Raw genomic sequence first — 54936 nt, forward strand, 5'->3', positions numbered from 1 at the left:
GGGTACGACCGGTATAACGTGTCGGACAATGACGGCGTGGCGTCGCTGACGGGGAACGCGGTCTGGCTCAAGGAGAACCCGAAGGCCCTGCTCAAGATCTCCGGGCACTGCGATGAACGCGGTACCCATGATTACAATCTCGTGCTCGGTGAAAAACGTGCCAAGGCGGCGAAGAGCTTCCTGGTCGACATGGGCGTCAACGCCAAGCAGGTCGCGATCATCTCCTACGGGAAGGATCGTCCCTTCTGCGCCGATCATGATGAAGTCTGCCATCAACAGAACCGGCGCGGCCACATGTTGCTGCGCAAATAATCGAGAGGCCCCGGCGTCTGCCCCTGAGGCGCCGGGGCCAGGTGTGAGCCGCCCTGTCCCTTTCCCTCTTCCCTATTCCGTCTCTCGCCCCACTTCCGTCATCACCACCCGAGTTCCTCGATGAGCCTCGAGGGCATCGTTCCCTTCTGGCAGGGCTGTCGGTAGATTTTTGGTCCGGCCGAGACGATACCTTCCGGTTTGACGCGTCTGCCTTCTGCGGGAGCATGGTGACAATACGCGGGAGCTTATGGTATTGAGCCTCAGCGGGGACAGACGTTCTGCCCCTCATTCGCCGAAGGAGTATGCTCGTGAACCAGCGCTTTGGAATTACCGTGAAGTTTTTAATTTCAGCCGACTCGCCGGAAGAGGCTGAGGAGATTATCGAATCTGCCTGCGAGAAAATGGCGTCATCCATCCATGAAGGGGATGTCAGCTACGAAGGCATTGAGGATATCGAAGAGGAAGATGAGTAATGACGCTGTCCGTCTTGGCCGCCAGTAATGCCGTGGGTCGATGCCGGCCACGCCGGGGTGCTGCATCGGGTCTGTGGGACGAGCGACCGGGGCGGTTTTCGTTTCAGTCGGAGATGCGGACGTTATGACGGACTCAGTCGAGCCTGCCGGAGCCGATTCCCGTCCTGCGGGATTTCTGAACCGGATTCATCAGTCCAATAAGCAGTATCTCCCGCAGTGGCTCGGTGTGCCGGCGCACATTCATCACGTCGCGTACCGGATGGCCAATCCGCCGGTGGAACGACCCAACAGTCGCCGGGAGTTTCAGCATCTGCTCCAGGCATTGGAAATTAGCGAAGGCGCGATTGAGGAGCGCTTTGGCTATGGGTTCAAGGTTGCGGCCAACGGAGACCGCTTGGTGGTGGTGTGGGAAGCCCACACGGAGTACTACAGCTACCAGGTCTGGCATGTGCTCAAGGACGCGAGCGCCCCGTTGGATTTCGGCCCGATCACGTTCCCGGGGTATGTTATGCCCCTCTGTCCCCTCGGCGTTCGGGTGAACGCCCTGGACCTGCTCTTTCTGCCTCAAGATCTGCCGCTCGAGCGGGAACTGCCTGCGAGACTCCCCGGCGCCATGGTGTACGGGAGTCGGATTCTGGGGGACGATATTGTGGCGGTCACCAGTTTCACGCCCGATGAGTTCGATCGGGAGCGATATCTGGTTTGTTCAACCTCGGAGCAGGTGCTCCGGCAACAGGTGGCGAAAGTGGTGGATACGATCGTCGCGATCGAAAACTACTATCACCTGGTCATGTTGCCGATGAAGGCCTTCTCCCGGGCGGTCGATCAAATTCATGACTATGAGCAACGGCATCTCTATCAGCGGGCCGTACTGATCGAGCAGTTGGGCGGGACCACTCCGCCGACGATGCAGAAGTGGCTGACGGTCCTCACGCAGGACCTGCTGCAAGTGAGCCGGTTGGCGGAATCGATGCGATATCGGCTGTCGGCCTCGGTGCCCTACGACCGTATCGTGCAAAGCAACCTGGCGGCGTTACAGGAGCGGCCCTATCCTCCGCTTCGGCAAATCTCGGAATATGTGAGTTGGAAGATCACCGGCGTCACAGACGGCTATCAACAGTTGCTCCGCCGCATCGATGCCATGGAGAAGGATTTCGAGGCCACCGTCGCCGTCCTTCGTACCCACATTGAACTGCGGTTGCAGGAGCAGAATATTCAACTGCAGGATCAGAACATGAAGTTGCTGGCCAGCGTGGATTCCACAACACGCGCGCAGGCGATTCTCCAACGTACGGTTGAGAGCCTCTCCGTGATCGTCATCACCTACTATCTGACAGGCTTGGGCGGCTATGTGCTGAAGGCTTGTTACGAGATGGGGTGGATCAAGAATGCCAATGTGGCGACGGCGATTTTCGTGCCGATCGCGTTCGCGATTTCCTTCACCCTCATGACGGTGGGGAGGACAATCATCGTCAAGCGGATGGCGAATCCCGCCACGGACCCTGGGGGACACTGACGTCCCTCTTGGGCTGCTCCACTCAAGGAGCGGGTGCTCCCCGAACCCAGAGCCAGGTGGTAATGAAGCCGCGACCGCATTCGCCTGGCCTAGGCGGCGGTCAATTCCTTCCTGTCGGGCGTGGTTCCGACAGTCGACTCTTCCAGGACGAGCCCGATCAAGCGCTGTAGACGGCTCTGCTCGTCCTGACGCACTCGAATGAACTCCACACCAGCCTTCTGCTCGGTTGCCCAACGAACTTTCGCGAGCCCCACGGTCAGCGGTCTGGCCTGATCCGGTGCCATGACGTGCAACTCAAGATAGTCGCCTGGTCGAACGGGAAGAGTCGTTTCGATGGCGCAGCCGGGCGCCGAAAGATTGATGAGCGTGCCCTGGCCGAACATTGAGTCTCCGGAGAGCCGAACTGGGTAGGCGACGGTCACGCGGGCGGATGAACGAAGATCCATGTCCATGGTAAGGCCTCCTTGCCTTCACCCTCGATTTCTGAGGGCCTACAGACCTTTTCGGTAGGGGTTTTTCTGAACTTTAGCGGGGCGGCTAAGAACGCCTGCTTGTCACGGAATCAAGGGGAATCCTTAGGAGTTCCTGTGGGAGGAACCGGAGGTGCCAGGGGGGCGTTCGGGAGCGGGCGATGGCTTGTCAGCCAGAGTGCCAAAGGAATACCGATAGGAAACGGGAGGAGGATGAGCAGGAGAAGGGCAAGGGGGCTCCCCTTGGGCGCTCGGGGAATTTGTAGCTGCTTCAGGGGGAACATGGCGAGTCTCCTCACCCCTTCCACATTGAGTCTTCCGCGTGAGAGGCCCCATGCCCCTGCGCTGGTTCCGGAGCGAGGTTCTGCCGCAGGAGATCCGTAACCCAGTGGAGGACCAGGGTGGAAAACGCCGCCACCGCGATGAGCATGTCCAAGCTTAGTTCCATGATGTCTCTCCTGTGACGTGATGAAGGAGCTGCTCTATGCGTTCAATGCAGCAACCCCTATGCCAGTCTGATCTCGATTGTCTCCGGTCAATGGTCACGTTGATTCAATGGGATGCCCCATCGTGATCATTGCAGTGAACGGAATGGGTGGTCCGGAAGGGGAAAAACAGATACGGCACCGTATCCTTCCCGATACGTAGGACGAACCGCGCGTATGTATCCAGAACACCTGCAGGCGCTGTTACTCGCGAGCAGGTGATTCTGGGGGATGCTGGTTGATTTCGGAAGCTGAACAGCGTATCCATCTCAGGTGGTGCCACGGAATGACGGAACACCACGCCTTTCTGAAAGGAACTTGTGGAGCGTCGCGATAGCCCTCGTTATGAAATTCAGGTGCCGCTCACCTTTTCCGGCCAGTCCATTGCCGGAAGCGGGTTGATGACCAGCCTCTCCAAGGAAGGCTGTCACGTCGTCAGTGAAGACTCACTTCCTGCCAGGGCCTGTCTCTCCCTCCACGTTGAGTTTCCGGCGCCCTACGAACCCTTGACGGTGGAGGTCGCGGAGGTACGGTGGACAGATGCCACCGGGTTTGGGCTCGTCTTTGTGCATGTACACGACGAAGAGCATGCCAGACTGCAAAAGTTTATCGATTGGTTAAAGCGGACGCAGAATAACTAGTCCCTTGTCTGCCCAATGAAGGGCTACCTTGGTCAGTGGTTTTCGTTAATGGGCTCGAGGCGGGACTTCAACATGCACGTCCACGAAATTGTCTGATGTCCCTGCAGGAAACGGGGGAAACGGGTGGGCGTTCACTACGGCCAGCAGTGCAGCCTGGTCGAGCTTCAGGTCCCCGGAACTCCGTTCGACTTCAATGAGCTGCGCCTCTCCGTTTGCATAGAGCCGAAAGCCGATGCCCGGTCCTCGCCGTAACGCGGTGACCTGGCGACCTCCGGGGTCGTCCTGTAGCCGTTGCCGGATCAATCCCTGCAGCATTTTCCAATAGCCATCCTGCCGTGCCAGATTCCGAGTTCCGACCAGTTCCTCTTCGTTCACCTGGCCTTCCAGGAGGGCGAGGTCTGCGGGTGCGTGCTGAAGGTGTCGCAGGCCCTCAGTCATCTGCAGCGAAAGGTCTGCCGGACCTCGGTGGTGATCCGCGTAGCCTGGAATGGCGATCGTGATGATGACGGTGCGACTGAGCAGTGGCTCCACCTGTTCCCCGCGCGGGCGACCGATGAGAATGTGAACGGTCGTCGCTTTTGGGGGTGTCCCTATGGTGCTCGACAGTCGGCCCAGGTCGACGGTGGTGGAATACCCATGTCGGTGGTGGTCCATGTCCATCGGCACGATGTACGGGGCTGTGTCGGGGATTTCGAACCGGGCGAGCAGCGGGATGCCTTGCCAGGCCGGTGAATCGGGGACGTGAATGAAGACCGTGAGTCGACGATTGACCGGTATGGAGCCGAACAAGCTGTCGGCGGGCAACTCGATCTGGAGATCTTGCGGTGCGAGTTGGATGGGCGATCCGTTCGCGTATGGCGCCCCGCCAGTGAGTGCCAGCACTCCCGGGATCAGCAGGCGCAGGGACCATTGACGGAAACGGGCGCATGCCGGGGTGAACAGTCGATGAAACACATGAGATCGCATGATCGTGCTCGCGTGGGTGGGCGACGCTGTTCGTGTCTCTCTCATGAGTATCACGAGGTGGACGGGGCACCTACTCAAAGTCGGAAACCTGCCGACACACTCGCGCAGAGGTTGCGTAGATCGCAGGGATCAGGCAGGATGTCGCCTCGCGGGTGTGCACCTCACTGATGAACCTAGGGCCTACTATGGATCTTCCCCGGCTTCGTACTCCGTGCGTGATGGTCATTTTCGGGATCGACGGCGATCTTGCGAAGCGGAAACTGCTTCCAGCCGTCTACAATCTCATGGCCGGGCAGTTCCTGCCGGAAGAATTCGCCATTGTGGGACTCGATCGGCCGGAAAGTACGACCGAGGCTTTTCGAGAAAAATTGGATCGGGTCATGGGCGAGTATTTGCCCGTGTCCGCCGACCGAGCGGTCTGGCAGGCGGTGTTGCAACGCGTGCATTACCTGGCTGGGGATTTTCAGGAAGGAAGTACCTATCGCCGGCTCAATGATCTCCTGTCGGAAGTGGACAGGACCACCGAGACCAAGGGGAATTACATTTTCTATCTGGCGACCATTCCGGGATTGTTCGGCAGAATCGTGACGCATCTCGGCGAGTACGGGTTGACGGTCGAACGGGAGGGAATCTGGCGTCGAGTCATCATCGAAAAGCCGTTCGGACATGACCTGGATTCCGCGCGGGCTCTCAATCATGAACTGCAACGTGTGCTGCAGGAACGTCAGATCTACCGGATCGATCACTATCTCGGCAAGGAAACGGTGCAGAACATCCTGGTGTTCCGGTTTGCCAACGGCATCTTTGAGCCGGTGTGGAATCGGCGATATATCGATCATGTGCAAATCACGGTGGCGGAGAGCCTCGGGGTCGAACACCGCGGCCGATACTACGAACAGGCCGGCGCCTTGCGGGACATGGTGCCGAATCACCTCCTGCAGCTGCTCTGTTTTTTGGCGATGGAGCCGCCCAACTCCTTTGCCGCGGATGCCGTGCGCGACGAGAAAGCCAAGGTCCTACGTGGCGTGATTCCACTGAGTTCCCTCGACGTCTTGCGGTTTGTCGCGTTTGGTCAGTATGGCCAGGGGGCGATCGACGGGAAGCCTATTGACGGGTATCGCGCGGAACCGCATGTAGCTCCGGAGTCGATGACAGAGACCTTCGTGGCGATGAAACTCTTTGTCGACAACTGGCGCTGGGCCGGAGTGCCGTTTTATTTGCGGACGGGAAAACGCATGACCCGGCGTTTGACCGAAATTGTGGTCCAATTCAAGTGCGCGCCGTTTATGTTGTTTCGAAAGACTCAAGTCGATCGGTTGGCCCCGAATGTGCTCGTCATCCGGATCCAACCGGACGAGGGTATTTCTCTGCATTTCGGCGCCAAGGTTCCGGGACCGACGGTGCGGATCGGGACCGTGGATATGGATTTTCAGTATGCCGACTATTTCGGGAATGCTCCGCATACCGGGTACGAAACGCTGCTCCACGATGCCATGGCCGGCGACGCGACGCTGTTTCAGCGCGCCGACAACATCGAATTGGGCTGGTCGGTCGTGCAGATGATTCTGGATGTCTGGAAGTCTCTTCCCGGGCCGGCGGCCTTTCCGAACTATCAAAGCGGAAGCTGGGGCCCTCCGGAAGCCGACGCGCTCTTGCGGCGCGAGGGCCGAGAGTGGTGGAACGGCGGGCAGGCCTAGAGGCGTGCTGGAATCGAACGCGAGGTTGGTGATGACGCAGGGCGGGATGGAGATTGCCACGCTGGCGGGAGGCTGCTTTTGGTGTCTGGAAGCGGTCTATGACCAGGTCAAAGGCGTGCACTCGGTTGAATCCGGATATATCGGCGGTCAAGTGGATGAGCCGACCTATGAGCAAGTGTGCGGCGGTCGAACCGGTCATGCGGAGGCGGTGCGGATCACCTTCGATCCTTCGGTGGTGAGCTATCGCGATCTGCTGAACGTATTTGTTGTCATTCATGATCCGACGACAGTGAATCGACAGGGGAACGATATCGGGACCCAATACCGTTCCGCAATTTTCTATCACTCCCCCGAGCAACAACGTTGCGCGCAGGAAGTGATTGCGGCTGTGACGGAAGCGGGCCTCTACCAGAATCCGGTGGTGACCGAGGTGGTCCCGGCGACGCAGTGGTTCGAAGCGGAACGCTACCATCAAGAGTACTTTGCGCGGAATCCGTTTGAAGGGTACTGCGCGTATGTGGTGGGGCCAAAGGTCGCGAAGTTCCGCCAGAAGTTTTCGTCTCTACTCCGGGGGTGATCGAGAAACGGCAGGCCGACCCTAGACGCGCTTGAGCAGCCTGAACATGCCGTCGCGCAGGTCCTGAAGCACACTTGGTTGCTGGGTGACCTGATATCGTTTGATGAGAAGCTCTGCTTGAGGCGGACAGAACGGCCACTCGATGGCACTCTTGCCCTGGACCTGAGCCAGCAGGTCCTCATCCGACTCCTCTGCCGAGGCATGAAGGACGATCATGGGATCTTTGGGGTCGAGGAGGCAGGTCGAGTCATAGCCGGCTTGCCGGTGCTGCTCCGGTCGGTAGAGGGCGACCTTGTGCGCCCCCGTTGAGAAGACGGTGTCCCCTTCACGAATCGGCCCCTCCGGTGCCAGGGAGAACAGCACCATCGGAGTGAGAATGATCACCGCTGCGGCCGCAGCAATGGACCAGAGTGGCGGCTCAGTTCCCTGTCGAGGGAGCGTAGTGGGTCGATTCACAGTGCTGACGGGCCTCCATCCGATGGGACTTGCGTCCCCGTCCCAACTACTTCACACTCACGTTCCCGCGCAAGTCGGTCATCTTACCCGATGCGACGGAGAAAGGCGCGCACCGACACGGAATATGGTCTATTGTCCCATGTGTTCAGGCAGTGCCAAACGCGTGGCCCGGCACGGCTGGAAGGATTTCTTTCTGCATTTGATGGGCTACTATCCATTCCGATGCACGCTCTGTCACCATCGCTTTCGCTTGCGTCGCCGTACCTGAGTGCCGATTTCCATCTGTGACTTCGGATTCACACGTTCATTATTGTGCCAGTGTGAGTCACCCCATGGCTGTTTGGCTGATCGCTTCGTCGTCCAAACTAGACTTGCATCGCCTCGGGAAGATTCAGTAGGATTCTTTTCCGAAGCGGTACCATGGTCTCAAGCGAATGAGTGGGTTACATGTCGTATTGTGGAAAATGCTCCGGGTATACCAAGCGATCTCGACGGCAGGGGCTGCTGGATTTCTTCTTCTTCCTGATCGGCTATTATCCGCATCGCTGTCTGCGATGTGGACGCCGATCCCATCTTCGTCAGCGGGTCTGATTCTTCGCTCAGTTCACATCCTCTTCGGTGGCTCGCGCGTCGGGACCCCTCCTCGTTGAGGACGGTTTCGATCGAGCCAGGCTGTGAGGCTGTCGGAATGTGCCGGACCATCCCATGGTCAACATGCGGGTGCGTGCCTACAGGCTCTCATCATCGGAATCGCGTGCGGCAGGATCGTCAGGTCCATCCTCGGTTTTGAGAGACGAAAAATCAAAGAGCGTGCGATCCAGCAGTAACGAAGGGGCGATGTTGCCGAGTGCGGCGAACATGCTGTCGTTCGATCCTGGAAACCGCTGATTCCAGTCTTGCAGCATCTGCTTGACCTGTTTGCGTTTCAGGTCTTCCTGCGAGCCGCACAGATCACAAGGGATGATCGGAAATTGAAGCAGCTCGGCATAACGGGCCAGGTCGGCCTCCTTCACATACGCCAACGGGCGAATCACCACATGGCGGCCGCTCTTGGAGCGTAGCTTGGGGGGCATCGCTTTCATCTTGCCGGTAAACAGCAGATTCAAGAGGAGGGTTTCGAGAATATCATCGCGGTGGTGTCCCAGGGCAATCTTGGTGGCACGTAGTTCGGTGGCCAGCCGATAGAGGTGCCCGCGACGTAGGCGCGAGCACAGGGCGCAGGTGGTGTCGCCTTCTGGAATCAATCGCTTGACGATGGAGTATGTGTCGCGTGTTTCGATGTGAAACGGTACCCCGCGCTTGGTCAGATAGTCAGGGAGCACGTGGGCGGGGAAGCCCGGCTGTTTCTGATCAAGATTGACGGCCACGATCTCAAATTCGATCGGTGCCCGGCTGCGAAGTGAGAGCAGAATCTCCAAGAGCCCGTAACTGTCTTTCCCGCCTGAAAGACAGACCATGACCTTGTCGCCGTCCTCGATCATCCGATAGTCGGCGACCGCCTGTCCGACGAGGCGGCACAATCTGGTCTCCAGGCGTTCGAGTTCTTCGGGAGGTTTGGCTCGCCGTGGGGAGGGCGACGTCAGCGGAGTGATGAGGGGTTGCATGGTTCGGCATTGTAGCGCAAGCGTGGCTGGGAATGGGATAGGGGGCAGCACCGAGGGTTTCACCCTAATCAGCAGCCATCCTTCCGTCCGAGCGGCCAGCGCAATTTCCGCGAGCTGCTATAGTTGAAACAGGACAAATTGGCGTCGGACGAGGCTTTTTGGTGGCGGGACGATGGGGCGAAGCGAGAAACAGCGACCACAGCGGGGCCTTCCGGCAACTCCTGCACCGGCATGGACGGAGTGGAACGACGAGCAACTTCTCGACCTTCGCATGTGCGATTTGGATCTACGGCTCGACGGCACGTTTTATCAAGAGCCGATCGCACAGTTGTATCGCGAATTGGCCGCACGCCGGTTGCTGTTCCGGCCATATGTGTGGATTTCAGACGAGTGGTTCACCCCGGACGGCGTGCCGGGAATTGCCGTCCCCTTCTATCTCGCCCATCCGCGGCTCGCGAAGTTGGAAGCTAGTCAGATGCTGGAAGTGGAGGGAGGCACACACGACTGGTGTATGCGCATCTTGCGTCACGAGGCCGGCCATGCGATTGAAAATGCTTTCCTGCTCCGTCGTCGTCGGCGGCGGCAGAAATTGTTCGGACGCTCCTCTCAGCCCTATCCTGAATACTATACGCCGCGGCCCTACAGCCGGAGTTTCGTGCGTCACCTGGATGTCTGGTACGCGCAAAGTCATCCCGATGAAGATTTTGCCGAAACGTTCGCCGTGTGGCTCGATCCGCAGTCGTGCTGGCGCGAGCGGTATCGCGGATGGCCGGTGATGAAGAAGCTGGAGTTCATGGAGCGGCTCATGGGCGAGTTGGCCGAGGTGGCGCCAAGGGTGACCGGGCGGCAATTGCTGGATCCGCTGCCTCGCATCTACAAGACCTTGCGCGACCACTATGAGGAAAAACGGAAGCACTATGGGATCGGGCGCGCGTCATCCTATGACAGCGACCTGAAAAAGCTGTTTTCGGACCAGCCCGTCCATGTCAAGAATCTCAGCGCCGCCGAGTTTCTGTCTCGCACACGCAAGGAGATCCGCCGCCGCGTCGCAGAATGGACCGGTGAATATCAGTACACCATCGATCAGGTTCTGGAGAGCATGATCGAACGATGCCACGCGTCGAAGTTGCATCTGACGCAGCCACGCGAGCAAGCCAAGCTCGATTTCGCGATCCTGCTGACGGTGCAGACCATGAACTATCTGCACAGCGGGAGGCACAAGGTAGCGTTATGAAGCGATTGCGCGTGCTGGTGCTCATGCACAAGGATCTGGTTCCTCCGGAGCCGCTCAACGGTCAGAATCCGGAGGGCGCGGAATGGCGGACGGAATATGATGTCGTCTCAACATTGAAAAAGCTGGGCCACGACGTGCAGGCGCTCGGCGTGAAAAGTGATCTGGAAGTCATCCGCACAGCGGTGGAGGGATGGAAGCCGCACATTGCCTTCAACCTCTTAGAGGAATTCGACGGCCTGGCCGTCTACGACCAGAATGTCGTGTCCTATCTGGAGTTGATGCGGATCCCCTACACCGGCTGCAATCCGCGCGGGCTCATGTTGGCCAGGGACAAGGCCTTGGCCAAACAGGTGATGTCCTACCATCGCATCCCCTATCCGGAGTTCATGGTGGTGCCGTTACATCGGATGGTGCGGCGACCCAAGTATCTGTCCTTTCCGCTGATCGTGAAATCCATCACAGAGGAAGCGTCCTTGGGGATTTCGCAGGCGTCGATCGTGGACGACGATGAGAAGCTGCGCGAACGGGTGGCCTTCATCCATGACCATATCGGGACCGGAGCCCTCGTCGAGCGATACATCGAGGGGCGCGAACTCTACGTCGGTGTGATGGGCAATGCCCATCTGCAAGTCCTTCCGGTCTGGGAATTGGTGATGGACAAGATGCCGGACGAGGCGCGACGCATCGCGACGCAACGTGTGAAGTGGAGTCGCAAATACCAGGACAAGTACGGCATCTGCTCCTGCGAGGCGAGGAATCTTCCGGACGGGGTCGCCGATCAGATTCAGCATCTCGCCAAGCGTGTCTATCGTGCATTGGGCTTGAGCGGCTATGCGCGCATCGACATGCGGATGGACAAAGACGGCAATGTCTACGTCCTCGAAGCCAACCCCAATCCGCAAATCGCGAGCGGTGAAGATTTTGCCGACTCAGCCGAGAAAGCCGACCTGGCCTACAAAGATCTGCTGCAGGAATTGTTGCAGGTGGGGTTGCGATGGCGCCCCGCCCAAGCCGCGTAGCGGATGTTGAAACGGGCTTGCGGCTGCGTTCTCGCTTCGTTCAGTCCCTCAACGTACTGCGCAAGTACGCTTCGGTCCTTCACTCGCTGCGGCCTTGCCGTCAGGCCCGTTTGACCATCCGCGAGAGCAGCCGCTGAAACGTCTCCCCAGCTGCGTTCTCGTTTCGCTCCAGTCCTCGACGTACGTCACGCAGTACGCCTCGGGCTCTCGCTCAAACCTCTGAACATGATCAACGCACTATCGGGAGGGTGAGTCTACGGTCCCCAGCGGATGCCGAAGAGCAGCGCCACGCTGGTGTTGTCGTTCGGTACGGGCGGTGAGAGGGTGATGTGGTGCAAGTTCACCATGAGGGTCGTTGAGAACGCGATTTTGGGCCCGATCTGATATTCCAGGGACATGCCCAGCGGAATGAAATGGCTGGTGTCATTGCGATCGATCTTGGAAGGGCCGCTGCCCCGGTTCAGGTCGGCGTGCAGGATGCCCAAGCCGGCAAAGGGGACGATATTGAATCCGCCGTCGAGTCGGAGATGATATTTCGCCACGCCGGCGACCCCGACCTGTGTCAGGTCACCCACTGGGGTGAAGAGCGCCAACCCGCCAAATGAAAAGTTCGGGTCCACGTAGTAATCGAGTCCGAAGCCAAGCGCAAAGGTCGTGTTGTTGGTCGTGCCGGTCCACAGACCCACGTCGGTCGTGAACCCCCAATGAGTTCCTTGCGATTCCGCAGATCTGGCCGGCGAGGACCAGACACAACCAATGAACAGGAAGATGCAGAACAGAATCTGGATTCGTCGTAAAGGTGTCATGGCGTCGGTCTCAATGTGAACGCGCAGGTTGTAGCATAGGCCATTTCTGCGGACAAGCATACGTCGCGTGGTGGCGGCGCGATGTCTAGGGTTGTCAAGGTGCGCGGAGCTCCAGTATGCTGGGGCCTCTTGCGGGGGTGGGTATGAAAAAAGAATCGATGACGCCGGCCGAAGCGGCAGACGCCTTGTATAAGCTGATTCCGCGTCGAATCACGGTTGAGACCTTGGGTGATTACGGGATTGAGGGCACGGAGGAGCAAGAGGATGCATTCACGCGGGAGATCCTGTCCTTCACACTTTATTGGGCGTCGGCAGCGATCAACGCGCATATTCCGCGGAAGTATCGCGAGCTGTTGTTCCAGCGGGTGCTCGACCTGATTCGTGCGGATTGGGAGACCACGTATCGTCTGGGTGCGGTACCCTGGGACGAGTACCTTCTGGAAATGGAAGCACGCCGCGCTCGATATGCCCCGGTGGGCGATTATGAAGGCGGGGCCATGGCAGCCTCCGAGGAAATTTCAGATGTGTTGGAGACCGAAGGGCTGATTCAAACGGAGGATCGGCCGAAGTTGCTGGTCTTGCTTCCCGACCTGGTGCCGCTGGACAAGTACCAGGAATTGCTCAGCCAGTGTGTGTAGGCTGTTGAAAAAGCCCGCGCGCGGAGTTCGGAGGCTCAACGTACCCGGAGGGTACGCCTCACCTCTTCGCTGGCTGCGGCCTTGCTCGACGGCTTTTGTGAACAGCCCACGATTCATCCTAGGATGGGCTGCGGACGTCTGCGCGCGAGGGTGTCATGACCGGCTACAGATAGCGGTGTGACAGCACCTTGCCGCTGGTATCGAGTTCATACAAAAGCGGGGCGCCTGTCGGAATATTCAGCTCCAGGACCTGCTCTCGCGTCAGCTGTTCGAGTTGCATCACCAGCGCGCGCAGGCTGTTGCCGTGGGCGGCGATGAGGATGGTTTCTCCCTTGAGCACGAAGGGCTTGATGCGGCTGTCGTAGTAGGGGAGCACACGCTCGGCCGTATCTTTCAGGCTTTCCCCGCCGGGCGGCCGCACGTCATAACTCCGTCGCCAGATCTTCACCTGCTCATCGCCGAACTTCTTGGCCGTTTCGGCTTTGTTCAGCCCCTGCAACTCGCCGTACATCCGCTCGTTCAGGGCCTTGTCCTTTTCAATGGGGATAGCCGTCTGTCCGATGGCTTCGAGTACGAGCCGAAGCGTTTCGTTGGCACGAGCCAGCACGGAGGAGAATGCGCGGTCGAACTTGAACTCCGCCAGTTTCTTCCCGGCCGCTTTGGCCTCTTCGATGCCCTTGGGGGAGAGTGGGACATCGACCCACCCGGTGAAGCGGTTTTCCAGATTCCACTGTGATTCGCCGTGACGGATTAGAACTAGTCTGCTCATGGTATCTCGTCTCCTTGTCCGAAGGGGGCTGAATCGACAGGGTACGCGATTGCCCCTTGATCCTGTCAAGGTCTCCGGCTCGTTCGAGCTTGTGGCGGATGCGCCTTGTCGGTTGCATTCAGTGGTGGCAGTCAGTACCATGCCGCCGATTTCTCCTCATGCGTGGAGCATCGCGATGTCGACGGTTTCCCCCACAGACTGGTCTCAGTTGCAACAATGGTGGCAGGCGATGGGGCGTCGTCTGCAGGTCGAAGATCGCGTGGAGGCCTTTTTCCGTCGGGCGTTCGGGGTGAGCCAGGCGTTGGCTGGGGTGGTGCAGGTCGGCGGAGAGGTCGAGTACATTCTTTTCGTGTTGGTGCGGTACTGGATTCCAGTCGTACTGCCGCCGCCAGGCCGGGAACGGGCGTCCAAAGGAGATCCGGACTATTGGCTTGAGTCCGAGCAAATTCTGAAGGCAGCCGCCATCCGGTTGCGGGAACTCAAGCCGCTGATTGAACTGCTGACGGCGACGAATCCCCTGGGTGGTGGGGTGACGGAGCCCACGGTGTCCAGGCCGCCGATCGTGGAGGTTGAGTTGGCCAATATGCTGCAAGGAATTGCGGAGTCCGCCGGCAGTTATGGTGGGCCTGACTACACGTCGGTGATCAAGACCTTCGACCCGGTTCCGTTGCGGCAAACGCAGCCCTTCAAGCACAACAAGAAAAACAGTGCCGAACTGTGGGTGGTGTTCCTCCTGCGCGAACATTTCCGGAGTCTCGGGCTCGGTAAGGACCGGTACTGGCCCTTGGTGGCGGGATTATGCTCAGCGGCCGGCATTGCCAACCCCAGCGGGCAACCCTACGGGCCGGATGAGCTGAAGTCCTGGTGGCAAAAAAATTGGCCGCGCACCTATACGCAACTTGAGCAAACGCAGGCCACGCCTGATCTCAGCGGGGCGGCGTACCAACAGGATTTCGATTGGTTCGCCTCGTGGATCGAGTGGCAGCGTCGACGGCTGGTCGAGGAGGGCTAGCTGGAGGCGCACCGATTCAGGGTGCGAATTACACTTGGGTCAGGCTGGTCGGATGTGGTTTGGCGGGTGCCCCCTTCGGTCCGTCAGGCGGACCGTCCTTCAGCATGGTCACGACCAAGCCGATTTTCAGCACCAGCAGCCCGACTCCGACCCAGACGACGTAGGGCTGTACGCCACCCAATTCTCCCAACATCTGTTGTTTGCTCTCGTCGGCTCCGGCCCGCTGCCCTTTGATCTTGGCGAGTTGTTCCTTCGCGTGCCAGAAGTAGATGTAGTTGGCGCTGGCTCCCGCAATGATCCGCCAGACGATGTCGGCCGAGAGATCTTGCGTGATGTAGAACGCCATGGCGGGTCCGATGGCATAGATGAGCGCGTAGCCGTACATTTTCCGGTACAGGAACCAGAGAAACGGCTCGAAGACGAAGGCCGGCCAGTGCCAGGTCAGCGCGAATTGTGGACCGGAGGGGCCCGAAAACTTCTTGAACGTTTCGAGGTAGCGATCGGCGTTCGGGCCGATGAAGGCTTTCCACAGTTCCGTGTCCGTCAGGGGGCCGCTAGGCTGCTCCGGTTCAAGGACGGTCTCTCGGGGTTCGACGGTGAACGCTCCCCCGCATTGGTGACAAAAGCGGGCGTCGTCCCGGTTTTCTTGTCGGCACTGTGCGCAGGATTTCATACCGCCACCTTATCCCATCCGCCGTCTCTTCCCGTCAAGGGACACCTCCCGTGGAACGCCTCTGTCCAAACCGACGACCGCCGCGCCAGGAGCCGCGACAGGCGGTGGTTCGGTTGCTTTCACCTGGTTCGTATGATAGCTTCGCCGACTCACGATGGGAGAGGTGTGCCATGCCGACGGGCGAGTTGCGTCTCAATGCCGATCAGTACCTGATGAATACCTATACGCGCCAGCCGATTTCGATCGTGCGCGGGCGCGGGACGAAGGTCTATGACCTGGAGGGCCGGGAGTATATCGATTTCGTGGCCGGCATTGCGGTCAATGTGCTCGGGCATGGACATCCGGATCTCGTGTTGGCCATCCAAAAGCAGGCGCAGCACCTGATTCATACCTCGAACCTCTATTATACCGAGCCGCAAGTACGCCTGGCGCAGATGCTGGTGGAGCATTCGTTCGCGCAAAAGGTCTTTTTCTGCAACAGCGGCGCGGAAGCGAACGAAGCGGCCATCAAGCTGGCCCGCAAGTACTCCTACGACAAATACGGCGCTGATCGGTATGAGATCGTCACGATGACGAGTTCCTTTCACGGCCGCACGCTCGCCACGCTGACAGCCACAGGCCAGGACAAGGTCCACAAGGGATTTGCTCCGTTGATGCCGGGCTTTTCCTATGTGCCCTTCAATGATCTGCCGGCGGTCGAACGGGCCATCACACCCAAGACGGCTGCGGTCATGTTGGAACCGATTCAGGCTGAGGGCGGAGTCCATGTCGCCGATCGCGGCTATATGCAAGGCCTGCGGGAATTGTGTCGTGAACGGGACGTGCTGCTGATTTTCGACGAGGTGCAAACCGGCATCGGACGGACCGGGACCCTCTTCGGGTATGAACAGTTCGGGATGCAGCCCGACATCATGACGCTGGCCAAGGGGCTCGGCGGCGGCGTGCCGATCGGCGCCTGCCTGGCCACCGACAGTGTCGCTCGCGCCTTTGGCCCGGGAACGCATGCCTCGACATTCGGTGGCAACCCGCTGGCCTGTGCCGCGGCGCTGGCGGTGCTCCGCGTATTGTTGGAAGGGAAGATTCTCGATCAGGGGCGTCGGATGGGCGAGTGCCTGGCCAAGGGGCTGGCCACCTTGAAAGAGCGGCATCGCTGCGTCAAAGAGGTGCGGGGGCTCGGCTTGCTGCAAGGTATGGAGTTGGAGATTGACGGAAAAGCCGTCGTCGCCGACTGTCTGACGCGCGGGCTGCTGATCAACTGCGTCGGCGATCGGGTCTTGCGCTTCGTGCCCTCGCTCATCATCACAGAGCGCGAAATTGATCGTCTGCTGGCCGCGCTGTCACAGATTTTTAGTCAACGAACCACCTCAACCCATTAAGCGAGTAGGGGCGCGTATGTCGCGGCGTCCTCGTCGGTCGACTACCCGGGCTGGTCTCGGGAAAGATTTTCTGGATTTGCTTTCGATCCCTGCGGAAGAGCTGAAGGGATTATTGCGGCTCGCTGCGCAGCTGAAAGCGAAGCAACGTCGCGGCGTCCCTCATCCCCTCTTGCCTGGGCGTATGTTGGGCCTGCTGTTCCAGAAGCCGTCGACCCGGACCCGTGTCTCGTTCGAGGCCGGAATGAATCAACTCGGCGGCCAAGCCATGGTGCTGCCGATGGGCGACATTCAGTTGTCCCGCGGGGAAACAGTGGCGGATACGGCGCATGTGTTGTCGCGCTACCTGGATGCCATCGTCCTGCGGACCTTCGACCACGCCATCGCCGAGGAGTGGGCACGGGAGGCCAGCATTCCGATCATCAACGGCCTCACCGATCTGAATCATCCCTGCCAGGCCTTGTCCGACTTGCTGACCATTCAGGAAAGAAAACGGCGCTTGAAGGGTATCAAGATCGCGTATGTCGGTGACGGCAACAATGTGACGAATTCGCTCATTGAGGCTGCGGCCAAGACCGGCATGACGATTGCCGTGGGCTGTCCGCCTGGGTATCAGCCGGATCGACGCATCGTGGATTTGGCTCGAGTCGAGGCGCAGCAGACCGGTGCCACAATCGAAATCGGCGCCGACCCCTGCGTCGCGGTGAAAGACGCCGATGTGGTCTACACCGATGTCTGGATCAGTATGGGGCAGGAGCGAGAGCAAGCCAAGCGGCTGAAGATCCTGGCACCGTACCAGCTCAATGCGCGATTGCTGAAGTACGCGAAGCCGGATGCCTTGGTGATGCATTGCCTGCCAGCGCATCGTGGTGAAGAAATCAGTGCTGAGGTGTTGGATGGGCCGCAGTCTGTCGTGTTCGATCAGGCGGAGAACCGATTGCACATGCAGAAAGCGATTCTGGTCAGGCTCCTCGGAAAGAAATCGCAGACACGTCGTCAGTAAAAAGGAGTGGTATGAGCCGGTCATCGTACAAACAAGTCGTCTTGGCCTATTCGGGCGGGCTGGACACCTCGGTCATTTTGAAGTGGCTGGAAGAGGTGTACGGCTGCGAGGTGGTGGCATTTTGCGCGGATCTCGGACAGGGCGAAGATCTCAAGGCCATCAAGAAAAAAGCGCAGTCCCTGGGCGTCAGGAAAGTCTACGTCGAAGACCTCCGCGATGTGTTTGTGAAGGACCACGTGTTCCCCATGTTGCGTGGCAACGCGCTGTATGAAGGCAGTTACTTGCTGGGGACTTCGATCGCCAGGCCCTTGATCGCACGTCGCCAAATCGAGATCGCCGCCAAGGAAGGGGCCGAGGCGGTGTGTCACGGCGCGACCGGGAAAGGCAACGACCAGGTACGGTTCGAATTGACCTACATGGCGCTGCACCCGCAGATCAAGATTATTGCGCCCTGGCGGGAGTGGTCCATGCGTTCGCGCCGGGAGTTGATCGAATATGCGGAGAAGCATGGCATTCCGGTGACGGCAACGAAAGCGAAGCCCTACAGCATGGACATGAACTTGTTTCACACGAGTTACGAGGGCGGCATTCTTGAAGATCCATGGCAAGCGCCGCCGGAAGAGATTTTCGTCATGTCGGTGTCGCCTGAGCGGGCCCCGGCCAAGGCGCGGGAAGTGGAGATCGACTATGTCGCCGGTGACCCGGTCGCAGTGGATGGAAAAAAGATGAAGCCGGCTGCCTTGCTGGCCCATCTCAATACTCTGGGTGGCGAGCACGGAGTTGGCCGGGTCGATCTGGTGGAAAACCGCTACGTGGGCATGAAGTCTCGCGGCGTGTATGAGACGCCGGGTGGTACGATTCTGCATGCGGCGCATCGCGGCCTGGAGTCTCTAACGATGGACCGGGAAGTGCTGCACTTGCGGGACAGCTTGATCCCACGCTATGCGGAACTCATTTACTACGGATATTGGTACGCGCCTGAACGTGAAATGCTGCAGGTGGCGCTGGATGAAGCCCAAAAGGATGTCACCGGGACTGTGCGGGTGAAGCTCTACAAGGGGAACTGCACGGTGGTCGGACGGAAGTCTCCGCGTTCCTTGTATCGCCTGGACATGGCGACCTTCGAAGAAGACGACGTGTATCGGCAAAAAGACGCGGAAGGGTTCATTCGTCTGAACGCGTTGCGATTGGCCATTCGCGCGCAGCGTCAGAAGAGGGCGAGCCGGTAATGGCGAAATCTAAGTCTGCCGGCTCTCGGGTGCGCAAGTCCGCTCGCCCACCGTCACGCTCGGCGCGAGCGTTGCCCAAAGGCAAGGCCTGGGGTGGCCGGTTCGCCGAACAAACCGACCGGCTTGTGGAGCAGTTCACCACGTCATTGGCTTATGATCGACGCCTCTACCCCTACGACATTCAGGGGAGCATCGCACACTGCCGGACGCTTGAACGGGCAGGGGTGTTGACGGCACGGGAGTCCGCACAGCTTGTGCGCGGGCTGCAACTTGTCAAAGTGGAATTGGATGGCGGACGATTCCCCTTCTCTCCCCAAGACGAAGACATTCATATGGCGATCGAGCGTCGGCTGACCGAGCTGATCGGGCCGCTTGGGGGAAAGCTCCATACGGGGCGAAGCCGCAACGATCAGGTCGCCTTGGACTTGCGCCTCTTCTTACGCGATGTCTTGTCGCGCGTCATGGGACAGGTTCACGAGTTCCGGCGAGTGCTGGTGGGGCAGGCGCGGGCGCATGTCGATGTGGTAATGCCGGGGTATACGCATTTGCAGCGAGCGCAGCCCGTCTTGATGGCGCATCACTTCCTGGCTTATGCCGAAATGCTCGACCGGGATGGGGGGCGACTGCGTGATTGTCGGACCAGGTTGAATGTCATGCCGCTGGGATCCGGCGCACTTGCCGGCTCGAACTATCCCGTTGACCGTCGATACACGGCCTCGCTATTGGAATTTCCCTCGGTGACGCAAAATAGTCTCGACGCCGTCTCGGATCGCGATGCGGTCGTTGAGGTGCTCGGTGCATTCTCTGTGATCATGATGCACCTGTCGCGGTTGAGTGAGGAGTTGATTCTCTGGGCGTCGCAGGAGTTTCGGTATGTGGATTTGCCGGATACGTTCTGCACTGGGAGCAGCATGATGCCGCAAAAGAAGAATCCCGATGTGCCGGAGCTGGTGCGCGGCAAGACGGGGCGAGTGTACGGCCATCTCATGGGGACGCTGACACTGCTCAAGGGGTTGCCCCTCAGCTACAATCGCGATCTGCAAGAAGACAAGGAAGCATTGTTCGATGCCGTGGACACGACGGAACAATCGTTGATGCTCTGCACGGAACTGATGCGACGGCTCGTTGTGAACACGAAGGTACTGGCCGAGGCTGCTGAGGGCGGTGGCATGCTAGCGACGGAGCTGGCCGACTATCTGGTGACCAAAGGGGTTCCCTTCCGGGAAGCCCATTCCATTACCGGACAGATTGTGCGATTCTCACTGGAGCAGCAGCGTCCACTGCAACAACTCACCGTGCAGGACTTGCAAGGATTTTCGCCTCGCTTCGGCAAGGATGTGTTGCACTGCCTGACGGTTCGGGGTGCGATCGACCGGAAGGATCAGATCGGCGGGACGGCGCGGCGTCGGGTGGAAGCGAGGATCAAGGAGCTTGAAAAGGCGCTGAAGGGATGAAGCCGGTCGGCGGGAGGCGCGTTCGTATGCATGCCCGTCCTGCTACGGTAGTGTTTGGTCTGCTTGGATTGGCCGGGTGCGGGGTCTTGGGTGCCCCGATTCCTCCGGAGGATGTCGGTGTCGCGCCGATTATCGAACGCCAGATGAGGCGGGAGGGGCTGTTGGCCAGCGGCGCCAATGTGTGGGGCTCGGCCTCACGGCCCACTGCGCCCACGGGGGTGACGATTGAGGAGGCGCCGATTCCTCCAGATCCCGACCCCTTGCCGACCCCTCCACTACGGACCATGGGCACGAGATAGGGTCGGTTGTTAGAATATATGACCATCCACGGGGTCCGCTCATGCGGATCCGTTCCCGATTCCGGGTATGGACAGTCGAGCTGAAATTGTTGATCGAGGATTACGACGATGCATGATTTTCACTATCGAGAAGGCGAATTGTACTGTGAAGATGTGCCGCTTTCGCGCATTGCCAAAGAAGTAGGAACGCCCTGTTATATCTATAGCCATCACACCCTGGTGAGGCATTTCCGGGTCTATGACGGAGCCTTCAAGAATATCCCGCACATTGTCGCGTTTGCCATGAAGGCCAATTCGAACTTGGCCGTGCTGCGGCTTATGGCAAAAGAGGGCAGCGGCGTGGACATCGTTTCCGGAGGGGAGCTTTATCGCGCCTTGAAGGCAGGCGTGCCGCCTACGAAGATCGTGTTTGCCGGTGTCGGGAAAAAAGCCGAGGAAATCGCTGAGGCCTTGAAGGCCGACATCCTGATGTTCAACGTGGAGTCTCCGGCGGAACTGCAGGCCATCAACGAGGTGGCGGCATCCTTGGGCGTAAAGGCTCGGGTGGCCTTGCGCATCAATCCCGACATCGATCCGAAGACGCATCCGTATATTTCCACCGGGCTGAAGAAGAGCAAATTCGGCATTGCGGCGGATCGAGCGATCGAGGAGTTCAAGGCTGCCACGGCGTTCAGCCACATCAAGGTGGTGGGGCTGCATGCACACATCGGATCGCAACTGACCCAGGTGACGCCTTTTGTCGAGTCACTGAAGAAGGTGCTGGCGATGGTACAGGCCCTGGCGGAACAGGGAATTCCGTTGCGATACATCAACATCGGTGGTGGACTGGGGATTACGTATTCCGACGAAACACCCCCTGAACCGAAAGACCTGGCCGAGGCGATTTCGCCTCTCGTACGTGATTTAAAGTGTGTGCTGATTATGGAGCCCGGTCGTGTGATTGTGGGTAATGCCGGTGTGTTGCTCACCAAGGTGGTGTATGCGAAGGATGGCGAAGCTAAACGGTTTCTGATCGTGGATGCGGCGATGAATGACTTGATTCGTCCGAGTTTGTACGATGCGTACCATGACATCCGCCCCGTGTATGAAGCTGCCACGCGAGGCGAGAAGAAGACCGTGGACGTCGTTGGTCCGGTGTGCGAATCGGGCGACTTCTTGGCCAAGGATCGTGTCATGCCCGCCTTGAATGCTGGTGATCTCATGGCCGTCATGAGCGCGGGGGCGTATGGGTTTGTCATGTCCTCGAACTACAACTCAAGGCCGCGCGTCCCGGAAGTGCTGGTACATGAGGGGCAGATCCACGTCATTCGTTCGCGTGAAAGTTACGAGGATTTGGTACGGGGCGAGGAGATCCCTGAGTTTCTCGCGTAGGGTGGTCTTTACTGTCTTTCAGATGGAGAGCTGAATGTTTACAGGGTCTTTAGTGGCCATTGTGACGCCGTTCAGGAACGGCAAGCTGGATGAGCGAGCCCTCGGTGACCTTATTGAATGGCAGATCAACAATGGTACCCACGGAATTGTCCCTTGTGGGACCACCGGTGAATCGGCCACGCTCACCCATGCCGAACACGATCGTGTGGTGGCCTTCACGGTTGAGGTGGTTAGGCGCCGAGTCCCTGTCGTCGCGGGCACGGGCTCCAACAGTACCGCCGAAGCGATTGCCCTCACCAAGCATGCCAAGGCAGCAGGTGTGGATGGCGCGTTGCTGATTACGCCCTATTACAACAAGCCTACTCAGGAAGGTCTGTACCTTCACTACAAGGCGGTTGCTGAAGCAGTCGACCTTCCGCTCGTCGTATACAACATTCCAGGGCGAACCGGCGTCAATATGTTGCCGAGCACCATTGCGCGTCTGGCGGTCTGTCCGACGGTGGTAGCGGTGAAGGAAGGGAGCGGTACCGTTCAGCAGGCTTCGGAAATTATCCAGCTGTGCGGAGACCGACTCACCGTGTTAGCCGGGGATGATGCGTTGACCTTGCCCATGATGGCGGTTGGTGGCAAAGGGGTCATCACCGTGACTGCGAATCTGCTTCCCGGGAAAATGGCCCAGTTGGTCAATGCCTTTCTTGCCGGTCGGGTCGATGAGGCGCGGGAGCTGCACTATGAATTGTATCCCTTATTCACCGCGCTATTTTATGAGACCAATCCGATTCCGGTGAAGGAAGCGCTCCATGTGATGGGTAAGATCGATCGGGAGATGCGGCTGCCGCTCTGTCCGATGGGGAAAGATACCCGCGAAAAACTGCTACAAGTAATGAAGGCTGCCGGCTTGGTCTAACGGACCACGGGTATCGAAGGATATTGTCATGATTAAGGTGGTTGTTACAGGGGCGGCCGGACGCATGGGTTCGCGTCTCGTGTCCCTAGTCAAGGATTCGGCATTTCTCACCCTGGCGGGTGCGGTGGAGAGCAAGGGACATCATGCCCTTGGTGAAGACTCCGGGGAGGTGGCCGGCTGTGGGCGTACAGGTGTGCCGATTGTAGAAGATCTGTCCAGTCTGATGGAACGGGGTGAGGTGGTGGTGGATTTTACCACTCCGCCAGCCACGCTTGGGCACTTGAGGATTGTGGCGCAGCATCGACGGGGCATTGTCGTTGGAACCACGGGGTTTTCTCCTGCTGAATTGGAGGAGCTCCGTAGCGTAAGCAAGCAGATTCCCTGCGTGTTCTCACCCAACATGAGTGTCGGGGTGAATGTGATCTACAAGGTGATTGCCGAAATGGCCAAGACGCTGGGCGAAGACTATGACATTGAGGTCATCGAAGCGCACCATCGTCTGAAGAAAGATGCGCCCAGTGGTACTGCTTTGAAGATGGCAGAGGTCTTGGCCAGGGCCGTGAATCGAGATCTTGGCCAGGTCGGAGTCTATGCGCGCAAGGGATTGATCGGGGAGCGTAAGAAAGGCGAAATTGGGATTCAGACGATTCGCGCCGGAGACATTGTCGGCGATCACACGGTGATGTTTGGGACCATGGGTGAACGTATCGAGGTCACCCATCGTGCGAGTAGTCGGGACACGTTTGCACGCGGGGCACTTCGCGCCGCCCGCTGGCTCGTGAAGCAGCCGCCCGGACTTTACGATATGCTGGACGTATTGAGCCTCAAGTAAGGAGATCCAGAAAAATAGGCGCAATGGATTGAGCCTGCGGATGAACCTACTTTATGGAATGGCGATTTAGCCTGGTCGTCTGCCGGGAAAACCTGGAACGGCGAACCTGGCAGGTGGCTCCAGATCGGGCCGTGATCGGATGTGCGGAGGCTTTTCGTGCAATGTGTGAAGCCGAGGTCCTGGGTGGACGGTAAGCCTGAGAGGTGTGCTGGGCACACCTCCTAACTCATCGCAAGTGAGCGCCCTGGGGTTGGATTTTCAGTGCGACGGACTAATGTCGTGACGTGATTGGTCTCGGTTCTGAATCCGCTGCTTTTCGACGGCCACAGTTCAGGCACGCCAGTACTGTGATGGCCAAACCAGCATTCAAGTCAACCGCCCGCTCCGGCAACATTGTTCCGCGGCATTTGTCACATTTATGCATGGATGGCTTATAACATTGCTCTGTAGGATAAACCATCCATCTGAAGTACTGGATCGGTAGGGAAAAAAGTCCCGCATAGCCGCGAAAGCATCTGGGCCATTTGGTCCTAAGATTGGCCCGTAAGGGATTGCTCTATACCAGTAAGTTGGCGAGGTAGTCAGAGTTGCTGCAGATATTTAGTGGTCTGCGCATGGAAGCCCACAATGTATAGATTGGTTCTCATCGCGGCACTCCTGGCACTGCTTTACTATCTTCTACGGCGAGCAGTGAGGAAGTTCAGTCAAGACGCTGGACTGACCCAGTCTGGGGAGCGGGAAGAATCTGGGAAACAGATGGTGCAAGACCCAGTCTGCCGAGTGTTTGTTCCGCGGGAACATGCAGTGAGTGAGACCATTGGTGGGCAAACATATTTCTTCTGCAGCCGCGGGTGTGCGACCGCATTCCAAAAGCAACTCTCCGCCTAGCAGCCTGAATAGCTCGAATCTGAGACCATATTCTCTTTGTCAAAGAAGAGAATCATCTGGCATTCGGTGGCCTTGAAGTTAAGCAGTGGTGGCCCTGCCTTCCCTCCAGCGATTCGATTGTAAATCCACTTCTCTCCCCCAAAAAAGCGAGACGTCTTTGCATCAGGAGGCCCCAATTCCTTCTCAATCCAGACTTGATCTTTTCCCTGGTATCGGGTCAAAGAGGCGTCAAGGTAGGGGTTGTGACTGCAGGCGGTGAGGAGGAGGCAGATAGCCGAAATTTTCAGTAATGCTCGCATGTGCATGGCCCTCTCAGATTCGCGATACTGTAGCCAGGCTATCATCTAGTTGCGAAAAAGTGTAGCGGTCCCTGTTCTCAACTGCTCAACGAGTCTATCATAGGTACGTTGACCCGTTGCCTTGTTTTCACATTACTTCTACAATGCCGGCGCGAACTCTCTGGAGAGTGCTCGACGAAAGGATCTTTTTATGAAGCTTTATCTCGATACGGCGAATGTGAAGGAAATTCAGGAAGGTGCCAAACTTGGTCTGGTCGATGGGGTGACTACCAATCCCTCGCTCGTGGCCAAAGAAGGGCGTAGTTTCAAGGACATGCTGCTTGAAATCTGCAAAATGGTCGATGGCCCTATCAGCGCGGAGGTGGTCGCGATCGAAACCGAGGCGATGATTAAAGAAGGCCGGGATCTAGCCAAGGTACACAAGAACATCGTGGTGAAAGTTCCACTTATCCCCGAGGGACTCCGCGCCACCAAGCAGTTGGCGGCCGAAGGGATTCGCGTGAACGTGACCTTATGTTTTTCCCCGACTCAAGCGCTGTTGGCGGCCAAGGCAGGGGCCTGGTGCGTCTCCCCGTTCATTGGGCGCTTGGACGACGTCAGTTCAGATGGCATGGCGCTGATCAGGCAGATCGTCACGATCTATAAGAATTATGACTTCAAAACACAAGTGCTGGTGGCGAGCGTTCGGCATCCGCAGCATGTGGTCGAGGCAGCCTTGGCAGGCGGGCATATCTGTACGATGCCCTATACCGTGTTTCAGCAACTCGTGAAACATCCTTTGACCGATCTTGGGCTAAAAAAGTTTCTGGCCGATTGGGAGGCGATGCAGAAGAAGTAGTTCTTCTCAGCTGCTCAGTTTGGGTTCGACGTGCCTGAGAGCGTTTGTCTGGCGTGAGAAAAGATGCGGTGGAACATCGAGCGGGTGAGTTTGCCGGTGAAGGTATTTTGCTGGCTGGGGTGGTAGGAGCTGATCAGGGTGACATCCCAAGGCAGATTGTAGATGGCGCCGTGACCAAATTTTGGTAGCGGAGTGGGGAGTCGGTGTCCCAATTCACGGCCGGCTTTGAGATAATGATCGAACGCGATTTTGCCTAAGACCACGACCACCCGTACGGCCTTCAACAACTGGACTTCACGAACGACGAATGGCCGACAGGCGATAAACTCCTTCGGTGTCGGTTTGTTTGCCGGAGGCGCGCATCGGACGGTTGCACCAATATAACAGTCTGTGAGTGCAAGCCCGTCCCCCACATGTGTAGAGGTGGCCTGATTGGCGAACCCGAAGTGATGCAATGCCTCATAAAGCCAATCTCCGCTTCGATCTCCCGTAAACACGCGTCCGGTTCTGTTCCCTCCATGCGCGGCCGGCGCAAGACCCAAAATGTATAGCCTGGCATTCGGATCACCGAATCCGGGAATAGGCTTGCCCCAGTATGTCCAATCCCGGAACTGCCGTCGCTTGGACTGGGCGACGGCTCCGCGGTAGGCCACCAATCTGGGGCACTGAGTGCAGGCGACAATGTCGGCATTCAGCAATGGGAGCGTAGACATCGAATCGAAGTGTATCAAAACCAGGAGTTCCTTGTCGCTCGACGACCTTGTTGATAGCATGAGTGCTCAAGTGTGACGAAAGGACTATCTCGGATGCGGAACAATGACTGGGGGCTACGGGCCTGTATCGTCGGTGTCACCATCTTACTGGGACTGGCGCCCTTGTTCGCGGAGGTGTCGGGGGACTCGAAAACTGCCGTGCCATCAGCTTCGAAACCGCATGAGGATCATCCTTCGCCGGCGAATGATCTCCCGCCGATTCCGTCACCCGCTGAAGCAGAGATCGCTCCCGAACTTGAGGACCGATTAGTGATCCTTCCCGAAATCAAGCGAGAAGGAGAACGGTTTTTCCTCAGTTCCTTCAAGCTGCCCGACAAGCTAAGCTTTGCCGGGCAATCGATTCCTTTGGATAATTGGCAGGTGCGGGAACGGATCGAATACGAGTTCTATCAGTTTCTCGAAGATCAGGGCGAAAGCATCATTCTCGCCAAACGAACCGGGCGATGTTTTGCACCGGCCGAGAAGCAGCTGGCTGAGTCAGGATTGCCGGACGATTTGAAATACATGCTCTTGGTAGAAAGTAAGTGCATCGCGGCGGCGTATTCCCGCGCAAAGGCCTCGGGTCCGTGGCAGTTCATCAATTCGACCGGGCGGCGCTATAAGTTGCATAACGAACGCTGGCTTGATGAGCGCCGCAACCTTGAGATGTCCACGGAAGCCGCGATCAAGTACCTCCGGTACCTCAGGGATTTGTATCAGGGAGATTGGTTCCTCGCGATGGCTTCCTATAACGCCGGGGAAGACCGTGTACGCAAGTTGCTGAAGGAACAGAATGTCAGTGACTACTGGCGCATGCATGGCCCGCGGGAGACCATGCGCTATGTCGCGCGTATCATCGCGGCCAAAGAAATCTATTCGCAGCCCGAAAAATATTTGGGCCTGACCAAGAAGGATCTCTATCCTCCCCTTGAAACAGAAACGGTGACGGTGACGATCAAGGAGGCGCAGCGGCGACTCACCTCGATCGCCGAGGAATACGGAACCTACTTTCTTGAGTTGAAGATGCTCAATCCCGAGTTCACCAAGGATTACTTGCCAAAGGGGACGTATCAGGTTAAGGTGCCGCGACAAACGTGTCCCAATCGTTGTTTCAAACAGGACAAACTTCCGTAGCTCGCATGATGCAGATCGGCGTCCGGCAGCCACGAGCCAAAGCTGTCCTCTCCAGGCTGTGTCGGGCGGGCTTGCAGGCCGTTGATCCCTACGAGGCAGTCTGCCGGCAGGTTCGGGTCCGTCACGACCAACTCACGATCGGTTCTCACCAGTACTCTCTCGCAAGGATAAGCCGCATCGTCGTCGTCGGAGCCGGTAAGGCATCCGCGCGAATGGCCCAGGCACTCGAACTCCGGTTGGGTGCGCGGATCAATACTGGCCTGGTGGTCGTGAAGTATGGGCACGGCGCTCCAACCAACACCATTCGTATCGTTGAAGCGGGACATCCGATTCCCGACGCTGCCGGTCTGCAGGCTGGTCGCATGATGATGGACCTGGTGCGGACGTTAACGCCAGACGATCTCCTGATCGTGCTGCTGTCCGGCGGTGCGTCCAGCCTCCTCCCGGCACCCGTGCCCGGCATCAGTCTGAAAGACAAACAACAGACGACGAAATTGCTGCTCCGATCCGGGGCCACGATTCAGGAAATCAACGCGGTGCGTAAGCATCTCTCCTGTATCAAAGGCGGACAACTTGCGGCTGCGACCAAGGCGCGCGTGGCCAGCGTGCTCTTATCGGATGTCATCGGGAATGACTTGGGGACGATCGGATCCGGGCCAACAGCCCCCGATCCGACCACGTTTCGGGATGCTTCGGAGATTGTGGCGCGATATGGCGTTGTTCGGACGATTCCTGCGTCGGTGCGCCGTTACCTGGCAGCAGGCCTGAAGAAAGATGCCCCGGAGACACCGAAGCCAGGAGCAACGCTGTTTCGTCGAGTGGATCATATCTTGATTGGAGACAATCGGGCAGCAGTTGACGCCGTGGATGAAGCGGCGAAACGCGAGGGACTACGTACGCTGGTTCTTGCCACGAGCCTTACGGGCGAGGCGCGAGAACTCGCCAAATTCTTCGGCGCGATGGCTCGTGAGATTGCTGGACAGGGCCGTCCGATCCGCCGTCCCTGTTGCGTGATTGCCGGAGGCGAGCCGACCGTCACGGTTCGCGGCCAAGGCACGGGGGGAAGGGCACAGGAGTTTGCGCTTGCCGCCGCGGCCGAGATTGTCGGGCTGAAGCAGATCTGGGTGGTGGGATTCGCCACCGACGGAACCGACGGGCCAACGACAGTGGCTGGTGCGGTCGTCGATGGTCAGACCGTTGCTCACGCACAGCGCCGGAAGCAGAGCCTCGCACGCGCGCTCCGGGAAAACGATGCGCACGCCTTCTTTCACGCACTCCGAGGGCATATCGTGACCGGGCCAACCGGCACCAATGTGAACGACCTTTACCTCCTCCTCGCTCTCTAGCTACTATTCCGATCCATGGCCGATCCATTTCTGCTACCGCTTGAGAGTAGCGTCGAACTACGTCTCGTCGGAGGGAAGGCTGCAGGCCTGAGAAAATTGCAGGCTGCGGGATTCTCGGTGCCGCGGGGGCTGTGCGCGACTACGTCTCTCTATGAACATTGCCTGAGTGTTGCCGGAATCGACACCGCCGTAGAGTGGAAGACCATGGTGGGCGCCACTGAGGTGCAACGAGCAACAGAACGGGCGCGCATTCAGCAGCGCTTGATGGCGATCACCTGGCCGTCTGGCTTTCCAGACGAGTTGGAGTCGCAGCTTGTCGAACTGAGTCACAGTGCGGAGGCACGATGGGCTGTACGGTCATCCGCGACCAACGAAGATGCGGCGCATGCGAGTGCGGCAGGACTCTATGCTACGTTCTTGGGGCAGTCGTCCGCAGAGGTCCTCCAGGCGATCAGAAGTTGTTGGCTGTCGCTCTGGGAGGAGCAGGTTCTGCAGTATCTGTTGCGGGCTGAAGGAGCCTCTCCCTGTCCTGCAATGGCAGTGGTGATTCAGCCCATGGTCCGTGCTGTGGCGGCGGGTGTGGCCTACTCCATCCATCCTCTGACGGGACGAACCTCCCAAGTGCTTATTAATGCCGTGCCCGGCCTTGCATCGGCCCTCGTTGGCGGTGAAGTGACTCCCGATCAGTACATGGTGGAGATGAATGAGGAAGAGTGCCGGCCGATCCGCATACGGCGACGCCATCTGGTTTGCAAGCAGCAGAAGTTGGTGGCTGGTGCAGAGGGGGTGCACAGTGAGACGATTCCCGAGCCACAACAACAGCAGTCCTCGCTATCCGACGGGCAACTCCATGAGCTGGCTCGACTCTCCAAGCAGGTGGAGCGCGCCTTTGGGCATCCGATCGATCTTGAATGGGTCTGGGACACCGAACGGGTGTGGGTGGTGCAGGCGCGTCCGATTACCGGCGTGCAGCCTCTCCCGACTCTGACCAATGATGAGTGCGAGTGGACGCGCGCAAACTTGAAAGAAACGATGCCGGAACTGCCGAGCCCGCTGGGACTGTCCTTCCTGGAGCGATTCATGGATGCCTACATCATCGGACCATACCGCCGACTCGGTTGTACGGTGCCGGATGGGCTGACGTCGGTTCGGGTGTTACACGGGCGTCCCTATCTCAATGTTACCCTGTTTTACACGCTGGTCTCACAGTTGCGTGGCAATCCCGCGTTCTTGACCGAACAGATGGGTGGTGAGCCACTGACCTTCATGCCACCGGTGCGGACGCTCGGAGGGTTCGCGTTGGTTCGCGCCGGATTCGCGATCATGCGCGAATGGCGCAGGGTCGTGCGGGAGGGACCGCGGATCTTCGAGGCGATGAAGGCGATGGCGGAGACCATTCGATCTGACCAGCTTCAGCAGTCGTCCGTGAGCGAGTTGAGCGAACGTCTCGATGGACTGGGGCGCTGGCTCGATGCGCACGAATTGACCTATGGGATTGCCGGCGGAGTCGCGCAAAGTCTTCAGGCCATGGGGACGTTCCTTCCGGGGTGGCTCGGTTCGGACTGGCGGGAGTTGCTCAACGCGTCATTGCAAGGGCAGGGGACGGTGATCAGCGCCCAGCAGATCGTTCGTCTAGCCGAATTGGCGGAGGTCGCCCTTGAGGAAGGCTTGGTACGGCGGTGGTTCCTCGATGAGGCCTGGACCGCGACAGGGTTTCGTGATGCGCTCGCACGCACCAGCTTTCTGGAGCACTTTGAACGGTATCTGGCAGACTATGGCCATCGGGCGGTCGGAGAGTCAGACATCATGTCGTTGCGAATGACGGATCAACCCGAAACAGTCTTGTCGGTCCTGCGAACCCAGTTGCGTACCGGGGAGGTGACACCAGCGCGGGATATTCTTGCCCGGCAGGCCGAGGGACGGCAGGAGGCGCTGGCGGAGATTCAGCGACGTTTCGGCTGGCGTCGGCACCGGTTGGCGGTCTTTCGGTGGTGGCATCGGCGGCTCACGAGATTTTCTGTGTTGCGGGAAGCGAACCGCCATCATCTTATGTACTATTCGTTGGCCGTGCGGCGGCTCTTGCTGCAACTCGGGGCACGCATGGTAGAACGAGGTGTGCTGACGGAGCCTGACGACGTCTTTTACCTGACCATGGACGAACAGGCAGCCCTGAGTGGGGATGACCGTCGTGATTGGCTGGCGCTTGTACGTGCGCGACGTGAGGAGCGGGCGCGGAACGGACAGCTGCACGTGCCGGATACAATTCGAGATTGGGAGGCGGTCCTTCAGGCGAGCGATCCATCCTCTGGCTTGGAAACGGAGGGGGCGTTGAGGGGTATCCCAATAAGTGCCGGCGTGGCGACCGGCCCAGTCCGTGTCGTCCATTCCACGGCAGACTGGGGGCGAGTGAGTCCGGGCGATATCCTGGTGGTTCCGGTAATCGATCCGGGGATGGCGCCGCTGTTTGGCCTGGCTGCCGGTGTGATCGCGGAAATGGGAGGGACTTTGTCGCACGGAGCGATCATTGCTCGCGAGTACGGCCTTCCGGTCCTGGTCAATGTGCCCTATGCCACCAGTCTTCTGCGCGAACATGACTGGGTCACAATCGTCAGTTCGACGGGCACAATCAACCGAGTGATCCCTTGACGTTTCGTTGTGTTTTTCGTACTCTCTACGCGATTTCCCTACAATTTGTGGTAGACGGAATTCCCGCATCGCGGTGTGCTCGTAGGGAAGCCCCATGATTGATCTCGCCTCCACAACGTTTGTCGTTGGCGCCGTTGCCGGCCTTGGGGTAGGAGCCTTGACCGCCGGATGGTGGGTAACGGTCCGTATGCAATCCCGAACTCACGAACTGGTCCTCGAAAGCCGTGAGCGTGCGCAGCGGTCCGATACCTTGGCCACGACACTCCATGAGCGTGTGACTCAGCAAGTGTCGGAGTTGGGGCAACTGCGTCACGAGTTGGCAGATGCTCAGGTGGGGCGAACGCGGGCGGAAACACGGGTGGAGGCGATCTCTCGAAGCCTGGACGAACAAAAGGCATTGTTTGCACAGGCGCGTCAGGAACTCCACGACTCCTTTGAGGCCTTATCGGGGCAGGCCTTGAAACAGAATAACGAGGCGTTCCTCAAGCTTGCCCGCACGTCATTCGAGACCCTGCAGTCGGAAGCCAGGGGAGAATTGTCGCAACGTCATCAGGCCATCGGCGAATTGGTGAAACCGCTGGAGGAGTCGTTGCAACGGTACCAGGAGCAGCTGCAGCAGGCCGAGCTGGTTCGCCAGCGTGAGCATGGGGGGCTTGATCAGCAGTTGAAGTTCATGGCCGAATCCCATCACCGGCTCCAGCAGGAAACCGGCAATCTGGTCAGAGCCTTACGTGCGCCGGCCGTACGTGGACGCTGGGGTGAAATGACGCTCCGCCGGGTGGCTGAACTGGCCGGCATGGTGATGCATTGCGATTTCGCAGAGCAGGATTCAGTCGGATCGGCGGAAGGCCTTCTTCGTCCGGACATGGTGGTCTATCTGCCTGGCGGCCGACAGATGGTCGTCGATGCGAAGACCGTGTTGGCGGCCTATCTCGATGCCTACGAAGCGCAAGATGATTCGCAGCGGCAGGCGCACTTGCGTCGTCATGCGGATCAGGTCCGCACGAGAATGGACGCCCTCAGCGTCAAAGCGTACTGGGCGCAATTCAGGCAGGCGCCGGAATTTGTCGTGTTGTTTTTGCCCGGAGAGCAGTTTCTTGGTGCCGCCTTGGAGCAGGACCCCACCTTGATCGAGGATGGGTTTGCCCGCGGGGTGGTGGTGGCGACACCGGCCACGCTGATGGCCTTGTTGCGCGCGGTGGCCTATGGGTGGAAGCAAGCGCAATTGAGCGAACATGCTGAGCAGGCGGGCCGGCTGGGCAAGGAACTCTACGAACGGGTCTCGGTGCTGACGGACCATCTCAACGACATTGGGCAGGCCCTCAGGAATAGTGTGGGAGCCTATAACAAGGCGGTCGGATCGCTCGAATCCAGGGTCTTGCCCGCGGCTAGAAAATTCAAAGACCTCGGGATATCATCTGAGAAGGATGTTGCGTTACTGGAATCGGCCGACGTTGAACCGAGGAGCGTGTTGCCGCTGGTTGCGGAAGACATGAGGATGCGAGGATGATAGATCCCCAGGCAATGGTGGCCGAGTTCCACCGCAAGTTCGATATTCCGGTCGGAGACCGGCCGGCAATTCCGGACGAAGCTGTCCGGCAGTTGCGGGTGCGGCTCATCCAAGAGGAATTCGAAGAGTTGCAGGAGGCCATGGTTGCCAAGAATCTGCCGGCTGTGGCAAAGGAACTGGCCGATCTCCTGTATGTGGTGTACGGCACAGCCGTCTCCTATGGGTTGGACATGGATCCGGTCTTTCGCGAAGTTCATCGATCAAATTTGAGCAAAGTCGGCGGCTATAAGCGGGAGGACGGTAAGTGGGTGAAGCCCCCAACGTATTCGCCGGCGGACGTGGGTCCGTTGCTTGCCAATCAGTCGTCCAGTAACGTGACGCCAGCACCGCATGCTGCAGCAGGCGTACAGGAGCCAGAAGCCTAGTATGAAAGAGCTTCATTGTCCGGCCTGCGGCACCCCCTGTGTCAGGGTGATATCCGGAACGAGTCTCATGGAGAAGACGCTGAACCGGCTGTCCATTTTTCAGGTGCGGTGCCAGCTCTGCACTGCACGCTTTCAGGCGCGCAGGCCGGGGAACCGTGTGACGTCACAAGCGTTCGATCGTCGCGAGTATCGGCGCCTTCCGGCCAATTTTGCAGCCACGCTGATTCTCGACCAGCCGGCGGCCGGCGGCTTCATCACCGACATTTCCATGGGGGGCTGTGCCTTGCAGGCGACGACGATGCTTCCACGAGGAACGTTTGTGAAGTTCGTGTTGCATGCCCCAGAGGGCCAGCCGGATATTAAAGTGGACTCCGCGATGATTTGCTCGGTACAGCCGCAGTCGATCGGGGTGAAATTTTTAGAATTCGATCCCGAAGACAAGCAACGCATGGGGCAGTTGATGCTGGGACTGCTCGCTCACCAACAAGCTCCTCCTCGCATCAGCTCGCGTAGCTGATCGCGCTCTGGTCAACGTCAGAAGCGGTTTTCGCCGTGGAGCTTCCAACGGTGCAACCTTGATCGTCGTCAGGATCTGTGACGGTAGGTGACGAGGAGGTTGTCGAGGAGTCGAACTGCACCGACGCGGATCACTCCGAGCAGCACGGCGTGACGCTCGATGACCCGCAGCCGCTCAAGCGTCGTGGGGTGGCAGACTGCCAGATACTCTACCGTCGCCAGCGGCTCCCGGGCGACGGTGCGGGCCATCACACGTTGGATGGTGGCTCCTTCCCGTGTTCCTGCTCGAATGGCTGTCGCGCCGGCTTGCAGCGCGCGGTAGAGAACCGGTGCGGCCTGGCGCTGCTCCATGGTGAGGTACACGTTGCGTGAGCTGAGCGCCAACCCATCAGCTTCCCGCACGGTCGGGTGGATGATGATGCGCCCTGGCAGATGCAGATCTGCCACGAGTTGCCTGACTAAGGTCGCCTGTTGGTAGTCCTTTTGTCCGAACCACACCATGTCAGGCCGGACCAGCGACAAAAGCTTCGTGACGACCGTTGCAACGCCCTGAAAGTGGTGCGGTCGCGCCTCGCCTTCCCAACGCTGCGCGAGCGCCGGGACCGCCACGCTGGATTGAAAACCGTCTGGATACATGGCCGTTGTATCAGGGGCAAAGACGACATCCACCCCTTCCGTGCGACAAAGTGCCTGGTCGCGTCGCAGCTGGCGGGGATATTTTGACAGATCCTCCGTCGGACCGAATTGTGTCGGATTTACGAAAATGCTCACGCACACCGCATCACACGCCAATCGGGCCGCACGAATCAATGTTCGATGACCGTCATGCAGGGCGCCCATGGTCGGGACGAATCCGATGCTGACGCCTTCCCGATGCAGGTAGCGGCTCCAGCCGGCGATGGCCTTGGTGGTGCGGACCGTGTTCATCTCTGTGGCTCGGTTGTTGGGGGGGCACCACAGGTCGGCTGCGATCCATATCGAGAGTTCGGCTGGGGATCGAGCCGTCGAACCGCGGATGGATCGTCGAGTCGCGCCAATAGCTCGCGGAAGCTCTGGCCCAAGAGCGGATGCCGCCTGTCGGGGGCGAGCTCAACCAATGGAGCGAGAACGAATCGACGGAGATGAAGTCGAGGGTGCGGCACGGTCAAAGTCGGCTCGGTCAGCACGAGGTCGTCATACAGCAGGAGATCGAGATCGAGGGTCCGCGGACCCTTACGATGGTCCGGATCGCGCCCAAGTGCCCGCTCGATCTCGCGACAGACTTCCAGTAGGCTCCTGGGTGTAATATCGGTTTCGATTTGTGCGACGCCGTTCAGGAACCATTCCGGCCCCGGTGCCGCACCATCGTCGATCGGCTCGGTCTCGTACAACGATGAGACTGCATCAAGCCGTGAATGCGGCAACAGCCCGAGGAGGGTGACGGCCCGGTCGCAAAAATCCACGCGATTGCCGAGGTTGGAGCCGAAACCGATGAGCGCGGTGGCCATGGAAATCCGTTCGTCGTGAGTCGAGCGCAGGTGCGCTAAAAGCCGACTTTTTTGATCCGTTCCACCGCTTCTGCCAAGCGTTCCTTCGTGGTACACACCGTCATGCGGATGTATCCCTCGCCGGGTGCGCCGAACCCGTTGCCTGGGGTCGTGACAATCCCGGCCTTCTCCAGGAGATGAGCGGTGAACGACGCCGAGGTGTAGCCCTTCGGCACGGTGACCCAGATGTAAAATGCTGCAGGCGGCGGATCGACTTCCAGCCCGAGCTGTTTCAGTCCGGGGACCAGGGTATCGCGGCGCTCTTGGTAGATCTTACGCAGTTCGTCGGTGACCGAGTCCTCCAGGCCGAGCGCGGTAATGCCGGCTGCCTGGATCGCCTCGAAGACGCCCGAATCGAGCTGGCTCTTGACCTTCCCCAGTCCGGCTAAGACGTCTTTATTCCCGACCGCAAACCCGAGGCGCCAGCCGGTCATGTTGTAGGTTTTCGAGAGGGAGTGGAACTCGACGCCGACGTCTTTCGCGCCATCGATCTCGAGGAAGCTCGCGGGCCGCTTCCCGTCGTAGTAAATTTCAGAGTAGGCCGCATCATGGCACACAATGATGTGGTTTTCCTGAGCAAAATCCACTACGCGCTTGAAGTAGTCTTTGCTCATGATGACCGACGTGGGGTTATTCGGAGAGTTCAGCCACATCAGTTTGGCTTTCCTCGCCACATCGTTGGGGATCGCGTTGAGATCAGGGAGGAAACCATTGGCTTTCGTGAGCGGCATGATGTGCGAAACCCCGCCGCAGAAGCTGGTGCCGACCGGGTACACCGGATATCCGGGACTTGGCACGAGGACAATATCACCCGGATCCACGAAGGCGAGATGGACGTGCCCGATGCCCTCTTTTGATCCGATCAGGGTGAGGACCTCGTTTGCCGGGTCGAGTGTGACGTTGAACCGCCGTCGATACCAGTCGGCGACGGCCTTGCGAAACGACAGCATGCCTTCATAGGAGGGATATTGGTGGTGTTTCGGGTTCTTCGCGGCCTGAGCCAGGCTCTCGATGATCGGGGTCGGCGTCGGCAGGTCAGGATCCCCGATGCCAAGGTTGATGATATCGACTCCGCGCGCAAGTGCCTCTTGTTTCATTTTGTCGATGGCGGCGAACAGGTAGGGAGGCAAGGTCTTGATGCGGGTTGCGACTTCAATCGGGAAACCGGCCATGCGAGAGCACTCCTTTTGTTGACCTGAGCATGCATGCTCAGCTGTGTACGATGCGTGAGCGGCAGGGCGCCGTCATCTGGACTGGGTCTCGGCAACGGGCTAGGGTACCGCAGGATTGCTTCAGCAATCAACGGAGTGGCCGTGGAAACCTTCTCCTGAACATCGCGTCTGTGTGAGGGGGGGGCTGGTGCGGAGAGGTGTGGGTTCGCCGGCTGGTTTGTCTGGGTTCCGCGAAAGGTTAGGCAAATTCAGGAAGCTATGGTCGCATATTTTTCACATGGATGTGACCAACTTATGGCCGGTGCTTGGCGTGGTGTTGCTCGCACTCGGAACCGCCGAGGCTTCTCCCGCCCCTTCGTCCTCGCCAGGCCAGCCTGGCCCCTCGCTATTCGTCTCTCGACGGTCTTCGCGGTTATCTGGCGCTGGCCGTATTTCTCAGCCATGCCTCCATCTGGTATTTCTATTTGCGATCGGGCACCTGGGAGGTTCCACCCGCCAATGTCTACACGCAGTTTGGGCAAGGCAGTGTCACCCTATTTTTCATGATCACGGGGTTTCTGTTTTGGTCCAAGGTGCTTGATGGGTGCCAGCAGCCGATTGACTGGTCGCGGTTGTATCTGTCCCGTCTGTTTCGACTGGGACCTCTCTATCTGCTCACGGTCACATGCGTGATCCTGGTATCGGTTTGCCGTGCCGGTTTTGAATGGAAGGAATCGTCCTCCATCGTACTCGGGCAGGTAGCCACCTGGCTGATGTTCACCATCCCCGGGATAGCGCCGGTCAATGGGTTTGCTGAAACGGTCCCTCTGGCTGGAGCGGTGTGGTCGTTGCCCTAAGAATGGTTGTTCTATGCCTGTCTCCCTCTCGGTGCACTCTGTGTGCGGGCATCGACTCCGCTGATCTGGGTGTTGTTCAGTATGGCGGCGGTGATGACGCTGGCTGTGGTGATGCCCGAGGTGCGGACACCGATGTTGTATGCATTCGCGGGAGGGATTGCCGCGGCATGTCTGGCACGTATTGCTGCCGTCCGGAGAACCCTCAGCCAAGGTGTCTGGGGAGGAATCGCGGTCGCGTGTCTGGCGACGATTCTGTTCTGCTTTCCGACGGCCTACACCCTGTCGGCCATCCTGCTCCTGACAGGTGCGTTTCTGATCATTGCCTGTGGGAATTCCCTCTATGGCCTGCTTGAATGGCCGGCATCTGTCGTATTGGGAGAGATGGCCTACAGTCTCTACCTGCTGCACGTCTTGGTCCTGTTTGTCACCTATCGGGTGGTGTGTGCCGAATGGGCCGCAATGGTTTCCCCGGTCGAACATTGGGCGATTGCTCTGTGCGTGGTGCCTGTCTTGATCCTCCTGTGTTTCACCACGTTTCGTCTGATTGAAAAGGCAGCCATGGATGCCGTGCCATGCGTGGCTGCTGGCCCGCTTCTCCTAAGCGTTCTATCGACCCAGGGCGTTGAGCAGCCTGTGAGACCTACTCATAGGGGGAGACGGTTGACAGCGGCGCAACCTCTCATTAGAGTCCGGTACAGATGTGTGACAAGCTGGTTCGGCGAGCGCAACTGGAGAAGTGTATGACAATGGTGCCCTCGTACCAATCAGGCCCGTTGTCCCTGTCGTGCCGAGACACCGTGTCTGGTTATTCCCGGAACATGAGGCTGTGAAACCACTCCCCCCGTGCCCCTCCAGTCCCAATTGCGTATCCACGCAGGCGACGGATCACGCGCATGGGATTGCTCCGTACCGGTTTCAGAAGAATCTCGATGCGGCGAAAACTATGTTGAAGGCCATCGTGGCCGGGTTGCCTCGCACCAAACTCGTCGAGGAAACGGAGGTTTCGCTTCGGTATGAATTCACCAGCGCTCTCTTGCGATTCGTCGATGATGTGGAATTCGTGTTTGATGAAGACCACAGGACCATCCACTTCCGGTCGGCTTCCAGGACTGGCTATAGCGATCTCGGAGTGAATCGTCGGCGCATGGAGGACATCCGTGCGTTGAGTGAGGGCAAACTCTAGCAGGCTGGCGAAGACTTGGGGATGTGTTCTTACTGGTGGTCGGCGAGGTGGCCTCCGACACTCGGGACGTTCCGCATGATTTCCGGTTGATTTGATCCTCCTGAGCGGTCAATATACACTTCGGTCCTTGCAGTAGGATCATAGCCGAGCCAATCGGCACCACGCGCACCGCGAGACCTTGTTATGACCAAACACGCATTGGGCCTCATGACGCTGTTCCTACTCGTACTGTCGAACGCTTGTGTGTCTGTGCAGGTCGACCCTCTGACTCGCAACACCTTCGAGCCCAGGCAGGGAGCGGACGCTGTGGCAACGTTACAACGGGAACCCAATCACGGTCATGTGCAGATTGCTCGCATTGTCGCAACCAGCGAGTATGCCAGCGAGGACACGTTGCGGGATCGGATTCTGGAGCAGGCCAAGGAGTTGGGTGCCGATGCCGTTGTGCTCGGGGAGGCGGATGTCCGTCGTCTCTCTGATCGGGGACCAGTCTTCCAGTCCACGATGGGCAATGCTGTATCAGGTGCGACGTCGAGCAGTTCCTACCGTAGTGGGTACGGGTATTGGAATCCATTCCGGATGGACGCATGGAGTTTTGCTCAGGGTGCCGGTGGCGGGCAGGGGTGGATGCTGCACATGTCGGGTTTGGCGATTCGATACGTCTCACAAGAAGAGTTAAAGGCTCTCCAAAAATCTCCTCCCTCCTTGCCCTAGCAGAGTTTGGTACGGCCTGAATCGGGCCATGACATTCTCTCAGATTTCTTTTGTCTGCCCTTTGGATCCGGTGGATCCGGCCTTGATGTCGCTGGTTTGGAGTGGGCTCGGCATGTTCAGGGGGATCGTTCTTCTATTTGTTTTTGGGGGATGGTGCTCCTTATTTCTCATTACTAACTAGCTGGTATGCGACGACATGTTCAGCTTCCGTTGCCGGTTTTAAGGACCGCCTTGATCCGATAATGAACTTGACCATACGTCAGAAGTTTGACATAAAAGTATTCATTCTGTTCGAGTTAGGAATAAATTCGCGATGTGCAATTGTCCAGTTACTGTTTCCCGAGCAGCCAGGTTCTGGCTCGCTTCCCAAGATCGTGTGAATCCGACCGAAATGCCCATTCTGTCATGTCTGTCTTGAGGATCGATCAGGCTCAGCCAGCAGCATTGCCGCACGTACGTATTCAGCCTGCCAAGGGTTTGTTGGAGCTGGATCTTGCCGGCCTCTGGGCCTATCGGGAACTCATTCACATCCTCGTCTGGCGCGATGTGATGGTGCGCTATAAGCAGACGGTTCTGGGCGTGGCATGGGCCATGTTCCAGCCGGTGGCTACGATGTTGATTTTTACCGTCGTCTTCAGCGTGATGGGGAAGATTCCTTCTGACGGTTTCCCTTACCCGGTGTTCCTTTACGCAGGCCTGTTGCCCTGGTTTTATATTTCTCAGGCCTTGAGCCGAGGCGGGACCAGTTTGGTGGGGGAAGCGCCGCTCATCAGCAAAGTGTATTTCCCGCGTCTGATTCTTCCCCTCTCGGCGACCATCGCGCCGCTGGTGGATTTGGCGCTCGCCTTTATCGCATTCCTGGGGCTGATGGCTTGGTTTGGGGTGGTCCCGAGTTGGCGCATTCTCTTGCTGCCACTATTTGCCGGTCTGGGGGCCACAATGGCCTTTGCCGCCGGACTATGGGTGTCGGCTCTCTATGTGCGGTATCGGGATGTCGGGCATATCCTGCCGATGTTCATTCAGCTGTGGATGTTTGTCTCTCCCATTCTCTATCCCGTCAGCAAAGTTCCGGAATCCTGGCGGACGATCTATGCGCTGAATCCGGTCGTGAGCGTGGTTGAGGGGTTTCGATGGGCGCTGATTCCAGGATTTGAGGTGGACTTCTCGATGTTCCTTCCGAGCCTGATCATCGTCGCGGCTGCCCTTGTCGGTGGGTTGATCTATTTTCGTTCCATGGAACGCACCTTTGCGGATGTGATTTGAATGGGTAGTGTTGCGATTCGAGCAGAGGGGTTGTCGAAGCATTACCGGCTGGGTGCCGGCGTGCAGCACAATACCCTCCGCGATCAGGTGATGCATCGCCTTAGATCACTGGTTCAGTGGGGAAGCGACCAATCCGAGAATGACCCCTCATTCTGGGCGCTGAAGGATATCTCCTTCGACGTTCAACACGGTGAGGTGCTCGGCATCATCGGGCATAACGGTGCCGGGAAGAGTACCTTGCTGAAGATTCTCTCCAGAATTACGCAGCCGACCAAAGGGACAGCCGACATTTACGGACGCGTGAGCTCCTTGCTCGAAGTCGGAACGGGGTTTCATTCCGAACTGACGGGGCGGGAGAACATTTTTCTGAATGCGGCAATGTTGGGAATGCAGCGGGACGAGGTGCGGAGAAAGTTCGATGAGATCGTGGCGTTTTCGGGCGTGGAAGATTTTATCGATACGCCGGTCAAGCGGTATTCAAGCGGCATGTATGTGCGGCTGGCCTTTGCAGTGGCGGCGCATCTCGAGCCGGAGATCCTGATCGTGGACGAGGTGTTAGCAGTCGGCGACGCCAGTTTTCAGCAAAAGTGCCTTGGGAAGATGGAGGAAGTCAGCCGCAGCGGGCGCACCGTCCTCATCGTCAGCCACAACATGACGATCATCGAGGGGCTCTGTGAGCGGGCGATTCTTTTGGAGAAGGGGCGGGTTGCGAGGATCGGGAAGACGCATACGGTGGTGGAAGGGTATGCGGATGCCATTCGCAGTCAGGCCAGTATGGCTATCGGGGCGCGGGAGGATCGAGTTGGTCTCGGGGAGGTTCTGCTCACCGGAATTGAATTGCTGGATGGGCAGCGGCAATCGGTCGCCGCGTTGATTACAGGCCGGGATGCCATCATCCGGATGCATTATCGCTGCGCGGCACAGAAAGAATTCCGAAATTGCCGCGTGAGTGTTTCCGTCAATGGTCGAAAGGGGCAGGACCTGTTTGTGTTGTCGACCGACATCGTGGACCCGTCACCTCTGACCTTGTCGGGGACCGGCTACGTGGACTTCATTGTGCCGGAGCTGCCACTGACCGGCGGGGCGTATTTTCTCCAGTCCTATATCGAATCCAACGGGCATGCACAGGATTGGATTAAGAACGTCGCACCGTTCCCTGTATTGGACGCCGACTACTACGGAACGGGCAATCTGTGCCCACCCGGGTGGGAAGGCAACGGCGTCTTGATCGATTATCGCTGGGAGTCCAGCGAGGGCCGCGGCGCTTCCGCAGCATCTGTACGCGCCAGAAACCGATAAGCTCTGCCGACCGTTCTGTTTCTGCTGAGAAGCCTTCGCGTATTTCGTCACTTCACCTGTCGATAAATCACTAATTGCTCTGCAACCGTTCAAGAGTGCGCTACGATTTGCCTATCACTCCCGACGGCGATCGACTGAGGCGTACGCATGGGTTCTGTGCTCGAGGACGGACAGCAGGCACAGCTTGAACTGGCCGGATTGAAGCGCACGCTGAAGTGGACGAATATTCAACGTGAGCAGTTGTTGGATCGTCTCGATCTGCTTCGTCTCGACAACCAGCGGTTACAGGAGCGAGTGGAGGACCTGGAACGGCAGCTGGCAGAGGCCAGGCAACAACAGGCCCTGTTCTAGCGCCGATTCGGTAGCTCCCCTTTTGCGCCCCCTCATTTCCTGTCTCTCATTCACCTCTGCAGCGTGATACAGTCATCTGATGTGGCAGGCGCTGCCCTGCCGGTGAATCGCTCTCGTACGAGTATGACCCATTCAATTACCACTGCCGATGACCTCCGCTGGTTGTTGACGCACACGCAAGGATTTCGTGGCGGGCAGATCACGGACGTTCATGTGGCCAAGCGTCGGATGTTCGATGAGGAGTCTGGTCGGGAGGTCACGGTTGGCAGTACCGTGACGGTGTTGGTGCGGTATACCGTGCAGGGGGCCTTACGGGTAGCAAAACTTTCTATGCAGGCCGTGTCCGATGTGTCTCTGTTTGAACAGGATGGGGGGGACTGGGCGCTGTTAGGCGTAATCCAGGTGGAACTCAAGGAAGGGAAGCTGCGGTTCTGGTTTGATCCGCAGGGGAACCTCTATGTCGTGTGTGAGGAAGCCCTGTTTGAGGAAGTTTCGCTGCCGCATCCAGGCGGGGAACGCGATACGGCGATCGAGCAATGGGTATTTCAAGCCGATTCCGGCGAAGCCCCAACGATCACCTGGCTGCTCAAGGAACTGGATCAGGTCGGGATGCCTTGTATCTGGAAAGCGGGCGCACGCCGGAAGCGCCTTCAGCGCGAGATATGTTGGGAAGGTGAGTTGGTAGCCGCCGGTTCGCGAGGCGTGGGGCAGGCAGCTTCGCTGGATGTACAAACCTATGGGCCGATTGACGGGGCCGGATTTGGCGTTCGGTTGCAGTCCCACAGAATCGCAGGCCGGTCCGGTCGCCGTTTGTTGGCGATGGTCGCCTATGTGGTCACGAGTGCCTATGTGGGAACATGTCTTGAAGGACAATCGTTGCTTCCGCCGGATGAGCGGCCGAGACGGCAATCGAAGCGGAGAACGCGCCGAGAGGTTCAGTGAAGTGAGGGATAGAGCTGGCCCTTAGCTGACGTGGCCGTGTTTCCCGTTTCCATTCCCATTCCCATTCACGCCCCCCTTCCGGTTGACACATTCCACTAGGTGCCAGAATTTCATCGGATTGACTTTCTCTTTTCTGGTCACGTGAAGGTCGGTGCCTTCCAGCACGGTATTCAAAGAAAGGTCGGTGCGGAAGCCGATGTGCTTGCAGAGGGGAGAGATGACTTTTTCCACGGCCGCAACCAACTTATTCCCATTACTGAAGTGATTCAGCATGATGATGCGGCCACCGGGTTTGCAGACCCGAATCATTTCATTCACAACTTTGCGGTAGTCTGGGACCGCAGTCACGACATAGGCCGCCATGACCGTGTCGAAGGTATCGTCGGCGAATTCCATTTTCCCGGCGTCCATCAGCATGAGTCGCACATGATCCAGATGATAGTGTGACTGACGCTGTCTGGCTTTGGCCAGCATGCCGGAGGAGAGGTCGATACCGGTGATGTTGCAGTTCTTCGGGTAGTATTCGAGGGCGATCCCCGTGCCAACGCCGACTTCGAGAATGTTTTCTTCCGGCCGGATTCTCAGGTTGCGCACACAGGCTTCGCGCGACTCGTGGAAAATTTTCCCGAAAATCTGATCGTAGACGCCGGAATAACTGGTGTACACTCGCTCGACTTTGGCGATATCCATCGTCCCTCCGCACACTCACACCCATCAGGCCGCACACTCCACAGTGCAGGAGCGACGGAAGTGAGAGGTGTGGCCTGGAAAAATCTATGAAGGCGGGGCTGCAACCCGGATGACTCGTCCTCACCCGCCGGACAAGAACGGGCTTAATGTAGCCAAAGCGATCCTGGGGAGTCAACAGGTTCCTGAGGTTTTTCAACGTGTGCGCAGATGGTTCGGGCTTGATTCTCCGAGAAGCCCTGTGGGAAGTTTCGCGTATGATTTTAGCCGGCGCGTTCGCCATAGTGTTGTTCATCGGCCTGATCGTCGGTGACTGGATGTACTATACCTGCCTCTCATCCGATGCCTGCCGGTATGGGTATGGCATCGGGCGAATGCAGGATCGGTTCAATGCACTCACCCTGCCGAAGCTCTTGCGCGCGTTCGACCAGAACGGATTTTTGAGCTTGCCGCATGGAGTGGCCCGGGTCTTTCCCGAAGTGAATCGAATGGTCATCAGGCCCACGCATCGCCTGTTCTCCATGCGCTTCCGTACGGCGTGGCCATTGAAAGGCTGCATCGAATTGGTGTCCGAGGGGGAGGGGCTTCGGTTGGTCTGTACCAAGCGGGTGCCGTGGTCCTCGTCGATCCTCACGTTTCTCTGGTTCAGCCTTGTGGGGTTCGGCACTCTGGGCTTCGTGATGACCTATCTAATTCAGGGCGGGCTCGACTCGCTGGGGAGCATCCTGCTGGGTATCGGTGTGACGGGGGTTGGGCTCATCGTGGTGGCATTTGGCTTGTTGACGGTCACAGTGGCCTATCGCATCGAGAATACGCGCTTGATGCTCGTGTATGGGGAGCTGAAGGCGATTGCCGTCGAACATGAACGGGCCGCGTAGCCTGCAGTAGCTGCTAGGGGGCAAGGGACTGCGCGCGTAGGCGTTGCTCTCGTCAATCGGATTACGAGGGGCGACGGTAGAGGTTGAGCAGGTGGTTGAACTCCTCAGGAAGGTCCAAGGAGGTTTCCGATTGGGCTAGGCCGGCAATGATGCCGCGATGCTTCAGATTCAGGCCCGATTCGACAAACGCCACTCGAAAATGAGTCCATCGTTGTGCGGTGTCCGAGGTCAATCGGTTCAGCTCCTCGGGCGGCAACGCTTTGAGCGTCTTGGTCAGGGTTCCCAGGGCCTTTTCGACGCTGTCATAGGGGGCGGCCAGTTTGAGACGACTGTAAAACAGGGCGAGGTGTCCACGGAATTCTTCCCGAAGCGACTCAATGGTCCCCGATCCTAGTTGGCGCCCCGTTTCCTCACCCATGTCGCTTCTCCTTGTCTCAGGTCACGACTCGGGAGCTTACGGGAGGAGCGCGCCGTTGCGCAATGCGTTTTGTAGAGGGAGTCATTTTTTCTCACGGAGGTGGTTCATGAAGTATCGATCCTTGTTGGTCCTCGTCGGAGTCCTTGTCGTCGGGTTGACCGGCTGTTCCCACCATCACGGGAGCTACGAGCATGGAAAAGGAGACTACTACTGGAGTAAAGCGTCTCAGGATGTCAGCGGCCTGATTGATAAGCACGTGAAAAATCCGGAGACGGTCAAGCAGGTCAATGTGGTGATGGGGGAGATGATCACGGAGATCAAGTCGGCCCGTGAGCATCACCGCCAATCTCATCGTGCACTCTACGAGTTGAATGCCAACTATTCTGCCTCGCCGGAGGAATTCACCAAAATCCTCGACGAACTCAACAATGACCGGATGCGCTCGGCTGCGAAAATTCTCGGACTCCGGTTCAAGATGAAGTCGTTGTTGACGGCTGAGGAATGGACGGCTTTGTCCGAGGAGCTGAAGCGGTACGGCAGCCGCTATTATGGGAAGGGCTCGGAGGCCACGTCCGCTCACTAAGAATCCGGTATCACTCAGGTGAGCCTGTCGGCACCGGGGCGATGATTGAGAAACAGCAGGTGCGTCGCGGTCTCGGTCAGTTCGAGGCCGCTCACCCCCGCGTGATCGATGCGTGCATGGCGCAGGGCACGCAGGTCGAGTCGGAGGTAATGGGCGAGCAGTGCCCGAATGACGTCGCCATGTGACACCACGGCGTAGGTTGCCTCTTGCGTCGGGGGCAGCGCCTGCTCGATGGCGGCTACCGCCCGCTCCTGAACTTCCCGCAGCGTTTCACCGCCGGATGGTCTGGCCCGGTCCGGGTGGGTATACCAGTCTCGCTTAGCCGGATCCTCAGCGAAGTCCTTCCAATAGCGATTGATCCAATCGCCGACTCCGATTTCACGCAACCCGGCCAGGTGCCGTGGGCGAGTTGCATGAGCCAGGGCGAGGATGTCGGCCGTTTGCGCGGCGCGAAGCACAGGACTAGTGAAGATCTCCGTGATCGGTGTCAGCGCCAACAGCTCGGCGCAGGCACGAGCCTGCTGTTCCCCGTTGGCGTTGAGGGGAATCGGTTGATCGCCCATCACCTGCCCGGATCGATTCCAGTCGGTTTCTCCATGGCGAATGAGCAGCAGCCTTGGCATAGGTAATCCTGTTGGATGTTAGGCCTTGGGCGGTGTTTGGGTGGGACTGGTCAGGGGAATCGGTGCCCAGTTCTGCCCACCATCGGTGGATCGGTAGAGTCCGCTGCCGTTGGTGCCGAGATAGAGCACCTCGGGGTTGCTCGGGCTGATACTGATAGTGCGGATGTTCAGTGTCGTCAGCCCTTGATTCTTCGGCTGCCAGGTTTTCCCTCCGTCGACCGTCTTGCGAATGCCGTCAGGCCCCCCGATGTAGAGGATGTTCGGGTCGGTCGGATGCAGGGCCAGCGCACTGACAAACTGATTCGACAGCCCCTGTCCAATTTCCGTCCAATGCTCCGCCTGATCAGTGGACCGAAAGAGTCCTTTCGTCGTAGCGGCGTAAACGATCTCGGACTGTCGTGGATCGACGGCCAGCATATTTACCCCGAGCGCCATGGCCGCGTTCAGCACCTCCTCCGGAATGAGCCCCTGATTCTTCTTCTGCCAGAAGCTGCCGCCGTCTTCGCTGCGATAGGTTCCACCGGTCGTCCCCGCGTACAGAACGCGGGGATGTTGGTGGTCCATGGTGATGCACGTGACGATGTGGACCTCCTTCATGCCCGCCATGCGTTCTTCCCATTCCCGCCCTCCATTCTTGGAGATGAAGGCCCCGACAGTGGTTGCGAGATAGATCAGTTCGGTGTTGTCCGGATGGAAGATGATTTCATTGATGAAGGACACATGCTCTTTGAGTCCGACATTGTGCGGAAGCCAGTGTTGCCCACCGTCAGGGCTCTTGTAGATGGCGTCGCCCATGGTGCCGGCATACACCGTGGCGGGAAGTTTCGGGTCGATCGCGAGGGTCGTGACGCGCCGGGCGGTGAACGCGGGGAACTGCTCCCATGTCGCGCCGCCGTCACGCGTCTTGTGCACGGCATCGTTCGTGGCCACGTAGACGATGTTGGGGTTGGACGGATGGAGCGCAATCGACACCACGGCCGATTCACGTGAGCCGCAGGCCAACAGGAAGAGACCGACGAGGCAGACGGATCGCCGGAGGAGGGTTGTCAGTCGAGTTCGTAAGGACATCACAGTGGCCGCAGACCTAACCATAGCGTTGCGACCGAGTCAAGGAGAGACAGAGACGCATGGTGCAGGACGCTCACAATTTCTGACGAAACCGTTCGGCATACCCGGTCATTTCGACATAGCCGTTGCCGGTGACAGGGGCTCCTCGTGCTTGACCGGTCGCGGACACCGCCCCTTCCCAATAGGTCACCTGTGTGCTGTGCGCGGTGTCCAATTCCTGATCGGCGAGTTGTGAGACCACATCCAAGTGTAATCCGATCGACGGCGCTGTGAGCCGCCAGCGTTGGGGGTACCGAGCCCCTGATCGTTGACTGGTCCAATGTGCGAGGGGCTCCACCGTCAGGTCTTGGAACGTCAGTGGGCGAGATTGACCGTCAGCCAGGATGAGGGTGCCGCCGGATGCCGGGTCTGGTGATCCGTCGGCATGCCGGAGGGAATACCACATCAACTCGGTTGAATCGTTCAACTGCAGGCTGAACCAGTCCCACCCTACGATGTTGTCTGCCAGGTCGGCCGAGCCGAACTCATGATCCATCCAGCCGAGGCCGGTGACCGCAAAGGTGTCAGCCCCCAGGCGAATATGGCCGTCGGTGGTGAGGCGGGTCAGTGAGTAGTAGTGTGAGGCCTGTCCGGTGGCTGGGCCTTTGCGGCTCACCCCGTTCTGCCCATGCACGACCGGAGGTTTGGCGGGAGTCAGCGACAGATCGATCGCGAAGGCATCGGTCGCGGCCGCCAGCTTCTGCCGTAGAGGAGGATCCTCCGTGCTCGAAAGGGACCAGCGGTCGATCCATACGTGCAGTCTGTCCGTCTCTGCTCCGGCCTTGCCGAGTCCCGCGCGACTCAGTTTGTCCGCATAGAGAAAGCGTCCGTTCTCTAGGTCGGTTAGTGCCACATGCGCCAGATACAGTTGTTGGATAGACCATTGAGAGGGCCGGGTTCGGACCTGTTCAGGGGGAATACCTCGGCGGAAAAATGTCAGTTGGAACCCGAAGCGGCGGCCGGCCGAACTGGTGAGCTGGCCGGTGTAATACCACCATTCGGTGCGAAAGCGTTCGTGTGCGGCATGGTCCTGGGGAAATTGATACTGGTACCCCGGCGCGGCGATGTCGAAGGAATCCGAGGCGCCGTCCATTGCGATTGATGCCGGGGTAAAGGCTGTCCAGCTTGCCGGTAGGAGCACCAGGGTGATGTAGGCGAGGGAGAATTTCGTCATGGTCGGCTTACCGGTTGGAGCCGGTGTCGGTGAAGGTGTGGCTTGCGTGTCGGCACGGTCTTTTTTGATGGACAGATGATGAAACGCCAGTATTCATGATGGTTTTCTGATGCTTGCGACCGTGAAGCAGGGCGGCGGCAGCGTTGACAACATGGAAAAGCATCAGCTATCGTGAGCCATGTTTCTTGAGCCTGAACGTGAGCCTTCGAGTCGGGAGTTGGCGGGAAAAGCACAGCCCTTTCCCGTTCCGGAACGCATTCCCCTCTTTCCGCTTCCCAACGTGGTCTTCTTCCCGAAAACCTATCTCCCCTTACATGTCTTCGAACCACGGTACCGCCAAATGGTAGCGGATGCAGCGGCGGGAGGGCAATGTATCGGGATGGCCCTATTGAAGGAAGGGTGGGAGGAACAGTACGAGGGCAATCCCCCGATCTTTTCTGTCGGCTGCGTCGGGCGGTTGGCAAGTGTGCAGGCTCTGGCCGATGGTCGATCGAATATTCTCTTGCAGGGACTTGAGCGTTACGAAATCCAGGAAGAGTTTTTTGATAAAAGTTATCGCGAAGCCCGTATTACCTTAAAGCCGCGCAGTGGAGTTGTTGCGCTCGAGCCGGCGTTGCGCCGGTATCTGATGGATGTGCTTGAGGAATATCTCAATGCGGATGAGGAGGCCTCGCCGTTGCACAGCTTGATCCGCCCCGATGTGGGCGACGAAGTCTTCGTGAACTCGTTGTCGACCTACCTGGACTGCACGCCGCTTGAAAAACAGTTTCTGTTGGAGGCGGAACATGTGGCTCAGCAGGCCCGTCGTCTCAGTGATCTGATCCAATTCAAATTGGCGGAACGGCGGGGCGCCGGAGGCTGGGGCTGATGTCGCGGCCGGTTGCCATAGACGTGTCACATCTCGGGAAGACCTACGACAAGGTCCGGGCCGTCGAGGACCTGTCGTTTCAGGTCTATACCGGGGAAATTTTCGGCCTGCTCGGCCCGAACGGCGCCGGCAAGAGTACCACCCTTCGCATTCTGATCACCCTGCTCAATCCGACCTCCGGCTCGGCCCGCATTTTCGGGTTAGATTCAGTCACGGATGCCGATCGCGTGCGACAAACCATCGGGTATGTTCCGCAGGAGCGGGCCATCGATCGGTTTCTCACCGGACGGGAGCATCTGGAGTTACTGGCCGACCTCTACCACTTGTCTCCCGAGGTCGCGGCGACACGCATTCCCCAACTGCTGAAATTGGTTGAACTGGAACAACAGGCCGACCGACCCGCCAAGACCTATTCCGGCGGGATGAAGCGAAAGCTGGACATCGCCTGTGGATTGTTGCCCGATCCCAAGGTTCTGTTCCTGGACGAGCCGACATTGGGGTTGGATGTGCAAAGCCGGTTACGCATTTGGGACCACGTGCGAGCGATGCGTGAACGAGGTATCACGGTGGTCATGACCACCAACTATCTGGATGAGGCCGATCAGTTGTGCGATCGGATCGCGATCATTGACGGGGGGAGGATTAAGGCTCTTGGGGCCCCCACCGAATTAAAGGTCGGCCTGGGCGGTGACCTGGTATCCCTGACCGTGCGGGAGCACGAGCGAGTGGAACAATTGGCGGCGGCCGTGAAGAATCTTCCGGCCATTCGGGCGGTCACGACGACGGCCACCGGGCTGGACATTCGGGTCGATTCTCCGGAGAAGGCCTTGCCCGCAATTCTTGAAGCCGCGAACCGTCTGACCTGTCAGCTGGAGTTCATCGATTATCATCGGCCGCGGCTGGATGACGTGTTTATCGCGCACACCGGACGGTCCATCAAAGACGACCAGCCGAAAACGGAAGACGCATAAGCGCCCGCAAGGAGCGGTCAGAATAGGGTATGAACGAATATTCACAAGAGATCCGGGCGTTGACGATGCGGTGGGTCCGGCGGCTGAGCCGGGAAAAGTTCAGCATGCTGTTCACCCTCGTCCAGCCCATGTTGTTCTGGCTCATTTTCTTCGGCAATTTGTTCCAACGAGCCGCCGACCTCCAAGTGACGCAATCCTCGAGCTATATCAGCTTCCTCACCGCTGGTGTCGTCGTCATGACGGTGCTCAACAACGGGTTAGCCGGTGGAGTCGATTTACTGTTCGATAAAGAAAATGGATTTCTCGAACGGTTGATGTCCACGCCCATTCATCGCACCTCGGTGATTCTGAGCCGCTTCATCTTCGTGACGACCATCACCTCGTTGCAGGTGTTGGTGATCCTCGGGGTCGCCTGGTTGTTCGGGGTCCAGCCGGTCACCGGCTTGCTTGGGGTGGCGGCGATTTTGCTGATCGGCATGATGTTCGGAGTCGGCTTAACGGCCATTTCCATGGCGATGGCGTTTTCCGTGAAAAGCCACGGCGATTTCTTTTCGGTGCTTGGGTTTCTCTCCCTGCCGATGATTTTCTTGAGCTCGGCGTTGGTGCCCCTGACGGCTATGCCGGGGTGGATGGGTTTTCTGGCCCAATTTAATCCCATGACCTGGGCTATCGATGCCGTGCGGCCCTTGATCCTCCAGGGGTGGGCCGAGGCCTTGCCCCATGTCGGAATGGTCATCGGCGTGATGGTGCTGTTCGACGCCCTGTGCCTGTATGGTGGTGCGCGTGCCTTCCGACGGGCGATCGGGTAGATGCTCGGCACTGTGGTGGCTCCATGTTCGTGAACGAAAGTCAAATCCGCGCATTGATCCGGCTCCTCGGTGACGAGGATGAACGCATCGTGAAGACGATCAGCGGAAAGCTGATCGATTACGGTGACTCCGCTGTGCCGCTCCTGCAGGAAGCGGAGATCGAGCAGCCGGAGATGGCCGACCGGATCGTCACTGTGTTGGAGGAGATCCGCGGCACGAAGCTGGAGGAAGACTTCCGAGATCTCATTGCCCTCCCGGACGAGCAGGTAGATCTCGAACGAGGCGCCTTTCTCCTCGCGAGGTATGCCTACCCTTCGCTGGATGTGCAGGCCTACCAGCGGCAGCTGGATCACATGGCGCAGGATGTCCGGGAGCAGATCGGCTCGCGGGTGTCGGGTGAGGAGACCGTCAAGGCGCTCAACCGGTACCTGTTCACCGAGGCCGGGTTCAAAGGGAACACCAAGAACTATTACGAGGTCGAGAACAGTTATCTGAACTGTGTCATCGACCGGCGAACGGGCATTCCCATCAGTCTATCGACCGTCTACTTGCTGATCGGTCGACGGTTGCAACTCCCTGTCCATGGCATCGGGATGCCTGGCCACTTCCTCGTCAAGTTCGATTCAGATCGGTACAAAATCTTCATCGACTGTTTTAACGGGGGCGCGCTCCTGACGGAGAAAAATTGTGCCCGGTTTTTGACCGAAGCCGGCTATGGATTTGAAGACCGGTTCCTGCAGAAGAGTCCTACCAGGGCCATCCTTGCCCGGATGATTAAGAATCTACTGGCGATTTACAGTAAGCTCGACGAGCCACTGAAGAAATATCGCCTGCCGCGATTCATTGAGATCCTCGGTTGCGAACAGCGCGAAGAAGGGCTCTAGGCTGCCTAGCCTGTGACGAGCAGCAGATCCTTCGCCATTCGAACTCGCCCGGAGAAGTAGCTCGCGGCCTGTGCACGGACATCGTACTGCTCGGCAATTGGATAAAAATGCGACAACACCAGTCGGTCGATGCCGGCTTCCTGGGCCACTCGTCCGCATTCCCCGGCGTGGAGATGTCCGGCACCCGGTTCGTTTTCGGGAAATGAGCAGTCCAGAATAGCGATATCGGCATCGCGACAGAGCTTCACCAGGCTGTCACAGTAGAGCGAGTCGCCGGAATAGGCCACGACGTGATCCTGGTACTCAATCCGGTAGCCGACACAATGAAGCCGCGGTGCGTGCTTGACCGTGGCTGGCCTGATACGAGTGTCGCCGAGCCGAAAACTCCGGTCGGAGACTTCTCGAATCGTCACGCGGAACGGCGGGCGATCGAAGCTGGGGAATGTCGTCATCATCGCCCGCATCAGGGTTGCGGTTCCCCGGGGCCCGATGAGGGTCAGCGGTGGTCGCTGTCCGCCCTGATATTTGCAGTAGATGACGGCATCGAAAAAGAAGGGAATGAAGTCGGCAAAATGGTCCGCGTGGAAATGAGAAAAGAGAATGTGGGTGATCCGGTGGCGATCGACGCCGCTCTTGATCAGATTGGTCAGTGTGCGTGGTCCGAAGTCCAGGAGAAAGGTGTGATCGGTTTGCACGAGGTATCCGGCTGCGGCGCGGGTGGGGTGGACGTTGGTGCCGGAGCCCAAGACCGTGACGCGGATCATGTGCCGGGCGTCCCGTGCAGGCTCCGCTGCAGCCGAAGGAGGAGCGTGCGCAACTGATCGGCTTCGGCGGATGTCAGGGCACGCTGAAAGAAGGGACGAAGGAACGCGATGTGTGAGGCGAAGGTTTTCTGAAAGAGCCGGTCCCCCTTGGCGGTGAGACATATCCTGGTGCTGCGGCGATCGTCGGCCACCGGCGTGCGTCGAATCAATCCCTTGGCCTCCAGGCGGTCGAGCACGCCGGTCAGCGTTCCTTTCGTGACGAGGGTGGCAGTAGAGAGTTCTGCACAGGTCAGGCCCTTGGTGTCCCCCAGCGTGGCGATGACATCGAATTGCGAAGGGGTGAGCCGGAGCGCGCGCACATGGCGGTTATCCAGTCGTGAAAACGCGAGATACGTCTCCACCAGCGGACGGAGCACTTTGAGATGTGGATCATCTTTTAAATCGGGGAGGTCCATCGCGGGCGAAGCCTAGTCATCCGGGAGGGGCACTGTCAAGAGTCGTCGGCCTGCGCCGCGTTGACGCCACTGGGACCAGCCCCCTATCATGTCGCCTGCCATGGCTCGTCACACACAATCCGGTCAGGCCAATGTGACCACCATCTTCATCCTGCTGGGCATGGTGGTGTCCGGCGTCTGGATCTGGAAACGTCTATCCCCGGACGCGCAAGACCTCATTCTCGATCAGGCCCTGCCGCTGGCGGCCGCGATGACGATTGTGTGTGTCGTCGTTTGGGTGCTGGTCGGCAAGCTTCGCGGGCGGCGTCAGCAGAAGCGCGATCGCACAAGGCTGATCACCTTGTTCGAGAAACAGACCGTGGCAGAGAAGCGCCTCAAGGTGGCGTTCGCCCTGATCGAAGTCAACGAGTATCGCCGCGAAGGGCTTGAGGAGATTGCGCCGCAACTGCAGGAGGTCTTTCTCACCACGCTCACGCGTGCCCTGGGCGATAAGCAGCATCACGTGCGTGGCATGGCGGCCAGTCACGTGGGCGTGATCGGAGATGACACGGTCGTGCCGTATCTGTTGGCGGCATTGGAAGACGATCATGCCTACGTGCGGTCCAGCGCCGCCTTGGGGCTCGGGCGGTTACGCGCCGCTGCTGCCAAAGAGAAGTTGGCGTATGTCAGCAAGGAAGATTGGGATCAAACGGTGCGGAGCCGCGCGCGTGAGGCGCTGGAGCGCATTCGCTGAAGGATAGTAATTGGCTCGCGTGTCGGAAGGCGATGGATTAGGCCGCCCACTCGAGCAGCAGGATTTCGGGCGTGCAATTCATCCGCATCGGGATGACCGACCAGCCAAGTCCACGATTCACGTACAGGCGATGGCCATGTTTCTCGTACATGCCACTGGTGCGCCCATGGCAACCTGGCGGCAACCAGAACGTGGGGACGTACGGAATCCGCCATTGTCCGGCGTGGCTGTGTCCGCACAGAGTGAGGTCGGCCTGGTGTTGCGGGGTGAGCTGATCGAGAATATTCGGCGCGTGCGCGAGGACCAGGGTGAACCGTCCTGGTCGCTGTGACGGAATGCAGCGGAGATCTGCCCGGTGGAGTGACGGGTCATCGAGCCCGACGATGGCCAGTTCGCCGACTTCCATCGGGAGAAACGTGACTTGGTTGAGCAGCAACGTCACCTTGCGGCGATCAAAGTGTTCGGCGAACTCATCCAAGCGAATGCCGCTGTAGTGATCATGGTTGCCGAGGGTGACGAAGACCGG

At 58.7% G+C, this 54936-nt stretch carries 61 protein-coding genes (1 of these 61 only partly in view); 41 read left to right on the top strand and 20 right to left on the bottom strand.

The features are described from left to right. The 3 genes from JNL86_00145 to JNL86_00155 all read left to right on the top strand — a co-directional run. Positions 1 to 312, top strand: a 312-nt coding sequence (locus JNL86_00145; protein MBL8041310.1) for an OmpA family protein, incomplete at its 5' end; no start/stop codon positions are given. Between the two features lie 308 nt (positions 313 to 620). After that, positions 621 to 785, top strand: a complete 165-nt coding sequence (locus JNL86_00150) for a hypothetical protein (GenBank protein MBL8041311.1) — start codon at positions 621 to 623, stop codon at positions 783 to 785. A gap of 124 nt (positions 786 to 909) precedes the next feature. Continuing rightward, positions 910 to 2301, top strand: coding sequence for a DUF3422 family protein (locus JNL86_00155; GenBank protein MBL8041312.1), 1392 nt, complete (start codon positions 910 to 912; stop codon positions 2299 to 2301). An 89-nt stretch (positions 2302 to 2390) separates the two neighbouring features. Here JNL86_00155 and JNL86_00160 read toward each other — a convergent pair whose 3' ends face one another. Next, the gene (locus JNL86_00160; GenBank protein ID MBL8041313.1) at positions 2391 to 2753 is read right to left on the bottom strand and encodes a PilZ domain-containing protein; all 363 of its coding nucleotides are present in this window, start codon (positions 2751 to 2753) and stop codon (positions 2391 to 2393) included. 313 nt (positions 2754 to 3066) lie between these two features. Further along, positions 3067 to 3219, bottom strand: coding sequence for a hypothetical protein (locus tag JNL86_00165; GenBank protein ID MBL8041314.1), 153 nt, complete (start codon positions 3217 to 3219; stop codon positions 3067 to 3069). A gap of 357 nt (positions 3220 to 3576) precedes the next feature. Here JNL86_00165 and JNL86_00170 point away from each other — a divergent pair, with 357 nt between their 5' ends. Further along, positions 3577 to 3897 (top strand): PilZ domain-containing protein, encoded by a 321-nt coding sequence (locus tag JNL86_00170; protein MBL8041315.1) that lies wholly within the window; start codon positions 3577 to 3579, stop codon positions 3895 to 3897. A 45-nt stretch (positions 3898 to 3942) separates the two neighbouring features. Here JNL86_00170 and JNL86_00175 read toward each other — a convergent pair whose 3' ends face one another. Then, positions 3943 to 4863 (bottom strand): cell envelope integrity protein TolA, encoded by a 921-nt coding sequence (locus tag JNL86_00175; protein MBL8041316.1) that lies wholly within the window; start codon positions 4861 to 4863, stop codon positions 3943 to 3945. A gap of 167 nt (positions 4864 to 5030) precedes the next feature. Here JNL86_00175 and JNL86_00180 point away from each other — a divergent pair, with 167 nt between their 5' ends. Next, a complete protein-coding gene (locus JNL86_00180) occupies positions 5031 to 6560 on the top strand; it encodes a glucose-6-phosphate dehydrogenase (protein ID MBL8041317.1) in 1530 nt (509 codons plus the stop codon). A 31-nt stretch (positions 6561 to 6591) separates the two neighbouring features. Further along, positions 6592 to 7137 (top strand): peptide-methionine (S)-S-oxide reductase MsrA, encoded by a 546-nt coding sequence (gene msrA / locus JNL86_00185; protein MBL8041318.1) that lies wholly within the window; start codon positions 6592 to 6594, stop codon positions 7135 to 7137. 21 nt (positions 7138 to 7158) lie between these two features. Here the strand turns inward: msrA and JNL86_00190 are convergent, their stop codons facing one another. Both JNL86_00190 and ttcA read right to left on the bottom strand, forming a co-directional pair. Beyond that, on the bottom strand, positions 7159 to 7593 hold the full coding sequence (locus JNL86_00190; GenBank protein MBL8041319.1) for a hypothetical protein: 435 nt from the start codon (positions 7591 to 7593) through the stop codon (positions 7159 to 7161). 728 nt (positions 7594 to 8321) lie between these two features. After that, positions 8322 to 9197 carry a tRNA 2-thiocytidine(32) synthetase TtcA gene (gene ttcA, locus JNL86_00195; GenBank protein ID MBL8041320.1) on the bottom strand — a complete coding sequence of 292 codons (876 nt, stop codon included), beginning with the start codon at positions 9195 to 9197 and terminating at the stop codon, positions 8322 to 8324. 172 nt (positions 9198 to 9369) lie between these two features. On the opposite strand from ttcA, the gene JNL86_00200 reads away from it, so the two are divergent. Both JNL86_00200 and JNL86_00205 read left to right on the top strand, forming a co-directional pair. After that, positions 9370 to 10431, top strand: a complete 1062-nt coding sequence (locus JNL86_00200; protein ID MBL8041321.1) for a putative zinc-binding metallopeptidase — start codon at positions 9370 to 9372, stop codon at positions 10429 to 10431. Beyond that, entirely contained in the window at positions 10428 to 11450 is a 1023-nt protein-coding gene (locus JNL86_00205) for an ATP-grasp domain-containing protein (GenBank protein ID MBL8041322.1), read from the top strand. Before JNL86_00200 ends, JNL86_00205 begins: the two co-directional genes overlap by 4 nt. Positions 11451 to 11704: 254 nt before the next feature. Here the strand turns inward: JNL86_00205 and JNL86_00210 are convergent, their stop codons facing one another. Continuing rightward, positions 11705 to 12256, bottom strand: a complete 552-nt coding sequence (locus JNL86_00210) for a hypothetical protein (protein ID MBL8041323.1) — start codon at positions 12254 to 12256, stop codon at positions 11705 to 11707. A gap of 116 nt (positions 12257 to 12372) precedes the next feature. On the opposite strand from JNL86_00210, the gene JNL86_00215 reads away from it, so the two are divergent. Beyond that, complete coding sequence (locus JNL86_00215; GenBank protein ID MBL8041324.1) at positions 12373 to 12894, top strand: hypothetical protein; 522 nt, start codon at positions 12373 to 12375, stop codon at positions 12892 to 12894. A 163-nt stretch (positions 12895 to 13057) separates the two neighbouring features. On the opposite strand, the gene JNL86_00220 is transcribed toward JNL86_00215, so the two are convergent. Beyond that, positions 13058 to 13663, bottom strand: coding sequence for a 2,3-bisphosphoglycerate-dependent phosphoglycerate mutase (locus JNL86_00220; protein ID MBL8041325.1), 606 nt, complete (start codon positions 13661 to 13663; stop codon positions 13058 to 13060). Positions 13664 to 13838: 175 nt separating this feature from the next. On the opposite strand from JNL86_00220, the gene JNL86_00225 reads away from it, so the two are divergent. Then, entirely contained in the window at positions 13839 to 14675 is an 837-nt protein-coding gene (locus tag JNL86_00225) for a hypothetical protein (protein MBL8041326.1), read from the top strand. A 28-nt stretch (positions 14676 to 14703) separates the two neighbouring features. Here the strand turns inward: JNL86_00225 and JNL86_00230 are convergent, their stop codons facing one another. Then, positions 14704 to 15348: a DUF2628 domain-containing protein gene (locus tag JNL86_00230; GenBank protein ID MBL8041327.1), complete on the bottom strand. Its 645-nt coding sequence runs from the start codon at positions 15346 to 15348 to the stop codon at positions 14704 to 14706. Between the two features lie 170 nt (positions 15349 to 15518). Between JNL86_00230 and JNL86_00235 the strand changes: the two genes are divergently transcribed. From JNL86_00235 to fsa, 10 genes are all read left to right on the top strand, one after another. Beyond that, positions 15519 to 16724: an acetylornithine transaminase gene (locus JNL86_00235; GenBank protein MBL8041328.1), complete on the top strand. Its 1206-nt coding sequence runs from the start codon at positions 15519 to 15521 to the stop codon at positions 16722 to 16724. A gap of 16 nt (positions 16725 to 16740) precedes the next feature. Continuing rightward, positions 16741 to 17724, top strand: a complete 984-nt coding sequence (gene argF / locus JNL86_00240) for an ornithine carbamoyltransferase (protein MBL8041329.1) — start codon at positions 16741 to 16743, stop codon at positions 17722 to 17724. An 11-nt stretch (positions 17725 to 17735) separates the two neighbouring features. Next, on the top strand, positions 17736 to 18953 hold the full coding sequence (locus tag JNL86_00245; protein ID MBL8041330.1) for an argininosuccinate synthase: 1218 nt from the start codon (positions 17736 to 17738) through the stop codon (positions 18951 to 18953). After that, complete coding sequence (gene argH, locus JNL86_00250; protein ID MBL8041331.1) at positions 18953 to 20407, top strand: argininosuccinate lyase; 1455 nt, start codon at positions 18953 to 18955, stop codon at positions 20405 to 20407. The genes JNL86_00245 and argH overlap by 1 nt, the downstream gene beginning before the upstream one ends. 26 nt (positions 20408 to 20433) lie before the next feature. Further along, positions 20434 to 20706: a hypothetical protein gene (locus JNL86_00255; GenBank protein ID MBL8041332.1), complete on the top strand. Its 273-nt coding sequence runs from the start codon at positions 20434 to 20436 to the stop codon at positions 20704 to 20706. A gap of 108 nt (positions 20707 to 20814) precedes the next feature. Further along, positions 20815 to 22077 (top strand): diaminopimelate decarboxylase, encoded by a 1263-nt coding sequence (lysA, locus tag JNL86_00260; protein MBL8041333.1) that lies wholly within the window; start codon positions 20815 to 20817, stop codon positions 22075 to 22077. A gap of 34 nt (positions 22078 to 22111) precedes the next feature. Further along, positions 22112 to 22984, top strand: coding sequence for a 4-hydroxy-tetrahydrodipicolinate synthase (locus JNL86_00265; GenBank protein ID MBL8041334.1), 873 nt, complete (start codon positions 22112 to 22114; stop codon positions 22982 to 22984). Positions 22985 to 23012: 28 nt separating this feature from the next. Then, positions 23013 to 23816, top strand: coding sequence for a 4-hydroxy-tetrahydrodipicolinate reductase (gene dapB, locus JNL86_00270; protein ID MBL8041335.1), 804 nt, complete (start codon positions 23013 to 23015; stop codon positions 23814 to 23816). Between the two features lie 627 nt (positions 23817 to 24443). Further along, on the top strand, positions 24444 to 24704 hold the full coding sequence (locus JNL86_00275; GenBank protein ID MBL8041336.1) for a YHS domain-containing protein: 261 nt from the start codon (positions 24444 to 24446) through the stop codon (positions 24702 to 24704). Between the two features lie 489 nt (positions 24705 to 25193). Continuing rightward, on the top strand, positions 25194 to 25841 hold the full coding sequence (gene fsa / locus JNL86_00280; protein ID MBL8041337.1) for a fructose-6-phosphate aldolase: 648 nt from the start codon (positions 25194 to 25196) through the stop codon (positions 25839 to 25841). 14 nt (positions 25842 to 25855) lie between these two features. Here fsa and JNL86_00285 read toward each other — a convergent pair whose 3' ends face one another. Next, entirely contained in the window at positions 25856 to 26554 is a 699-nt protein-coding gene (locus tag JNL86_00285; GenBank protein MBL8041338.1) for a uracil-DNA glycosylase, read from the bottom strand. 93 nt (positions 26555 to 26647) lie between these two features. Here JNL86_00285 and JNL86_00290 point away from each other — a divergent pair, with 93 nt between their 5' ends. The 6 genes from JNL86_00290 (at position 26648) to JNL86_00315 (ending at position 34171) form a co-directional block, all read left to right on the top strand. Continuing rightward, entirely contained in the window at positions 26648 to 27727 is a 1080-nt protein-coding gene (locus tag JNL86_00290) for a lytic transglycosylase domain-containing protein (GenBank protein ID MBL8041339.1), read from the top strand. A gap of 5 nt (positions 27728 to 27732) precedes the next feature. Continuing rightward, positions 27733 to 29073 carry a glycerate kinase gene (locus JNL86_00295; GenBank protein ID MBL8041340.1) on the top strand — a complete coding sequence of 447 codons (1341 nt, stop codon included), beginning with the start codon at positions 27733 to 27735 and terminating at the stop codon, positions 29071 to 29073. Between the two features lie 15 nt (positions 29074 to 29088). Continuing rightward, the gene (locus JNL86_00300) at positions 29089 to 31719 is read left to right on the top strand and encodes a hypothetical protein (GenBank protein ID MBL8041341.1); all 2631 of its coding nucleotides are present in this window, start codon (positions 29089 to 29091) and stop codon (positions 31717 to 31719) included. Between the two features lie 94 nt (positions 31720 to 31813). Next, positions 31814 to 33229 carry a DNA recombination protein RmuC gene (gene rmuC, locus JNL86_00305; protein ID MBL8041342.1) on the top strand — a complete coding sequence of 472 codons (1416 nt, stop codon included), beginning with the start codon at positions 31814 to 31816 and terminating at the stop codon, positions 33227 to 33229. Beyond that, positions 33226 to 33654 carry a nucleoside triphosphate pyrophosphohydrolase family protein gene (locus JNL86_00310; protein ID MBL8041343.1) on the top strand — a complete coding sequence of 143 codons (429 nt, stop codon included), beginning with the start codon at positions 33226 to 33228 and terminating at the stop codon, positions 33652 to 33654. Before rmuC ends, JNL86_00310 begins: the two co-directional genes overlap by 4 nt. A gap of 67 nt (positions 33655 to 33721) precedes the next feature. Further along, positions 33722 to 34171 (top strand): PilZ domain-containing protein, encoded by a 450-nt coding sequence (locus JNL86_00315; GenBank protein ID MBL8041344.1) that lies wholly within the window; start codon positions 33722 to 33724, stop codon positions 34169 to 34171. 68 nt (positions 34172 to 34239) lie between these two features. Here JNL86_00315 and JNL86_00320 read toward each other — a convergent pair whose 3' ends face one another. Genes JNL86_00320 through JNL86_00330 form a run of 3 tightly spaced genes read right to left on the bottom strand, consistent with a single transcriptional unit; the run spans position 34240 to position 36853 of the window. Continuing rightward, complete coding sequence (locus JNL86_00320; protein ID MBL8041345.1) at positions 34240 to 35097, bottom strand: pantoate--beta-alanine ligase; 858 nt, start codon at positions 35095 to 35097, stop codon at positions 34240 to 34242. Beyond that, positions 35094 to 35657, bottom strand: a complete 564-nt coding sequence (gene folK, locus JNL86_00325) for a 2-amino-4-hydroxy-6-hydroxymethyldihydropteridine diphosphokinase (protein ID MBL8041346.1) — start codon at positions 35655 to 35657, stop codon at positions 35094 to 35096. The genes JNL86_00320 and folK overlap by 4 nt, the downstream gene beginning before the upstream one ends. Positions 35658 to 35692: 35 nt before the next feature. After that, positions 35693 to 36853: an LL-diaminopimelate aminotransferase gene (locus JNL86_00330; GenBank protein ID MBL8041347.1), complete on the bottom strand. Its 1161-nt coding sequence runs from the start codon at positions 36851 to 36853 to the stop codon at positions 35693 to 35695. Between the two features lie 320 nt (positions 36854 to 37173). On the opposite strand from JNL86_00330, the gene JNL86_00335 reads away from it, so the two are divergent. The 8 genes from JNL86_00335 to JNL86_00370 all read left to right on the top strand — a co-directional run bounded on the left by JNL86_00335 (position 37174) and on the right by JNL86_00370 (position 43456). Further along, positions 37174 to 37704, top strand: coding sequence for an acyltransferase (locus JNL86_00335; protein MBL8041348.1), 531 nt, complete (start codon positions 37174 to 37176; stop codon positions 37702 to 37704). Between the two features lie 42 nt (positions 37705 to 37746). Beyond that, positions 37747 to 38448: a hypothetical protein gene (locus JNL86_00340; protein MBL8041349.1), complete on the top strand. Its 702-nt coding sequence runs from the start codon at positions 37747 to 37749 to the stop codon at positions 38446 to 38448. An 82-nt stretch (positions 38449 to 38530) separates the two neighbouring features. Continuing rightward, on the top strand, positions 38531 to 38887 hold the full coding sequence (locus JNL86_00345) for a DUF1499 domain-containing protein (protein ID MBL8041350.1): 357 nt from the start codon (positions 38531 to 38533) through the stop codon (positions 38885 to 38887). Positions 38888 to 39193: 306 nt separating this feature from the next. Further along, positions 39194 to 39601, top strand: coding sequence for a hypothetical protein (locus tag JNL86_00350; GenBank protein ID MBL8041351.1), 408 nt, complete (start codon positions 39194 to 39196; stop codon positions 39599 to 39601). Between the two features lie 405 nt (positions 39602 to 40006). Beyond that, positions 40007 to 40864, top strand: coding sequence for an ABC transporter permease (locus tag JNL86_00355; protein ID MBL8041352.1), 858 nt, complete (start codon positions 40007 to 40009; stop codon positions 40862 to 40864). Beyond that, the gene (locus JNL86_00360; GenBank protein ID MBL8041353.1) at positions 40865 to 42163 is read left to right on the top strand and encodes an ABC transporter ATP-binding protein; all 1299 of its coding nucleotides are present in this window, start codon (positions 40865 to 40867) and stop codon (positions 42161 to 42163) included. A 147-nt stretch (positions 42164 to 42310) separates the two neighbouring features. Then, the gene (locus tag JNL86_00365) at positions 42311 to 42514 is read left to right on the top strand and encodes a hypothetical protein (protein MBL8041354.1); all 204 of its coding nucleotides are present in this window, start codon (positions 42311 to 42313) and stop codon (positions 42512 to 42514) included. A gap of 123 nt (positions 42515 to 42637) precedes the next feature. After that, positions 42638 to 43456: a hypothetical protein gene (locus JNL86_00370; protein MBL8041355.1), complete on the top strand. Its 819-nt coding sequence runs from the start codon at positions 42638 to 42640 to the stop codon at positions 43454 to 43456. Positions 43457 to 43477: 21 nt separating this feature from the next. On the opposite strand, the gene JNL86_00375 is transcribed toward JNL86_00370, so the two are convergent. Next, positions 43478 to 44146: a methyltransferase domain-containing protein gene (locus tag JNL86_00375; protein MBL8041356.1), complete on the bottom strand. Its 669-nt coding sequence runs from the start codon at positions 44144 to 44146 to the stop codon at positions 43478 to 43480. 254 nt (positions 44147 to 44400) lie between these two features. On the opposite strand from JNL86_00375, the gene JNL86_00380 reads away from it, so the two are divergent. Beyond that, positions 44401 to 45021 (top strand): hypothetical protein, encoded by a 621-nt coding sequence (locus JNL86_00380; GenBank protein ID MBL8041357.1) that lies wholly within the window; start codon positions 44401 to 44403, stop codon positions 45019 to 45021. Positions 45022 to 45082: 61 nt separating this feature from the next. Here JNL86_00380 and JNL86_00385 read toward each other — a convergent pair whose 3' ends face one another. Further along, complete coding sequence (locus JNL86_00385; GenBank protein ID MBL8041358.1) at positions 45083 to 45439, bottom strand: hypothetical protein; 357 nt, start codon at positions 45437 to 45439, stop codon at positions 45083 to 45085. Between the two features lie 106 nt (positions 45440 to 45545). Here JNL86_00385 and JNL86_00390 point away from each other — a divergent pair, with 106 nt between their 5' ends. Next, on the top strand, positions 45546 to 46022 hold the full coding sequence (locus tag JNL86_00390) for a hypothetical protein (GenBank protein MBL8041359.1): 477 nt from the start codon (positions 45546 to 45548) through the stop codon (positions 46020 to 46022). A 14-nt stretch (positions 46023 to 46036) separates the two neighbouring features. On the opposite strand, the gene JNL86_00395 is transcribed toward JNL86_00390, so the two are convergent. From JNL86_00395 to JNL86_00405, 3 genes are all read right to left on the bottom strand, one after another. Further along, positions 46037 to 46645, bottom strand: a complete 609-nt coding sequence (locus JNL86_00395) for a histidine phosphatase family protein (protein ID MBL8041360.1) — start codon at positions 46643 to 46645, stop codon at positions 46037 to 46039. An 18-nt stretch (positions 46646 to 46663) separates the two neighbouring features. Further along, on the bottom strand, positions 46664 to 47716 hold the full coding sequence (locus JNL86_00400; GenBank protein ID MBL8041361.1) for a hypothetical protein: 1053 nt from the start codon (positions 47714 to 47716) through the stop codon (positions 46664 to 46666). 70 nt (positions 47717 to 47786) lie between these two features. After that, positions 47787 to 48926 (bottom strand): carotenoid 1,2-hydratase, encoded by a 1140-nt coding sequence (locus tag JNL86_00405; GenBank protein ID MBL8041362.1) that lies wholly within the window; start codon positions 48924 to 48926, stop codon positions 47787 to 47789. Positions 48927 to 49104: 178 nt separating this feature from the next. Between JNL86_00405 and JNL86_00410 the strand changes: the two genes are divergently transcribed. Genes JNL86_00410 through JNL86_00425 form a run of 4 tightly spaced genes read left to right on the top strand, consistent with a single transcriptional unit; the run spans position 49105 to position 52458 of the window. Next, positions 49105 to 49794 carry an LON peptidase substrate-binding domain-containing protein gene (locus JNL86_00410; GenBank protein ID MBL8041363.1) on the top strand — a complete coding sequence of 230 codons (690 nt, stop codon included), beginning with the start codon at positions 49105 to 49107 and terminating at the stop codon, positions 49792 to 49794. Continuing rightward, positions 49794 to 50765, top strand: a complete 972-nt coding sequence (locus JNL86_00415; GenBank protein MBL8041364.1) for an ATP-binding cassette domain-containing protein — start codon at positions 49794 to 49796, stop codon at positions 50763 to 50765. Before JNL86_00410 ends, JNL86_00415 begins: the two co-directional genes overlap by 1 nt. Positions 50766 to 50794: 29 nt before the next feature. Further along, a complete protein-coding gene (locus tag JNL86_00420) occupies positions 50795 to 51574 on the top strand; it encodes an ABC transporter permease (GenBank protein MBL8041365.1) in 780 nt (259 codons plus the stop codon). A 23-nt stretch (positions 51575 to 51597) separates the two neighbouring features. After that, the gene (locus JNL86_00425) at positions 51598 to 52458 is read left to right on the top strand and encodes a transglutaminase family protein (protein ID MBL8041366.1); all 861 of its coding nucleotides are present in this window, start codon (positions 51598 to 51600) and stop codon (positions 52456 to 52458) included. A 5-nt stretch (positions 52459 to 52463) separates the two neighbouring features. Here the strand turns inward: JNL86_00425 and JNL86_00430 are convergent, their stop codons facing one another. Then, positions 52464 to 53222 carry a ribonuclease Z gene (locus JNL86_00430; protein ID MBL8041367.1) on the bottom strand — a complete coding sequence of 253 codons (759 nt, stop codon included), beginning with the start codon at positions 53220 to 53222 and terminating at the stop codon, positions 52464 to 52466. After that, positions 53219 to 53677 carry a MarR family transcriptional regulator gene (locus tag JNL86_00435; GenBank protein ID MBL8041368.1) on the bottom strand — a complete coding sequence of 153 codons (459 nt, stop codon included), beginning with the start codon at positions 53675 to 53677 and terminating at the stop codon, positions 53219 to 53221. The genes JNL86_00430 and JNL86_00435 overlap by 4 nt, the downstream gene beginning before the upstream one ends. 100 nt (positions 53678 to 53777) lie before the next feature. On the opposite strand from JNL86_00435, the gene JNL86_00440 reads away from it, so the two are divergent. Then, a complete protein-coding gene (locus JNL86_00440; protein MBL8041369.1) occupies positions 53778 to 54410 on the top strand; it encodes a HEAT repeat domain-containing protein in 633 nt (210 codons plus the stop codon). Between the two features lie 37 nt (positions 54411 to 54447). Here JNL86_00440 and JNL86_00445 read toward each other — a convergent pair whose 3' ends face one another. Continuing rightward, positions 54448 to 54936, bottom strand: partial view of a metallophosphoesterase gene (locus JNL86_00445; protein MBL8041370.1) — the 3' portion only. It continues 345 nt past the right edge of the window; 489 of the gene's 834 nt are visible here — the last part of the coding sequence; its start codon lies beyond the right edge, outside the window — the gene reads right to left on this strand; its stop codon occupies positions 54448 to 54450.

Origin of the sequence: Nitrospira sp. (assembly GCA_016788885.1) — a bacterium.
Taxonomy (GTDB): Bacteria; Nitrospirota; Nitrospiria; order Nitrospirales; family Nitrospiraceae; genus Nitrospira_A.

Excerpts from the sequence above, each read along its gene's own strand:
- JNL86_00160 (MBL8041313.1), bottom strand. The coding sequence starts at position 2,753 with ATGGACATGGATCTTCGTTCATCCGCCCGCGTGACCGTCGCCTACCCA.
- JNL86_00285 (MBL8041338.1), bottom strand. The coding sequence starts at position 26,554 with ATGTCTACGCTCCCATTGCTGAATGCCGACATTGTCGCCTGCACTCAG.
- rmuC (MBL8041342.1), top strand. The coding sequence starts at position 31,814 with ATGATTGATCTCGCCTCCACAACGTTTGTCGTTGGCGCCGTTGCCGGC.
- JNL86_00410 (MBL8041363.1), top strand. The coding sequence starts at position 49,105 with ATGTTTCTTGAGCCTGAACGTGAGCCTTCGAGTCGGGAGTTGGCGGGA.
- JNL86_00230 (MBL8041327.1), bottom strand. The coding sequence starts at position 15,348 with ATGAAATCCTGCGCACAGTGCCGACAAGAAAACCGGGACGACGCCCGC.
- folK (MBL8041346.1), bottom strand. The coding sequence starts at position 35,657 with ATGGCCACCGCGCTCATCGGTTTCGGCTCCAACCTCGGCAATCGCGTG.
- JNL86_00275 (MBL8041336.1), top strand. The coding sequence starts at position 24,444 with ATGTATAGATTGGTTCTCATCGCGGCACTCCTGGCACTGCTTTACTAT.
- JNL86_00265 (MBL8041334.1), top strand. The coding sequence starts at position 22,112 with ATGTTTACAGGGTCTTTAGTGGCCATTGTGACGCCGTTCAGGAACGGC.
- JNL86_00370 (MBL8041355.1), top strand. The coding sequence starts at position 42,638 with ATGACCCATTCAATTACCACTGCCGATGACCTCCGCTGGTTGTTGACG.
- JNL86_00310 (MBL8041343.1), top strand. The coding sequence starts at position 33,226 with ATGATAGATCCCCAGGCAATGGTGGCCGAGTTCCACCGCAAGTTCGAT.
- JNL86_00315 (MBL8041344.1), top strand. The coding sequence starts at position 33,722 with ATGGAGAAGACGCTGAACCGGCTGTCCATTTTTCAGGTGCGGTGCCAG.
- JNL86_00375 (MBL8041356.1), bottom strand. The coding sequence starts at position 44,146 with ATGGATATCGCCAAAGTCGAGCGAGTGTACACCAGTTATTCCGGCGTC.
- JNL86_00205 (MBL8041322.1), top strand. The coding sequence starts at position 10,428 with ATGAAGCGATTGCGCGTGCTGGTGCTCATGCACAAGGATCTGGTTCCT.
- JNL86_00220 (MBL8041325.1), bottom strand. The coding sequence starts at position 13,663 with ATGAGCAGACTAGTTCTAATCCGTCACGGCGAATCACAGTGGAATCTG.
- JNL86_00430 (MBL8041367.1), bottom strand. The coding sequence starts at position 53,222 with ATGATCCGCGTCACGGTCTTGGGCTCCGGCACCAACGTCCACCCCACC.
- JNL86_00300 (MBL8041341.1), top strand. The coding sequence starts at position 29,089 with ATGGCCGATCCATTTCTGCTACCGCTTGAGAGTAGCGTCGAACTACGT.
- JNL86_00360 (MBL8041353.1), top strand. The coding sequence starts at position 40,865 with ATGGGTAGTGTTGCGATTCGAGCAGAGGGGTTGTCGAAGCATTACCGG.
- JNL86_00415 (MBL8041364.1), top strand. The coding sequence starts at position 49,794 with ATGTCGCGGCCGGTTGCCATAGACGTGTCACATCTCGGGAAGACCTAC.
- dapB (MBL8041335.1), top strand. The coding sequence starts at position 23,013 with ATGATTAAGGTGGTTGTTACAGGGGCGGCCGGACGCATGGGTTCGCGT.
- JNL86_00180 (MBL8041317.1), top strand. The coding sequence starts at position 5,031 with ATGAACCTAGGGCCTACTATGGATCTTCCCCGGCTTCGTACTCCGTGC.
- JNL86_00355 (MBL8041352.1), top strand. The coding sequence starts at position 40,007 with ATGTCTGTCTTGAGGATCGATCAGGCTCAGCCAGCAGCATTGCCGCAC.
- lysA (MBL8041333.1), top strand. The coding sequence starts at position 20,815 with ATGCATGATTTTCACTATCGAGAAGGCGAATTGTACTGTGAAGATGTG.
- JNL86_00440 (MBL8041369.1), top strand. The coding sequence starts at position 53,778 with ATGGCTCGTCACACACAATCCGGTCAGGCCAATGTGACCACCATCTTC.
- JNL86_00225 (MBL8041326.1), top strand. The coding sequence starts at position 13,839 with ATGTCGACGGTTTCCCCCACAGACTGGTCTCAGTTGCAACAATGGTGG.
- JNL86_00405 (MBL8041362.1), bottom strand. The coding sequence starts at position 48,926 with ATGACGAAATTCTCCCTCGCCTACATCACCCTGGTGCTCCTACCGGCA.
- JNL86_00290 (MBL8041339.1), top strand. The coding sequence starts at position 26,648 with ATGCGGAACAATGACTGGGGGCTACGGGCCTGTATCGTCGGTGTCACC.
- JNL86_00390 (MBL8041359.1), top strand. The coding sequence starts at position 45,546 with ATGAAGTATCGATCCTTGTTGGTCCTCGTCGGAGTCCTTGTCGTCGGG.
- JNL86_00425 (MBL8041366.1), top strand. The coding sequence starts at position 51,598 with ATGTTCGTGAACGAAAGTCAAATCCGCGCATTGATCCGGCTCCTCGGT.
- JNL86_00235 (MBL8041328.1), top strand. The coding sequence starts at position 15,519 with ATGCCGACGGGCGAGTTGCGTCTCAATGCCGATCAGTACCTGATGAAT.
- JNL86_00155 (MBL8041312.1), top strand. The coding sequence starts at position 910 with ATGACGGACTCAGTCGAGCCTGCCGGAGCCGATTCCCGTCCTGCGGGA.
- JNL86_00380 (MBL8041357.1), top strand. The coding sequence starts at position 44,401 with ATGATTTTAGCCGGCGCGTTCGCCATAGTGTTGTTCATCGGCCTGATC.
- msrA (MBL8041318.1), top strand. The coding sequence starts at position 6,592 with ATGACGCAGGGCGGGATGGAGATTGCCACGCTGGCGGGAGGCTGCTTT.
- JNL86_00175 (MBL8041316.1), bottom strand. The coding sequence starts at position 4,863 with ATGCGATCTCATGTGTTTCATCGACTGTTCACCCCGGCATGCGCCCGT.
- JNL86_00420 (MBL8041365.1), top strand. The coding sequence starts at position 50,795 with ATGAACGAATATTCACAAGAGATCCGGGCGTTGACGATGCGGTGGGTC.
- JNL86_00365 (MBL8041354.1), top strand. The coding sequence starts at position 42,311 with ATGGGTTCTGTGCTCGAGGACGGACAGCAGGCACAGCTTGAACTGGCC.
- JNL86_00200 (MBL8041321.1), top strand. The coding sequence starts at position 9,370 with ATGGGGCGAAGCGAGAAACAGCGACCACAGCGGGGCCTTCCGGCAACT.
- argF (MBL8041329.1), top strand. The coding sequence starts at position 16,741 with ATGTCGCGGCGTCCTCGTCGGTCGACTACCCGGGCTGGTCTCGGGAAA.
- JNL86_00295 (MBL8041340.1), top strand. The coding sequence starts at position 27,733 with ATGATGCAGATCGGCGTCCGGCAGCCACGAGCCAAAGCTGTCCTCTCC.
- ttcA (MBL8041320.1), bottom strand. The coding sequence starts at position 9,197 with ATGCAACCCCTCATCACTCCGCTGACGTCGCCCTCCCCACGGCGAGCC.
- fsa (MBL8041337.1), top strand. The coding sequence starts at position 25,194 with ATGAAGCTTTATCTCGATACGGCGAATGTGAAGGAAATTCAGGAAGGT.
- JNL86_00395 (MBL8041360.1), bottom strand. The coding sequence starts at position 46,645 with ATGCCAAGGCTGCTGCTCATTCGCCATGGAGAAACCGACTGGAATCGA.
- JNL86_00245 (MBL8041330.1), top strand. The coding sequence starts at position 17,736 with ATGAGCCGGTCATCGTACAAACAAGTCGTCTTGGCCTATTCGGGCGGG.
- argH (MBL8041331.1), top strand. The coding sequence starts at position 18,953 with ATGGCGAAATCTAAGTCTGCCGGCTCTCGGGTGCGCAAGTCCGCTCGC.
- JNL86_00320 (MBL8041345.1), bottom strand. The coding sequence starts at position 35,097 with ATGAACACGGTCCGCACCACCAAGGCCATCGCCGGCTGGAGCCGCTAC.
- JNL86_00165 (MBL8041314.1), bottom strand. The coding sequence starts at position 3,219 with ATGGAACTAAGCTTGGACATGCTCATCGCGGTGGCGGCGTTTTCCACC.
- JNL86_00385 (MBL8041358.1), bottom strand. The coding sequence starts at position 45,439 with ATGGGTGAGGAAACGGGGCGCCAACTAGGATCGGGGACCATTGAGTCG.
- JNL86_00255 (MBL8041332.1), top strand. The coding sequence starts at position 20,434 with ATGCATGCCCGTCCTGCTACGGTAGTGTTTGGTCTGCTTGGATTGGCC.
- JNL86_00435 (MBL8041368.1), bottom strand. The coding sequence starts at position 53,677 with ATGGACCTCCCCGATTTAAAAGATGATCCACATCTCAAAGTGCTCCGT.
- JNL86_00215 (MBL8041324.1), top strand. The coding sequence starts at position 12,373 with ATGCTGGGGCCTCTTGCGGGGGTGGGTATGAAAAAAGAATCGATGACG.
- JNL86_00210 (MBL8041323.1), bottom strand. The coding sequence starts at position 12,256 with ATGACACCTTTACGACGAATCCAGATTCTGTTCTGCATCTTCCTGTTC.